This is a genomic window from Sporosarcina sp. G11-34, from assembly GCF_026931025.1.
Genome location: NZ_JAHNZW010000001.1, coordinates 230685 through 288355, shown reverse-complemented (window position 1 = coordinate 288355; position 57671 = coordinate 230685). Strand labels below are relative to the sequence as shown.

The 57671-nt window shown below is 40.9% G+C and carries 52 protein-coding genes, 1 pseudogene and 1 other annotated feature (2 of these 54 cut by a window edge); of the genes and pseudogenes, 52 read left to right on the top strand and 1 reads right to left on the bottom strand.

Annotated features, from left to right (window positions below; genetic code table 11):
• The 42 genes and pseudogenes from KSU66_RS01310 to pyrE all read left to right on the top strand — a co-directional run.
• Positions 1-967, top strand: partial view of an acetyl-CoA carboxylase biotin carboxylase subunit gene (locus KSU66_RS01310; RefSeq protein WP_269049598.1) — the 3' portion only. The gene continues 395 nt to the left of window position 1, outside the view; only the last 967 of its 1362 coding nucleotides appear in the window; the start codon falls outside the window, past its left edge; the stop codon is at positions 965-967.
• Positions 964-1179 carry an acetyl-CoA carboxylase biotin carboxyl carrier protein subunit gene (locus tag KSU66_RS01305; protein WP_269049597.1) on the top strand — a complete coding sequence of 72 codons (216 nt, stop codon included), beginning with the start codon at positions 964-966 and terminating at the stop codon, positions 1177-1179. Before KSU66_RS01310 ends, KSU66_RS01305 begins: the two co-directional genes overlap by 4 nt.
• Before the next feature lie 37 nt (positions 1180-1216).
• Positions 1217-2758, top strand: coding sequence for an acyl-CoA carboxylase subunit beta (locus KSU66_RS01300; RefSeq protein ID WP_269049596.1), 1542 nt, complete (start codon positions 1217-1219; stop codon positions 2756-2758).
• 112 nt (positions 2759-2870) lie between these two features.
• Positions 2871-3773: a ketopantoate reductase family protein gene (locus KSU66_RS01295; RefSeq protein WP_269049595.1), complete on the top strand. Its 903-nt coding sequence runs from the start codon at positions 2871-2873 to the stop codon at positions 3771-3773.
• Positions 3770-4162 carry a DUF3397 family protein gene (locus tag KSU66_RS01290; RefSeq protein ID WP_269049594.1) on the top strand — a complete coding sequence of 131 codons (393 nt, stop codon included), beginning with the start codon at positions 3770-3772 and terminating at the stop codon, positions 4160-4162. The genes KSU66_RS01295 and KSU66_RS01290 overlap by 4 nt, the downstream gene beginning before the upstream one ends.
• A gap of 92 nt (positions 4163-4254) precedes the next feature.
• The gene (gene bshC, locus KSU66_RS01285; protein ID WP_269049593.1) at positions 4255-5871 is read left to right on the top strand and encodes a bacillithiol biosynthesis cysteine-adding enzyme BshC; all 1617 of its coding nucleotides are present in this window, start codon (positions 4255-4257) and stop codon (positions 5869-5871) included.
• Positions 5872-6176: 305 nt separating this feature from the next.
• Positions 6177-6608 (top strand): division/cell wall cluster transcriptional repressor MraZ, encoded by a 432-nt coding sequence (gene mraZ, locus KSU66_RS01280; RefSeq protein WP_269049762.1) that lies wholly within the window; start codon positions 6177-6179, stop codon positions 6606-6608.
• Between the two features lie 40 nt (positions 6609-6648).
• Positions 6649-7596, top strand: coding sequence for a 16S rRNA (cytosine(1402)-N(4))-methyltransferase RsmH (gene rsmH, locus KSU66_RS01275; protein ID WP_269049592.1), 948 nt, complete (start codon positions 6649-6651; stop codon positions 7594-7596).
• Positions 7596-7967: a cell division protein FtsL gene (gene ftsL, locus KSU66_RS01270; protein WP_269049591.1), complete on the top strand. Its 372-nt coding sequence runs from the start codon at positions 7596-7598 to the stop codon at positions 7965-7967. Before rsmH ends, ftsL begins: the two co-directional genes overlap by 1 nt.
• The gene (locus KSU66_RS01265) at positions 7964-10177 is read left to right on the top strand and encodes a penicillin-binding protein (protein WP_269049590.1); all 2214 of its coding nucleotides are present in this window, start codon (positions 7964-7966) and stop codon (positions 10175-10177) included. Before ftsL ends, KSU66_RS01265 begins: the two co-directional genes overlap by 4 nt.
• Before the next feature lie 116 nt (positions 10178-10293).
• Positions 10294-12147 (top strand): penicillin-binding transpeptidase domain-containing protein, encoded by a 1854-nt coding sequence (locus KSU66_RS01260; RefSeq protein WP_269049761.1) that lies wholly within the window; start codon positions 10294-10296, stop codon positions 12145-12147.
• A 71-nt stretch (positions 12148-12218) separates the two neighbouring features.
• Positions 12219-13190 carry a phospho-N-acetylmuramoyl-pentapeptide-transferase gene (gene mraY / locus KSU66_RS01255; RefSeq protein WP_269049589.1) on the top strand — a complete coding sequence of 324 codons (972 nt, stop codon included), beginning with the start codon at positions 12219-12221 and terminating at the stop codon, positions 13188-13190.
• Positions 13191-14546 carry a UDP-N-acetylmuramoyl-L-alanine--D-glutamate ligase gene (gene murD, locus KSU66_RS01250; RefSeq protein WP_269049588.1) on the top strand — a complete coding sequence of 452 codons (1356 nt, stop codon included), beginning with the start codon at positions 13191-13193 and terminating at the stop codon, positions 14544-14546.
• 39 nt (positions 14547-14585) lie between these two features.
• Positions 14586-15653, top strand: coding sequence for a putative lipid II flippase FtsW (ftsW, locus tag KSU66_RS01245; RefSeq protein WP_329958752.1), 1068 nt, complete (start codon positions 14586-14588; stop codon positions 15651-15653).
• A gap of 19 nt (positions 15654-15672) precedes the next feature.
• A complete protein-coding gene (locus KSU66_RS01240) occupies positions 15673-16461 on the top strand; it encodes a cell division protein FtsQ/DivIB (protein ID WP_269049586.1) in 789 nt (262 codons plus the stop codon).
• Positions 16442-17158 (top strand): DUF881 domain-containing protein, encoded by a 717-nt coding sequence (locus KSU66_RS01235; RefSeq protein WP_269049585.1) that lies wholly within the window; start codon positions 16442-16444, stop codon positions 17156-17158. Before KSU66_RS01240 ends, KSU66_RS01235 begins: the two co-directional genes overlap by 20 nt.
• Before the next feature lie 25 nt (positions 17159-17183).
• Positions 17184-17897 carry a DUF881 domain-containing protein gene (locus tag KSU66_RS01230; RefSeq protein ID WP_269049584.1) on the top strand — a complete coding sequence of 238 codons (714 nt, stop codon included), beginning with the start codon at positions 17184-17186 and terminating at the stop codon, positions 17895-17897.
• A gap of 2 nt (positions 17898-17899) precedes the next feature.
• On the top strand, positions 17900-18271 hold the full coding sequence (locus KSU66_RS01225) for a small basic family protein (RefSeq protein WP_269049760.1): 372 nt from the start codon (positions 17900-17902) through the stop codon (positions 18269-18271).
• A gap of 93 nt (positions 18272-18364) precedes the next feature.
• Positions 18365-19651, top strand: coding sequence for a cell division protein FtsA (ftsA, locus tag KSU66_RS01220; RefSeq protein WP_269049583.1), 1287 nt, complete (start codon positions 18365-18367; stop codon positions 19649-19651).
• Positions 19652-19703: 52 nt separating this feature from the next.
• Positions 19704-20894, top strand: coding sequence for a cell division protein FtsZ (gene ftsZ / locus KSU66_RS01215; protein WP_269049582.1), 1191 nt, complete (start codon positions 19704-19706; stop codon positions 20892-20894).
• Positions 20895-21802: 908 nt separating this feature from the next.
• The gene (locus KSU66_RS01210; RefSeq protein ID WP_269049581.1) at positions 21803-22657 is read left to right on the top strand and encodes a sigma-E processing peptidase SpoIIGA; all 855 of its coding nucleotides are present in this window, start codon (positions 21803-21805) and stop codon (positions 22655-22657) included.
• Positions 22647-23357 (top strand): RNA polymerase sporulation sigma factor SigE, encoded by a 711-nt coding sequence (sigE, locus tag KSU66_RS01205; RefSeq protein ID WP_443028918.1) that lies wholly within the window; start codon positions 22647-22649, stop codon positions 23355-23357. The genes KSU66_RS01210 and sigE overlap by 11 nt, the downstream gene beginning before the upstream one ends.
• Positions 23358-23450: 93 nt before the next feature.
• Positions 23451-24245, top strand: a complete 795-nt coding sequence (sigG, locus tag KSU66_RS01200) for an RNA polymerase sporulation sigma factor SigG (RefSeq protein WP_269049580.1) — start codon at positions 23451-23453, stop codon at positions 24243-24245.
• Between the two features lie 90 nt (positions 24246-24335).
• On the top strand, positions 24336-24581 hold the full coding sequence (locus KSU66_RS01195) for a PRC-barrel domain-containing protein (protein ID WP_269049579.1): 246 nt from the start codon (positions 24336-24338) through the stop codon (positions 24579-24581).
• 69 nt (positions 24582-24650) lie between these two features.
• Entirely contained in the window at positions 24651-25346 is a 696-nt protein-coding gene (locus KSU66_RS01190) for a YggS family pyridoxal phosphate-dependent enzyme (RefSeq protein WP_269049578.1), read from the top strand.
• Positions 25347-25525: 179 nt separating this feature from the next.
• A pseudogene (locus KSU66_RS21385) lies at positions 25526-25813 on the top strand (cell division protein SepF); the annotation flags it as partial.
• Between the two features lie 26 nt (positions 25814-25839).
• A complete protein-coding gene (locus KSU66_RS01180; RefSeq protein ID WP_269049576.1) occupies positions 25840-26127 on the top strand; it encodes a YggT family protein in 288 nt (95 codons plus the stop codon).
• 120 nt (positions 26128-26247) lie between these two features.
• Positions 26248-27024: a YlmH family RNA-binding protein gene (locus KSU66_RS01175; RefSeq protein WP_269049575.1), complete on the top strand. Its 777-nt coding sequence runs from the start codon at positions 26248-26250 to the stop codon at positions 27022-27024.
• A gap of 97 nt (positions 27025-27121) precedes the next feature.
• On the top strand, positions 27122-27625 hold the full coding sequence (locus KSU66_RS01170) for a DivIVA domain-containing protein (protein WP_269049574.1): 504 nt from the start codon (positions 27122-27124) through the stop codon (positions 27623-27625).
• Between the two features lie 196 nt (positions 27626-27821).
• Positions 27822-28042 (top strand) — a binding site (T-box leader).
• 95 nt (positions 28043-28137) lie between these two features.
• Entirely contained in the window at positions 28138-30900 is a 2763-nt protein-coding gene (gene ileS, locus KSU66_RS01165; protein WP_269049573.1) for an isoleucine--tRNA ligase, read from the top strand.
• A 114-nt stretch (positions 30901-31014) separates the two neighbouring features.
• On the top strand, positions 31015-31491 hold the full coding sequence (lspA, locus tag KSU66_RS01160; protein WP_269049572.1) for a signal peptidase II: 477 nt from the start codon (positions 31015-31017) through the stop codon (positions 31489-31491).
• The gene (locus tag KSU66_RS01155; RefSeq protein ID WP_269049571.1) at positions 31492-32418 is read left to right on the top strand and encodes an RluA family pseudouridine synthase; all 927 of its coding nucleotides are present in this window, start codon (positions 31492-31494) and stop codon (positions 32416-32418) included.
• Between the two features lie 236 nt (positions 32419-32654).
• Positions 32655-33197 (top strand): bifunctional pyr operon transcriptional regulator/uracil phosphoribosyltransferase PyrR, encoded by a 543-nt coding sequence (pyrR, locus tag KSU66_RS01150; RefSeq protein ID WP_269049570.1) that lies wholly within the window; start codon positions 32655-32657, stop codon positions 33195-33197.
• Between the two features lie 25 nt (positions 33198-33222).
• Entirely contained in the window at positions 33223-34509 is a 1287-nt protein-coding gene (locus KSU66_RS01145; RefSeq protein WP_269049569.1) for a solute carrier family 23 protein, read from the top strand.
• 372 nt (positions 34510-34881) lie between these two features.
• On the top strand, positions 34882-35760 hold the full coding sequence (locus KSU66_RS01140) for an aspartate carbamoyltransferase catalytic subunit (protein WP_269049568.1): 879 nt from the start codon (positions 34882-34884) through the stop codon (positions 35758-35760).
• 1 nt (position 35761) lies between these two features.
• Positions 35762-37042: a dihydroorotase gene (locus KSU66_RS01135; RefSeq protein WP_269049567.1), complete on the top strand. Its 1281-nt coding sequence runs from the start codon at positions 35762-35764 to the stop codon at positions 37040-37042.
• Entirely contained in the window at positions 37039-38139 is a 1101-nt protein-coding gene (locus tag KSU66_RS01130) for a carbamoyl phosphate synthase small subunit (RefSeq protein ID WP_269049566.1), read from the top strand. The genes KSU66_RS01135 and KSU66_RS01130 overlap by 4 nt, the downstream gene beginning before the upstream one ends.
• On the top strand, positions 38132-41329 hold the full coding sequence (carB, locus tag KSU66_RS01125) for a carbamoyl-phosphate synthase large subunit (RefSeq protein ID WP_269049565.1): 3198 nt from the start codon (positions 38132-38134) through the stop codon (positions 41327-41329). Before KSU66_RS01130 ends, carB begins: the two co-directional genes overlap by 8 nt.
• Positions 41326-42102, top strand: coding sequence for a dihydroorotate dehydrogenase electron transfer subunit (locus KSU66_RS01120; protein ID WP_269049564.1), 777 nt, complete (start codon positions 41326-41328; stop codon positions 42100-42102). The genes carB and KSU66_RS01120 overlap by 4 nt, the downstream gene beginning before the upstream one ends.
• Positions 42099-43013 (top strand): dihydroorotate dehydrogenase, encoded by a 915-nt coding sequence (locus KSU66_RS01115; protein WP_269049563.1) that lies wholly within the window; start codon positions 42099-42101, stop codon positions 43011-43013. Before KSU66_RS01120 ends, KSU66_RS01115 begins: the two co-directional genes overlap by 4 nt.
• Positions 43010-43714, top strand: a complete 705-nt coding sequence (pyrF, locus tag KSU66_RS01110; protein ID WP_269049562.1) for an orotidine-5'-phosphate decarboxylase — start codon at positions 43010-43012, stop codon at positions 43712-43714. The genes KSU66_RS01115 and pyrF overlap by 4 nt, the downstream gene beginning before the upstream one ends.
• Before the next feature lie 7 nt (positions 43715-43721).
• Positions 43722-44354 (top strand): orotate phosphoribosyltransferase, encoded by a 633-nt coding sequence (gene pyrE / locus KSU66_RS01105; RefSeq protein WP_269049561.1) that lies wholly within the window; start codon positions 43722-43724, stop codon positions 44352-44354.
• A 158-nt stretch (positions 44355-44512) separates the two neighbouring features.
• Here the strand turns inward: pyrE and KSU66_RS01100 are convergent, their stop codons facing one another.
• The gene (locus KSU66_RS01100) at positions 44513-46204 is read right to left on the bottom strand and encodes an Rqc2 family fibronectin-binding protein (protein ID WP_269049560.1); all 1692 of its coding nucleotides are present in this window, start codon (positions 46202-46204) and stop codon (positions 44513-44515) included.
• A gap of 169 nt (positions 46205-46373) precedes the next feature.
• Between KSU66_RS01100 and gmk the strand changes: the two genes are divergently transcribed.
• The 10 genes from gmk to rsgA form a co-directional block, all read left to right on the top strand.
• The gene (gene gmk / locus KSU66_RS01095; RefSeq protein WP_269049559.1) at positions 46374-46994 is read left to right on the top strand and encodes a guanylate kinase; all 621 of its coding nucleotides are present in this window, start codon (positions 46374-46376) and stop codon (positions 46992-46994) included.
• The gene (gene rpoZ / locus KSU66_RS01090; RefSeq protein ID WP_269049558.1) at positions 46995-47219 is read left to right on the top strand and encodes a DNA-directed RNA polymerase subunit omega; all 225 of its coding nucleotides are present in this window, start codon (positions 46995-46997) and stop codon (positions 47217-47219) included.
• Between the two features lie 138 nt (positions 47220-47357).
• Entirely contained in the window at positions 47358-48575 is a 1218-nt protein-coding gene (gene coaBC, locus KSU66_RS01085; RefSeq protein ID WP_269049557.1) for a bifunctional phosphopantothenoylcysteine decarboxylase/phosphopantothenate--cysteine ligase CoaBC, read from the top strand.
• Complete coding sequence (priA, locus tag KSU66_RS01080) at positions 48565-50973, top strand: primosomal protein N' (protein ID WP_269049758.1); 2409 nt, start codon at positions 48565-48567, stop codon at positions 50971-50973. The genes coaBC and priA overlap by 11 nt, the downstream gene beginning before the upstream one ends.
• A gap of 26 nt (positions 50974-50999) precedes the next feature.
• The gene (def, locus tag KSU66_RS01075) at positions 51000-51521 is read left to right on the top strand and encodes a peptide deformylase (RefSeq protein WP_269049556.1); all 522 of its coding nucleotides are present in this window, start codon (positions 51000-51002) and stop codon (positions 51519-51521) included.
• Positions 51518-52459, top strand: a complete 942-nt coding sequence (gene fmt / locus KSU66_RS01070) for a methionyl-tRNA formyltransferase (RefSeq protein WP_269049555.1) — start codon at positions 51518-51520, stop codon at positions 52457-52459. The genes def and fmt overlap by 4 nt, the downstream gene beginning before the upstream one ends.
• Positions 52456-53808 (top strand): 16S rRNA (cytosine(967)-C(5))-methyltransferase RsmB, encoded by a 1353-nt coding sequence (rsmB, locus tag KSU66_RS01065; RefSeq protein ID WP_269049554.1) that lies wholly within the window; start codon positions 52456-52458, stop codon positions 53806-53808. The genes fmt and rsmB overlap by 4 nt, the downstream gene beginning before the upstream one ends.
• Positions 53809-54099: 291 nt before the next feature.
• Positions 54100-54858 (top strand): Stp1/IreP family PP2C-type Ser/Thr phosphatase, encoded by a 759-nt coding sequence (locus KSU66_RS01060; protein ID WP_269049553.1) that lies wholly within the window; start codon positions 54100-54102, stop codon positions 54856-54858.
• Entirely contained in the window at positions 54855-56858 is a 2004-nt protein-coding gene (gene pknB, locus KSU66_RS01055; protein WP_269049552.1) for a Stk1 family PASTA domain-containing Ser/Thr kinase, read from the top strand. The genes KSU66_RS01060 and pknB overlap by 4 nt, the downstream gene beginning before the upstream one ends.
• Positions 56859-56870: 12 nt before the next feature.
• A protein-coding gene (gene rsgA, locus KSU66_RS01050; protein ID WP_269049757.1) for a ribosome small subunit-dependent GTPase A crosses the window boundary here: on the top strand, positions 56871-57671 show its 5' portion. Its footprint extends 93 nt past the window's final position; 801 of the gene's 894 nt are visible here — the first part of the coding sequence; its start codon is at positions 56871-56873; its stop codon lies off the right edge, out of view.

Genomic DNA, 57671 nt, shown 5'->3' with positions numbered 1-57671 from the left:
AACCGACGATGGTATTGGGACCTTGGAAGAGGCAATCCTTGTCGCAACTGACATTGGCTATCCGATTATGTTGAAGGCGAGTGCAGGCGGAGGCGGAGTGGGCATGGTGCGCTGCGAAAGTGAGCAAGCGCTCAGTCAGCAGTTTGAAACGGTGAAAAATCGAGCAAAAATGTACTTTGGCAATGACAATGTATTTATAGAAAAATTCATTACAAATGCGCGGCATATTGAAGTTCAGGTTTTTGGTGATGATCATGGTAATATCGTTCATTTATTTGAACGAAATTGCTCTGTGCAGCGCCGCAACCAAAAGGTAATTGAAGAGTCGCCATCGCCAATGCTTCCTGAATCAACGCGCGAACGTTTATATAAGGCAGCGGTTGATGCTGCGAAGGCAGTCAATTACAAAAATGCTGGAACCGTCGAATTTATAGTTGACGAAAACGATGATATTTATTTCCTTGAAATGAACACAAGGCTTCAAGTCGAACATCCGGTAACGGAAGAAGTGACTGGTTATGACCTTGTGGAATGGCAAATTGAAGTAGCTAAAGGGAACGAGCTTCCAGAGACCAATCAAGAAAATATAAAAGTCGATGGACATGCGCTCGAATTCCGAGTATACGCAGAAGATCCGAACACGTTTATGCCTTCACCAGGAACAATCACGAAACTCGATTTTGGGGAAGCGACTGGTGTTCGTATTGATAGTGGATACGCTGAAAATGGAAAGGTTACACCCTTCTATGATCCCTTAATTTCAAAAGTAATTGTTCATGCAGATACCAGGGGTGAAGCAATTGAAAAAGCAAAAGAATTTTTCACGACAATAGAAATTGAAGGTTTGAAGACGAATATACCTTTATTTACTGAGGTTTTGAACGAAGAAAAGTTTCGTTCGGGGGCTTATACAACAGCCATTCTTGAAGAATTGGCAGAAATAACAAAAGGAGGAAAAATAAAATGACACAAATCAAATCAACGATGGCGGGTACGGTATTTACAGTAAATGTTAAAGAAGGCGAAGAGGTGGCGGCTGGACAAGTCGTCCTTGTTCTTGAATCAATGAAAATGGAGATTCCAATTGAGTCAGAAACTGCAGGGAGAGTAGCCACTATTAATGTCCAGGTTGGCGATTTCGTTAACGAACACGACCTTCTAGTTACACTTGCAGAATAAATGATTTGTCACGTTTTAATCAATAAGGGGGATTGGAATGGTAGAAAAAGTTGAGTACAACGAAAAATTAGATGAAAAGCTTAAAGAGATATTTGCCGGGGGACAGGAAAAGTATCATGAACGATTAAAAGAGCAAAATAAAATGTTCGTCAGAGACCGACTGGAACTACTGTTTGATGACGGAAAGTATACAGAAGACGGACGCTTTGCAAACTACGAGGCGGGGGATCTTCCCGCGGATGGCGTCGTTACGGCAATGGGAAAAGTAAACGGTCAAACTGTTTGTGTCATGGCGAATGATTCGACTGTTAAAGCGGGTTCGTGGGGTGCTCGTACAGTTGAAAAGATTATTAGAATTCAAGAAGTAGCGGAGAAAAATCGAGTGCCAATCATTTATTTGGTAGATTCTGCGGGTGCGCGTATTACCGATCAGCTTGATATGTTCCCGAACCGCCGCGGTGCAGGAAAGATATTCCATAACCAAGTAAGGTTATCTGGCTTTATTCCACAAATTTGTATTTTGTTTGGACCTTCTGCTGCAGGAGGCGCATATATTCCGGCGTTTTGTGACTTACTAATTATGGTGGATGGCAATGCTTCGATGTATTTAGGGTCACCCCGAATGGCTGAAAAAGTAATCGGAGAAAAAGTGACGCTTGAACAAATGGGTGGCGCGCGTATGCACTGTTCAGTAAGTGGCTGTGGAGACGTACTTGCCGCAAATGAGGAAGAGGCAATCGTGGAAGCGCGTCGATACCTTGAATTTTTCCCGGCTAATTTTACAGAGAAACCAATCTTGAAAGAGTCGGTCAAAGCGAAGGCTGGACGTACGCTTGAAGCAATTATTCCTGAAAATCAAAATGCACCGTTCGATATGTATGAAGCAATCGATGTCTTAGTTGACGAGGGAAGTTACTTTGATGTTAAAAAGTTATTTGCTCCTGAAATTATTACGGGTCTTGCACGAATCGAAGGTCAGCCTGTTGGGATTATTGCAAACCAACCAAAAGTAAAAGGCGGCGTGTTGTTTGTTGATTCGGCAGATAAGGCGACGAAATTCATCAATTTATGTGATGCATTTTCTATCCCGTTACTTTTCCTGGCTGATGTTCCGGGCTTCATGATTGGAACAAGCGTTGAACGCGCAGGTATTATTCGCCATGGTGCAAAGCTAATTATGGCGATGAGTTCAGCTACGGTACCTAAAATTTCGGTCATTGTACGTAAGGCATATGGTGCGGGCCTTTATGCAATGGCAGGACCGGCATTTGAACCAGATGTTTGCATTGCGCTACCAACTGCACAAATTGCTGTAATGGGACCAGAGGCGGCTGTTAACGCTGTCTATTCAAATAAAATTGAATCAATCGAAGATCCGAAAGAACGGCTTGCTTTTGTCCAGGAAAAACACAGAGAGTACACAGAGGAAATCGATATTTATAAAATGGCGTCAGAACTTATCATAGACGAAATTATTGCACCCTCTGACTTAAGAGACGTGCTCGCGGACCGTTTTAGACTGTACAGTACGAAAGAAGTACCGCAGCCACCGCGCAAACATCCAGTTTATCCTGTATAATAAAAATCAAATAGTAATAAATAAGCCCGCAAGCAACTGTGCGGGCTTATTTTACTTCATTCAGCCAGGGTTCGAATCTTGGTATAATTGATTTGAAAGGAGAGTTGTTCAAATGGGTGTCGTAATTGCTGGAGCCGGTTCAGTCGGATTACTACTTGGCTCTTTTTTAGCTGAATCTGGAATTGAAGTGACAATGTTTGTTCGGAGGGAGGAGCAAGCAACTCTATTAGCGAGTGATGGAATTCGTCGAATAAATGAAAACGGGACAGAAAGTGTTTTTCGCGTCAATGCGACCACAGATATTACAGAAATACCCGCAAATCGATTGTGGATCATCGCTGTTAAGTATTCCAATGTAAAAGGGCTACTTCTTGAGCTAGAGGAGACCGGAGTGAAAGAATCGTTAATGTTCATTCAGAATGGAATTGGACATGTAGCGCTTGCGAATGCGACTCAAAGTCCCAATCTCGCTTTCGCAACTGTTGAACACGGTGCACTTAGAACGGATGACCGAACTGTTGTCCATAATGGGATTGGGATGCTTACGATTGGCGCAGGTAGAGGAAGCGCGCATGAATTTAATATTATTGAAGAAGCCGGGTCGAGAAGTTTTCCAGTCACGCGTCATGGGGATGCGGAGTTTGTTCTTATGAGGAAAGTTCTTATTAATTGTATGATTAATCCATTAACAGCGATTTTGGAAGTAAAAAATGGGGAGTTACTATCGAACGATTCGTGCTATGTTTTGTTCGAAAGGCTGTATAAAGAATTGATGAACGCTTTCCCAGAAATGCATACTGAATTATCCTTGGAAGACGTTTCTGCAGTTTGTCAAAGAACGGCGGAAAACCAATCATCAATGCTGTCTGATCGTTCTGCTGGGCGTCCTATGGAAATTGAAACAATCGTTACGGCGGTCATTAGAAAAGCGCGGGAGATCCAAAAGGAAATGCCATTACTATCAACTTTTGAAAAAATGCTTTATGCCATTGAAGAGAAAGCGAAAAAACAATGACGATCACAATATTATCGGTGCTGTTTGGCATCTTCATTTTGTTTCCGTTTATTTGGTCGTTCCTTATACTAGTCATTTATAAGCGTAGGGGAATCGCACCTTCTTCTGTACTTGGTCCCGCTGCAGATATGACGACACCATTTTTGTTTTTGTCTGTATACATCACAGCTAAAACAACATTTGGGGATGGTGTTGGGTTTTATCTTGCCTTGATTGCGATCATTATTATGATTATTTATTCGATTTATGAAAAGATGAACGTCAAAGAATTAAGGATAATACGACTGTTGCGAAAAGTATGGCGGCTATATTTTCTAATCCTTGCGGTGGCTTATATTATTTTATTAATTACAGGTGTTGTTATTAATATTATTGAGTATGCTATCTAATTCATTCCTAGGTAGTAAGCGTTTCTTTTCTAACGTAGAACTTGAAATGATATACTTTGAAAAGTGACGAAGTTAAAAAAGGGGTTTATCTGATGAAGTTGAACACATTGGCATTGCCAGAACAAAATATGGTTATGCACTCATATAATAATGATTTAGATTTTATACATAGGTATTTTGATTATGAAAACAAAGAGAGCTCTTTTACGAAAAGGGCGGAGGAGCTTTCAAAGCGGCCCTTTAACCGACAAGGTGTAGCAGAAACAGTTCGTCAATTTATGAAGCCCTTCGGTATATCTGAAAATGCGGAGCGGCATATCGAAGAGCTTGGCGAAAATGCAGTGACAGTAATTGGGGGTCAACAAGCTGGGATTTTAACAGGTCCCCTTTATTCTGTTCATAAAGCGATTACGGTTATTCTCCTTGCGAAAAAACAGCGTGAAGCTTTAGGTATTCCAGTCGTTCCAGTATTTTGGGTCGCTGGTGAGGATCATGATTTGAATGAAATCAATCACGTCTACACCGAAATGGACGGTCGTGTTACGAAAGAGCAGATTCAAGATAAATTTATTTTGAAATTAATGGCATCTGATGCAACGTTTAATCAAGATGAAATGCGCAGGTTCGTTTCTTCGGTTTTTAGCAAGTTTGGTGAAACTGCATATACCAAAACGCTATTGAACGAAGTATTGGATACAGTTAAGAAGGAGAACACCTTTACTGGTTTTTTCGTCAGCTTGATGAATGGCATGTTTGCTGATGAAGGTTTATTGTTCATAGATTCGGCATTTAAACCGCTACGAGAACTTGAAAGTGATTATTTTTGTATGCTTATTAATGAATCGGAAACGATTGCCAGGTCTATATTTGAGATGGAGCAACAATTTGATCGTGATGGTTATGGTAAGCCGCTTGAAGTACAAGAAGACGCATCACACTTATTTTACGTTCACGAAACAGGACGTGCTCTTTTAACACGTCGAAATGGCTATTTTGTAAATGATAGTGCAGGACTTCGTTTTTCTGAGGAAGAAATGCTAGAGATTGCAAAAAAGACACCGGCACTTCTGAGCAATAATGTTTCGACTCGGCCCTTGATGCAAGACTTAGTATTACCAGTCCTCGCATTTGTAGGTGGACCGGGAGAAATAACTTATTGGGCTGTTTTAAAAGAAGCGTTTCATACACTAGGTATAAAGATGCCGGTTATTGTACCGAGATTGTCCTTAACACTCGTATCAAGAAAAGCACAAACAGCGTTAGCAGAAAAGTCATTCGAAATAGAAGATGTTATGAACGGAGAAGTTGCAGTAGCCCGCCATGAATTTATAGAAGGTTTACGCGATGGCCGTTTTGAAGAGGCTGTCAATGAGGTTGAGAAAAAACTAACTGCGGAATATGAAAAAATGAGTCAGCTCTTCGGAGAAGAAGAAACAATGATGCTTGAATTATTGCAAAGGAATCTGCAGTTTCATACATCACAATTTAAATATATAAAAGAAAAGTCAGAAGATGCTCAGCTTGTTAAACATGAGGTGGCTGTTCGAATGTACGATAGTATAGAAACTGAACTACTACCGAATGGTGGTTTACAAGAAAGGGTTTATACGCCTTATGTTCATTTGAATAGTTATGGTCCGACACTTATTCAAGATCTACTTCGTTTACCATTTGAAATGGATGGCACTCATAAAGTAGTTTACTTATAATTAATTAACTGGAACTTTAAAAATGTCACTTCCCCTAATTAGGAGGAGTGACATTTTTTTGTATTTATGACTAAATCGTGAATTTTTCTACTCCATAATAAATAGAATGCCCTCGTTTTTTCACTTTGGCTGAAAACAACTCCTACATGGTTACAGGGACTATGAGACTGAAGAAGAAATCTATTTATCTCAATGAAACAAGTACTATTTATGCATTTTTAGCGTAAATGTAAAGAATTTCAGATTAGTGGTGGAGGAATGTGGGGGGATGTGGTACATTTATTTTATATAGTGGGGTGAAGAGTATGTTCATGGGAGAATATCAGCATACTATCGATGTAAAAGGTCGTCTGATTGTTCCTTCGAAATTTAGGGAACATCTGGGTGCTAATTTTGTATTGACTCGTGGCCTAGATAACTGTCTCTTCGGCTACCCTATGGATGAATGGAAAATTCTTGAGGAGAAGCTTAGAGCTTTGCCTGTTACGAAGAAAGATGCGCGTGCCTTTACCCGATTCTTCTTTTCGGGAGCAACAGAAGTTGAGTTGGACAAGCAGGGTCGCATTAATATTCCAGCATCCTTACGACAATATGCAAAAGTTGAAAAGGATTGTGTGGTAATTGGTGTCTCAGGTCGCATCGAGATTTGGTCGAAACCACTATGGGAAGACTATTACGAGCAATCCGAGGAATCGTTCAACGATATTGCAGAGAACATTATTGATTTTGATTTTTAAACTTAGACTTATTACATTAAAAGGAAGTAGGCGGACTCGAATGTTCAATCATACTACGGTATTGCTCGAAGAAGCCGTCGATGGCTTAAATATAAAAGAAGACGGCATATATGTAGACTGCACACTTGGTGGAGCAGGGCACAGCATGGAAATTGTAAAGAAACTAACAGGAAAAGGTCGCCTAATTTGTTTTGATCAAGACGCCACTGCTATTGAGGTTGCAAAAGAGCGCTTAAAAGACTATTTACCGCAAGTTACGTTCATCCATGCAAATTTTAGATATTTGAAAGAAGAACTAAAGAAAATTGGGATAACCTCTGTAGATGGCATTTTGTATGATCTAGGCGTATCATCTCCGCAATTAGATACACCAGAGCGTGGATTTAGTTATAATCACGACGCCCCCCTAGACATGCGAATGGATATAGATGCAAAATTATCAGCGTATAACGTTGTAAACGAATGGTCTTATGCAGATCTCGTTCGAATCTTTTTCCGTTACGGGGAAGAAAAGTTTTCGAAAGGAATTGCACGAAAGATTGAAGCGGCTCGTGAAGAGTCACCAATTGAGACGACTGCAGAACTAGCAGAACTTGTAAAAGGAGCTATCCCAGCAGCAACAAGGCGAACGGGTGGACATCCCGCGAGAAGAGTATTTCAGGCTATTCGTATCGCTGTGAACGATGAGTTAGGTGCAGCGGAAGATTCGCTCACCGACGCAATAACATTGCTGAAAATAGGTGGACGAATAAGTGTTATTACTTTCCATTCATTAGAGGATCGCATATGCAAAGCGATTTTCCGTGAAGCATCTTCTTTGCCTGATTTGCCACGAAACTTACCAGTTATTCCGGAAGGATTGGAACCGATTTTAAAGCTTATTACAAGAAAACCAATCATTCCAAATGAAAAAGAAATAGAAGAAAATAAACGAGCAAGATCAGCTAAATTAAGAATTGCTGAAAAAGTAAAGGAGGAAGATAGCTAATGGCGGCAGAACAGAGGCAAATGGTTTCTACACACATAAGGGAACAAGTAATTCCAGAACAACCAAAAAAGCAAGCGAAGATACGAAAATCTAAAAAATGGGTAACGACAGGTGAAAAGTTTTTGTACGTCTTACTAACTTCAATCCTTGTACTCTTCGCATCGACGATCCTACATACGGGAAGCGAGCTAAACGATCTGAATCGTGAAGTATCAGCTCTCAGCAGCAAGCTTGATGAAACTGCAAAAAAGAACATAGAATTGACTGTCCAAATGAAATCAGAATCAACCCACGAGAAAGTGTGGGAGAAAGCTAAAAAACTTGGGTTAAATCTAAACGAAAACAACGTTAAGGTTGTGCCTGGACGATGAAGAAAAAATTTCGATTCCAATGGGGAGCCTTTCTGATGTTTGTAGTTTACGGAGGGCTCTTTTTTCTTTTGTTTGGAAGAATCGTTTTCATCCAAATAACTGGCGAAACGAAAGGGCAAGAGCTTGCCGCAATGGCTGAAGCCAAATACGCAAGGGAATCGATCTTGACCGCTGAGCGGGGAAAAATATTGGATCGTAATGGTGAACTAATTGTATCTGATACATTAAGTTACCGTTTAGTTGCGGTATTGGATGAGGAATTAAGTAAGAACTCGAAGATTCCACGGCATGTGAATGAGCCGGAAAAAGCTGCGAAAATTCTCTCGAACTACATTTCAATTGAAGAAGAAGAATTGGTCAATCGGTTAACAAGAACTGAAGAAGATATTAAGGATGGAAAGAAAAAGCAAGTTGAATTTGGTAAGGCAGGAATCGGTATAGATAACGAAACTGCTATTGCATTAAGGGAAGAAAAAATTCCCGGTATCCATTTAATTGAATATAAAAAGAGATTTTATCCTAACGGTGTTTTTGCCTCTTATTTAATAGGATTTGCTTTAGAGGAGGAGGGCAAGGATAAGGTCGTCTCGACTGTTGGAAAAATGGGGCTGGAAGCAACATATGATAAAGAATTATCTGGGAAAGATGGAAGTGTAAAGTCATCATCTGATAAATGGGGATTTTCTTTGCCTAAGTCAAGAGAATCCGTTGTACCGGCAGAAGATGGTTACGATATCCAACTGACAATAGATAAGACAATCCAAAACTTTGTAGAAGATGCAATGGCCGAAGTTGATAAGGAGTATTCTCCTGAAAAAATGTTGGCAATTGTTGCTGACCCGAAAACGGGTGCCATTTTAGCGATGAGTCAACGTCCTGCATTCAATCCATCTACACGTGAAGGATTGACTTCAAACTGGCTGAATGATGCAGTTGAAAATACGATTGAACCTGGATCAACTTTGAAAATGTTTACGTTGGCCGCTGCGATTGAAGAGAATAAATGGGAGCCGAATGCAACTTTTAATTCGGGACAATATACACTATTCGACAAAACTATTCGAGATCACAATAAAACAGGTTGGGGAACGATTTCCTATCTAGAGGGTTTCCAACGTTCTTCTAACGTATCAATGGCTTATTTACTCGAGAGTTTAGGTGACCAGGAATTTCTGAAGTACATTCGAAAATTTGGTTTTGGAGAACGAACTGGAATAGATTTACCGAATGAAGCTCAGGGTATAATTTTAGACCAATTTCCAGCTGAAAGATTGACAACCTCATATGGACAGGGATCAACCGTAACGCCCATACAGATGGTGCAAGCTGCGACAGCGATTGCCAATGATGGGATTATGATGAGACCCTATGTAATTGACAAGATTACTAACCCGAATAACGATGAAATAATAAAAGATGATGGACCAAAAGAACAAGGGCAACCAATATCAAAAGAAACCGCAGAACAGGTGAGGGAAGTACTTGCTTCAACTGTGACATCTGAAGTAGGGACGGGACAAAGATTTGCACTCAACGGTTATACCCTCGGTGGTAAAACTGGGACGGCCCAAATACCGAATGGATTAGGCGGCTATTTAAAGGGAAATGGAAAACACTTATATTCATTTATTGGCATGGCGCCGGCTGAAAAGCCAGAACTGATTACGTATATACTTGTTCAACAACCCACTTTGAAACCTGGTGAAGTAGGATCGGATCCAGTCGCAAAATTGTTCACATCTATTACGGAAAACAGTTTGAAGTATATGAATATTGTTCCTGAAGATACTAGTGTGGTTGAAACAACAGTCCTTGATGATTTTATAGGTGGAAAAACAACTAATGTAATGGATCAGCTAAAAAAAGATGGATTTGTTCCCACTCTCATTGGTGATGGAAAGACAATAGAACTTCAATATCCAGAAAGTGGTACTAAACTAACGAAGGGTTCCGTTGTATTATTAAAAACGAAGGGCGAAACTACTTTACCAGACTTTAAGGGATGGTCGAAAAAAATGGTGCTATCGTTTAAACTGTTATCGGAGCTAGATATTAGAATTACTGGAAACGGGTATGTAACTGAACAGAGCCTTTCACCGGGAACGGTCACAGGTTCTGACAATCCTATTGTGATTCACTTACAATCACCGTCTGAAATCCACAAACCAAAAGAAAAAAATCTAGAAGAAGATGAAATAATAGGCGGCTGAAGAATAGCGCTGAATACTACCTCATAGGTTAATAGAAAATGTGAGGTGTATCAGCGCTGAGAAAACTAGTTGAATTGCAAGCTAAAAAGAGGTTGCAAGCAGTATTCGTTCTCTTTATGATATTGTTAGCCATGGTTCTTCTGAAATTATTTCATGTGCAAATTATTAAACATGAATTTTTTAAAAGTCGCGCCGAGGAAAATTGGGATATTGAAATCCCTTTTGGTGGTGTCCGGGGTAGTATTGTAGATCGAAACGATGAACTTATCGTAGGTAACAAGTTGGCACCAACTCTTTATTTTATGCCTGCCCAAAATAAAGACATAAGCGGTGTTGCATCAACACTTTCGAAAATATTAGATGCCGACGCAGCTTCGCTTGAGGAGAAATTATCTAAGAAAACCTATATGATAAAGATAGCTCCCGAGGGAAAGAATATTACCGAAGAGCAAGCAGAAGAAATTTCCAAACTGCAAATTGACGGTTTGTATACCGGTGTTGACTTTGTTAGGGATTATCCTAACAATGAATTGTTATCAAGATTGCTGGGGTTTACCGGTTACGATGGTAAGGGATTAGCGGGAATCGAATATGCATATGATGAGTATTTACTAGGAACTGGGGATCGAATTCGTCTGTTTACTGACGCCAAAGGAGTCCCGCTCCCTCATGTTGACGATGGATTTAGAACTGGGGAAAAAGGGGCGTTGGTTAAACTTACGACTGACATTCGTATTCAACAAATTGTAGAGCGAGAGTTACTGCAGGCAATGGAAAAGTACGAAGCAACACAAGCCTTGGCCATTGTAATGAATCCAAAAACAGGCGAATTATTATCACTTGCTTCTGTTCCGACTTTTCATCCAGCAGATTATCAAGATGTGGATCCCAGCATTTATAATCGGAACTTGCCCGTTTGGATGACGTTCGAACCAGGTTCGACATTCAAGATTATTACTTTAGCGGCGGGATTAGAAGAGCAAGTCATTGATCTTGAAAAAGATGAATTTTATGACCCGGGCTATACAATGGTTGCGAATGCCCGCCTTCGATGTTGGAAGAGAGAAGGGCATGGTTCCCAAACATTCTTAGAAGTTGTTGAGAACTCATGCAACCCTGGTTTCGTCGAGATAGGTCAACGATTAGGTGGTAAGAAGCTAAGTAAGTATTTACGGGATTTTGGTTTCGGTCAGTCAACTGAATCTGGAATTGCGGGCGAATCCAAGGGAATCCTTTTTTCAGAAGCAGCTTTTGGCCCCGTTGAACAAGCGACAACAGCATTTGGGCAAGGGATTTCGGTAACCCCGATCCAACAGGTTCAAGCAGTTGCAGCTGCAATAAATGGCGGTAATCTGTTTAAACCTTATATCGTTAAGGAAATCGTCGACGCTAATGGGAAGATACTTCGGGCATTCGAACCTGAGCTTCAGCGTCGAGTTATTAGCGAAGAGACGTCTAAAGAAGTGCGAATGTCACTTGAATCAGTCGTTGCAAATGGTTCAGGTCGAAATGCGTTTACGGACGGATTGCGTGTTGGAGGAAAAACTGGGACTGCGCAAAAGGTTGTCGATGGTACTTATAAAGACGGGGAATACATTGTTTCATTCGTTGGTTTTGCGCCAGCGGATGACCCAGAACTACTCGTGTATGTTGCGATTGATAGTCCCCGTAATTCTGTTCAATTCGGAGGAGTCATTGCCGCTCCTATTGCCGGACGAATCATCGAGGAAGTCGCACCACTCATAGGGATCACGAGTAGAGAAAATCAACTTGAAAAAGAATACAGATGGGGAGATGCATTAACCCATCGTGTACCAGATTTGAGAGGGATGACGAGGGAGAAAATCGGCACCCAATTATATACGTACCGCATAGAATGGCACGGCTCCGGTAAAAAAGTGAAATATCAGGTGCCTGCAATTGATACGCTCATTACTGTGGATGATGTTATACATGTTTATACTGAATAATTACTAACAGCAAAGTCTGATGCAGGGCCTGTTTTTGACCGCTGTAACAGAGGATAGAAGGAGAAAATTTTATGACACCCGCTACTATATTGACGGCTATTGCCGTTGCGTTTACAATTTCGTTAATTTCAGGATTAATTATTATACCGGCGCTCAAAAGAATGAAGTTCGGTCAAAGTATAAGAGAAGAAGGCCCAGAGGCCCATCAGGAAAAAGCTGGTACGCCTACGATGGGTGGGCTTATTTTCATCACGTCAATTATCCTCACAACATTATCACTTTCGTACATATATGATGTCATGACTACGCAAACAATTGTATTACTAATAATCCTTGTGGGCTTTGGCGCAATTGGATTCGTGGATGATTTCATTATCGTCGTTCTAAAAAGAAACCTTGGACTAACATCGCTTCAGAAATTAATCGCGCAGATTGTTGTAGCAGTCGTTGCATTTTTCCTACTTAAAATGGGACCTTTCGAAACAATGGTCAGTTTGCCTTTTACAAACATTGAATTTGAACTAGGCGTATTCTATGTTGCATTTCTAGTGTTTTGGCTGGTAGGATTCTCAAACGCAGTCAATATTACAGATGGACTTGATGGGCTCGTTGCAGGGACTTCTTCAATTGCCTTTGCTGCTTTCGGTGTAATGGCTCTTAGTTTCGGGCAGCAAGACATCGCATTGTTTTCGTTTGTCGTAACAGGTGCTATGCTCGGCTTCCTATTGTTCAATGTTAAGCCTGCCAAAGTGTTTATGGGAGACACTGGTTCTCTAGCATTGGGTGGGGCATTAGCAATGATATCAGTGCTAATAAAACAGGAAGTTCTTTTACTAGTGATTGGATTCATTTTTGTTGTAGAAACGTTATCAGTTATCATTCAAGTTATCAGTTTTAAAACGACGGGTAAACGGGTGTTTAAAATGAGCCCGATTCATCATCATTTTGAATTGTCTGGTTGGTCTGAATGGAAAATTGTTATTGTTTTCTGGGGCATTGCATTACTAGCGGCAGTTATACCTGTATTGATGGAGGTATTGTAAATGAAAAACACTGAGCAATTTAAACATAAAAAAATACTGGTCCTTGGCCTTGCTAAAAGCGGCTACGCTGCGGCGAAACTACTTCACTCACTGGGCGCGGTTGTCACAGTAAACGATTCATCGCCTGAGGAAGGTAACGAAGAAGCTGCTGCGCTTCGTTCTGAAAATATTCACGTCATATGCGGAGGACATCCGCCTGATCTATTGGAAGAGGATTTTAGCTTAGTTATAAAGAATCCTGGAATACCTTATAGCAATCCAATAATTGTTGAAGCTATTGAAAAGGGAATCCCGGTGTGGACGGAAATTGAACTTGCCTACAGAATAAGTGAAGCACCAATTATCGGTATCACAGGATCAAATGGAAAAACAACCACAACAACGATTCTGTTCCACATGCTAAGTATAGGTCATAAAAAGCCACTTATTGCAGGTAATATTGGAACGGTGTCATGTGAAGTTGCAGAAAAGGCTAAAGCGGACGAGATTATCGTGCTAGAAGCTTCTTCGTTCCAACTAATGGGCATTGAGAAGTTCCGACCGAACATTGCGATTATAACGAATATATACGACGCCCACCTTGATTATCATGGAACGTCAGCTGCATACGCAGCAGCAAAAGCGGCAATAACTAGCCAGCAAAGAGAAGATGATTTCCTTATTTACAATGCAGACCAAGATGAAATTAAAAAGATTGCAATGGAATCGAAAGCAATTCTAATTCCTTTCTCTGTCCTTGGCATGAAAGAGATAGGAATATCAGTTGATGAGACTTATATATACTGGAATGGGGTTCCATTTATAAAGCGTTCCTTTATTAAATTGCCGGGACTGCATAATCTAGAGAATATATTGTCCGCAACGGCAGCCGCGATACTATCGGGCTGTGATAAAGAAGCAATTGAAAATGTGCTAAGTTCCTTTACTGGTGTAAGACATCGCATGCAATACGTAAAAGAGTTGCGAGGGCGAAAATATTACAACGATTCAAAAGCGACAAATACATTGGCGACTAAAAGTGCCCTGGCTGCGTTTGACGCACCGACGATACTTATAGCAGGTGGTTTGGACAGAGGACATTCATTTGAAGAGCTGAGGCCGTTTATGGGTAATGTGAAAGCCGTGGTGACGATAGGAGAAACAAAAGAAAGACTTTCGGAGTTTGCTACTTCATGCGGCGTGGAAGAAATCGTTTATGCCACTACGATGGAAAATGCTGTTCAGTTAGCACATTCTCTGTCGGAAGAAAAGGATATTATTCTACTGTCCCCGGCAAGTGCAAGTTGGGATCAGTATGCTAGTTTTGAAATACGTGGTGATGAATTTATTAAGGCTGTCTTGTCCCTCAAATCGTAAGAAATCGATTGTGGAAGGATGCGTTCACTGGAAAAGAACTTGAAAATAGGATTTGTTGTATCGGCATTAGCCCTATCGTGTATCGGTCTGGCTTTTGTCCATTCTGCAGGCTCTTATTGGGGAATCGTTCGCTATGCGGATTCATCCCCTTTTATTGTGAAGCAAGGAATTTATATGATGGTATCCGTCGTAATAGCATTTATTATTATGAAAAGCCCACTGACTTCGAAGCAAAAAACATGGACGGTCATCTATTGGCTCGCGGTGCTTGCTTTAATTGCGGTTAAAATTCCTGGGATAGGGGCATTTCGTAACGGTTCACAAAGTTGGATTATCTTTGGACCGCTTAGTATACAGCCGGCTGAATTCGCCAAGATTGCCGTTATTGCAAAGTTAGCAAGCAATTTACGGAGAAAACAGAGTAGTAACAGCATATTCAACCTAAAAGATATAGGAATTATCCTACTTCCAGCGGGTTTGATTATGTTACAACCGGATCTTGGATCAACCGTAATTCTAATCGTCTCGGCATTTATTCTGTTATTTGTAGCCGGTTATTCACTGCGTTTCTTTGCAGTTATCGGGATAGCCGGTGTCGTCTCTTTTATCGCCTTGATAGCAGCAGCATCTTATCGTATGGACCGCATAAAATCGTACATCGACCCATGGAATGATCCACTTGGTACGGGTTTCCAGGCGATACAGTCATTGTTCGCCATTGCACCCGGAGGATTATTTGGTCATGGCTATGGAAATAGTCGGCAAAAGTTTTTATATTTGCCCGAACCTCAAAACGATTTTATTTTCTCAATAATAGCGGAAGAATCAGGATTTATTGGGGCTACGATTATCCTTCTTTTATTTGTAGTATTACTGCTTTCGGCATTTGGAATAGCAATTCGCACAAATGATCGTTTCGCATTCCTGATTGTTACTGGAATGGCCACGATGATTCTGTTTCAGACATTTTTGAATGTAGGGGTCGTGTCTGGATTATTGCCTGTCACTGGTGTAACTTTACCCTTTATTAGTTACGGTGGTTCGTCTCTAATGACTACTTGGATTGCGGCGGGAATTGTAATGCACTTTATGAATGAAAAAACGTAGGAGATTGGGGGGAGTGATAATGAAGAAAGTAATTGATATTGAGGAACGAATTCCGTCGTTGCGTGAAAAAAGACGAAGAACGACAAATCGTAAATTTATTTTAGTATTATCGGTCTTCGTCATCGCGCTCCTCGCGATCCTATATTTTCAATCATCCTTCAGCAAAATAAAAGTAGTGACTGTAAACGGAGCAAATCTTCATGGACAAGAGTTCTACAAAGAGGAAATTGAATTATTTAAGGACAAGCCAATTTGGGGGTTTTCTACTCAAGCTGCTGAAACAAAGTTGAAAGATATTGATACCGTAAAGGATGTATCGATTGCACGTAAGTGGTTTCGAGGCGTCGCAATCAATATTACAGAATGGGAAACAATCGCGTATATTGAAGACAAGGGGAATTATAATATAGTCCTTGAAAACGGCCATGTCTTTTCAGGAGACGAAGTTATGCCGGAAGAAAAAGCTCCGGTATTAATCGATTTCGATAGCGAAGATAGCCTGAATAAAATTGTATCCCAACTTCAGGACCTAGATAAAAATGTTTACCACCTCGTATCAGAAATTGTATTGGTAGGCGATTCAGAAAACGCAGCTGATTTAACGGTTTATATGGATGATGGTTATGAGGTACGTGCAATTATGTCCACCTTTTCAGATCAAATGGCTTATTATCTTGAGATTACGGCACAATTACACGATTATGAAAAAGGTGTAATAGATATGGAAGTCGGGACTTTTTACACTCCATTTAGTAAAGTATATGGTTCAGAGGAGGAGGTAGAGGAAGTTGTTGAAGAAAGTGAGTGAAGAATACAAGAAAAAAGGAAGGCATATTCTTTTTTCGGTTGTATTCCTTGTCCTCGGTTTCATGCTGGCATTTTCTTACAAGACGCTGGGTGGAAATAAGGATATAGAAAGAGTTACATCGGATTCATTTATCCAAGAAGAAAGATACCGAGAAGACTTAATTGAACAAAAGGAAAGAAATAAGGAACTTTCTGAAGAAATCGGCGTCAAGCAGGAAGGTATACGGTCATATGAAACTTCATTTTCTACTAATGAGAAGGCTCATGTTGACTTAGTTGAAGAAGCAAAGGATCTTCGCTTGCTGCTTGGTGAAATACCAGCAATCGGTCAAGGCATAATCGTGACGCTTAGTGATGCTGAATATGATCCGATTGAACACAATCCAAATGATTATATTGTTCATGAGAGCCATATCTTTAAGGTTATTAATGAATTAAGGATCTCTGGAGCACAAGGGATTTCGATCAATGGGCAACGTATTACAGCGAGCTCGTTTATTAAATGTACAGGTCCTGTAATTACCGTGGATGGCATGACATTTCCCGAGCCTTTTGTTATCGAGGCGATTGGCGAATCGGACGTGCTTGATGCCGCTTTAAATTTAAGAGGCGGTGTGATTGACGGTCTTGTCCTTGATAATATTGTTGTTACAACAGAAAAATCAAAAAATCTTAAGTTAGCTGCCTTAGGCGATTAAGTTAGTGGATAGGGGGAGTTCCCAAATGAAGAATCGGTATAAGTTCTCAATCGTATTGCTCATAATCGGATTTATGACGGCTGTTCAATATAACACGATGCAAAAGCCGAAAGAGCGTGATACAAGAGACATTTGGGCCATAAGAAACGAACTTACAGCTGAGAAAAAACTCCATTCTGATTTATTATCTGAAGTGCGCGAACTTGATAAAACAATTGATAAATACGAGTCTTCAAAAGAAGTAAATACAGGTAAGGTGCTCTCAGAAACAGTGGACAAGCTTTATGAAAAAGCAGGAATGACCGATATAGTAGGGCCTGGACTTGTGATTGAAGTACGACCATCCCCAGAAAGTGTTGCGTATGGAATACCTATATCGGGAATATCTCCAAATCTACTGACCCGTTTCGTCAACGAACTCAATCGTTTTAAAGGACATTCCTTAGAGATTGATGGGAAGCGGTATACTAAGCTAAGTTCAATTAGGGACATCAACGGAATTACAACAGTGAACGGGATAAATATTTCAACCCCGCCATTTAAAATAAAAATTGTTGCACAAAGTTTTGCCGATAGTGAAAAATTATTTAACACGATACACGCATCGGAAATTAACGATGACTTTTATCTCGACGATTTAATATTGGATGTTGGAAAACCCGAACGAAATGTTAAAATCCGTGGTTGGAAAGAGCGATTTAATAACCTGTATTTGAAAGAATCGCCGAAAGGAGAATGACAATGTGGCTGCCTTTACTTGGACTGATACTCGGCGTTGCACTAGGTCTCTTAACCGACATACAAATACCAGATGCCTATGGGAATTACCTATCTATAGCGGTTCTCGCAGCATTTGACACGCTTTTAGGAGGAATAAGGGCACATCTGCAGCAAGTATATGACGATAAAATCTTTGTTACAGGCTTCTTCTTTAACATTGCGCTAGCTGCAGGTCTTGCATTTTTGGGTGTGCAACTTGGAGTCGATTTATATCTCGCAGCCGTCTTTGCTTTCGGTGTTCGACTGTTCCAAAACATTGCGGTTATTCGAAGAATATCTCTAGTCAAATGGGATGAATGGCGAAAAAAATCTGATACAAAAAGTGTTGAATGAAAGGAAATGTGCGTAGATGTTAAAACTTTTTAGACAATACTGTTATAATGCAATAGAATGGAGTATAACAAGTGAATTTGGAGGTGCCAGTCATTGAGCCAGTCAGAATTATACGTTTCATTGGATATAGGATCAACATCAGTTAAAGTATTGATTGGTGAAGTTGACGTGGATAATACACTACATGTTATTGGGGTAGGGAACGTCCAGTCGGCGGGAATTCGAAAGGGTACAATCATTGATATCGATGCAACAGTCGAGTCAATTAAAAAAGCCGTGGATCAGGCTGAACGAATGACGGGAATGCAAATTCATGAAGTTATTTTGGGCATACCTGCAAACGGGGTCTTGTTACAAGATGTAAAAGGTGTTGTTGCAGTCAGTTCCGAAAACCGAGAAATCACGGATGAGGATCTTGATAGAGTTATGTCGTCAGCACAAGTTATGTCCGTTCCACCAGAACGTGAAATTGTTAACATTATACCTAAGCAATTTATTGTAGATGATTATGGGGAAATAAAAGATCCGCGTGGTATGATTGGTGTTCGTTTAGAAATGGACGGGACACTGATCACGACATCAAAAACGCTTGTACACAATATCTTAAGATGTGTTGAACGCGCCGGTTTGTCGATACGTGAAATCTATTTACAGCCACTTGCAACGGGAACATTCGCTTTGTCTGAGGACGAAAAGAATCACGGGACTGCATTCATCGATATAGGTGGAGGTTCCACGACAATTTCGATTTTTGGAGACGATCTATTTATGGCAACAAGTGTCTTGCCAGTTGGCGGAGACCATGTTACTAAAGATTTATCAATTATATTAAAAACACCTACTGAACAAGCAAGAAAAATTAAACACCAGTATGGACATGCATTTTATGATGATGCTTCTGACGATGAGTTGTTCGAAGTACCGGTTATAGGTGCCGAATCAAAAGATCAATACAGCCAAAGATACATATCAGAAATAATTGGGGGCAGGTTGGAGGAACTTTTCGAGCTAGTCCTAGAAGAATTATATCGGATGGGTGTGCGTGATTTGCCCGGCGGAGTCGTATTAACCGGCGGAATTACAAAAATGGATGGCGTACTTCAATTAGCTAGACATGTTTTAAAATCGAGAGTTCGTGTACATACACCAGAATATATCGGTGTAAGAGAGCCAATGTACTCAACTGCGGTTGGACTTATCCAATATGCAAATCAGCAAGAAGCCTTCTTTGGTGCAAGAACTGATGGACCAACGGCTACACACGCTGACACAGCTTCTCTTGCCCCTGCAAGCAATACTAGGCAAGTAGATAAAAGACAAGAAAACAAGCCTAGTCTTTTCAATAAGGCAAAAAAGGTACTAAATAACTTTTTCGAATAAACGGTAGTCTACTAGAGACAATTTGAGTTAGTAATATTAAGGAGGAGAGAATATGCTAGAATTTGATACAAACGTTGACCAACTTGCACTCATTAAAGTAATTGGAGTTGGAGGCGGAGGAAATAACGCGGTAAATCGCATGATTGAACACGGTGTGGACGGTGTAGAGTTCATTGCAGTAAATACGGATGCTCAAGCACTTAATCTTTCGACTGCTGAAGTGAAATTACAAATAGGAACAAAATTAACACGAGGTCTTGGTGCTGGGGCTAATCCGGAAGTCGGAAAAAAAGCAGCAGATGAAAGCAAGGAACAAATTGAAGAGGCATTACGTGGGGCAGATATGGTATTTGTCACTGCGGGAATGGGTGGTGGAACGGGTACTGGTGCTGCACCAGTTATTGCGCAAGTTGCAAAGGATCTTGGTGCACTTACGGTAGGTGTTGTAACAAGACCGTTCACATTTGAAGGACGTAAACGCCAGTCACAAGCAATTGGTGGAATTACAGCAATGAAGGAATCTGTTGATACTCTCATTGTTATACCAAACGATAAACTACTTGAAATTGTAGACAAAAATACGCCAATGCTTGAAGCGTTCCGTGAAGCGGATAATGTACTACGTCAAGGTGTACAAGGTATATCAGATCTAATCGCAGTTCCTGGATTGATCAACCTAGACTTTGCTGACGTGAAGACAATCATGTCGAATAAAGGTTCAGCATTGATGGGAATCGGTGTTTCTACAGGAGAAAATCGTGCATCCGAAGCAGCAAAGAAAGCGATCTCGAGCCCGTTGCTTGAAACGTCAATTGACGGTGCAAAAGGCGTTCTTATGAATATTACAGGTGGATCAAATCTGAGTCTATTTGAAGTTCAAGAGGCAGCGGATATTGTTGCATCTGCTTCAGACGAAGATGTCAATATGATTTTTGGTTCTGTCATTAATGATAATTTGAAAGATGAAATTATCGTTACAGTAATTGCTACTGGCTTTACTGAAGAACAATTAATTGCTGCACGCCCATCAAGAGGCTCGGGCTTCGGAGCATCTAATGCAGGTCGTGCGACACAAACGCGTGAGCAAACGATAGAACGTCCACGTGAACAGCGTAGAGACGAACGAGAACAGTTCCAACAACCGGAACCCGAATCGGAACCAACTCGTCAACAACAAAGTCCACAGTCAGACGACGGACTCGACATACCAACATTTTTACGCAACAGACAACGTCGTAAATAAAAAATGATCGTATAGCAGAAAAGCCTTTCTCTAAGTGTGATTACTTAGGGGAAGGCTTTTTTTATTTGGTAACGCAGAGAATCTAAATATAGAGAAGAACCATTAAGCACTATCCTCGATCAGAATCGTCGATTTTACTTAAATATCAGCGATTAGATAGGAGTTATCGGCGTACTAGTGGACGATATCAGCGCTCACGGCAGGTTTATCATCGAATCATGCCCTTGGACCTAGGAAAATCGTGGTATATAAATCAAATCCCCCTCCTTTCAAGTGGTCAAAAGCTAGGAAAGTATATTCGTTACGAGACTTTCATATTGAGTTGAGTCAATTTCACAATTACTTAATTGGATTATTAAGACGAACGCCATGTCTATTTTGATGTTATCTCTACATTTATATTAGATAAGATTTACGCATTCGTTGATTGGAGTGGAAGGCGGCGTCTCCTGTGGAATGAAACGTAAGGCCACTGAAAAACCTCCTTTATGCAATGAAAACTAGTTGATTGAAGTGCAGAGCGGCGACTCCAGCGGAATTAGCGAGACAGCCAAGACCCAGCAGGAGCACAGCAACGATGCGGCTTGGCGCTCGCCCGCGGAAAGCGTCCGCTCGGAACGGAAATCAACGGAATTAATGAAAACTGGACTTATTCAGTGGCCTCACGCCCCACGAAAAGCGTCAGGGAAAGATTGAACTGTAACTATCCGCACTGTCCGCCTGGAACGCAAATCAGGATTATTCGGTTTTTAAGTCTAGATCCTCTAATTTGAAATTGATTTAGTTAGGATACTTTTTCCAAGTACAAAATGTTAAAACCTATGTCGAATATTTTTTGAAAATGAATCCCCAAAGCGACAAATATTGCATCCCGTGCGTGCTATCGTTAAATCTAGGGAGGGCGGTCTATGTATGGGGAGCTTATTATCGGACTCAATATGTTGTTCAATTACGTCATACTTTCATTTGCTAATAAAGTAGTAAATGGAAACTCAACTTATGGCCGTCTTATATTTGCAGCTTTCGTAGGAGCAGTTCCAGTCACTTTCTTTCCGACATCAATCATAGCCATTGTAATCTCTTTTATAGGAATGACAGTTTTGGCATTTGGAAGAGGATTTGATCAGTGGAAGAATTCCGCAGTGATGGTACTTATCGGTGCAGTAGTTGCAGGTGGATTACTGACCGCATTTCAATATAGGATCCCAATGCCTAGCAGCAAAATCTACATCCTCATTTATGTAGCTGTAGCCTATATAGCCCTCTACTATATGAAAAAGAAGTGGTTAAATGTACGGACGGCACATCGGATGTCAGAGTTAGCCGCAGAATCAACGTTAAGTATTTGGGGGGAAGAAATCCAGATTTCCGTTTTCGTGGATTCCGGGAATAGTTGTACAGAGCCTTTGTCTGGGGCACCCGTTCATTTCGTTTCATTTGGCGTTCTGGAAAACTATATCCCGTCAGATTTAAAAGAATCACTTTTATTATGGGATCCGTTGGGTTCAGCATCGCTAACGAATTTTCCGCAAGCTCATTTAAAAGGAATACGTCTTGTGAGACTGCACACCGTACAAGGTCAATCGTGGGCAGTCGGCATTAAGTTTGAAGAATGGAAAATTGAAGGAGGGAATGCGCTCGAACAAGGCTATATTGTGATTACTAAGGAAGATCGTCGATATCCAGCTGGAGCTGGGGCAATATTACATGTTTCTGCAATGGAAACAATAAATGAGGAGAGGGGAACTGTTCATGCTGCATGAAGCAAGAAAGTGGATGTCAATCATTGTTTCATTTTTTAAGCGGAAAAATGGTACGTATTATATTGGGGGGCATGGGTCACTTCCAAAGCCACTCACCAGGGAGGAAGAAGCGGTTACGATTGCAGCATTCATGGAGGGAGATATGGTTGCAAGAGACACGCTAATCGAGAAAAACTTACGATTAGTCGTTTACATTGCGCGTCGTTTTGATAATACAAACACACATATTGAAGACCTGATAAGCATAGGTGCAATTGGTCTAATAAAAGCAATTGAAACATTCAAGCCAGAAAAAAACATTAAACTTGCAACGTACGCATCGCGCTGTATCGAAAACGAAATTTTAATGCATCTTCGAAAAACAAATCGAACGAAATCTGAAATCTCTTTTGATGAACCTTTAAACTCTGATGCTGATGGCAATGAGCTATTATTGTCGGATATTTTAGGAACGGAAGCAACTATAATTATTGATAACGTTGAGCGTAAAATTGAACGTCAGCATATGATTGAAGCAATTCGAACGCTTGATGACAGAGAGCGTTATATTATGGCTTGCCGGTTTGGATTAACTGGAAAAGTAGAAATGACCCAAAAAGAAGTTGCTGAAATGTTAGGTATTTCGCAATCATATATATCACGACTAGAAAAGAAAATCATTACGGAATTGCGTGAAAGATTAAATCATCCAATTGCATAATGGTTGAAATTGGGACAGTTGTATTCTGCATATTTCACAGCTCTGCGGACAGACTATTTTTACAGTCATCTACAGAATGTGGAGGAAGAGCCAATGGTACGTACAAGAGTTGAAATATGTGGAATCGATACATCTGAATTGCCATTATTGACAAATGAAGTAATGAGAGCAACTTTTGTTAGGTTCCAAAGCGGAGATGATTCCGCTAGGGAAGAGCTTGTAATCGGTAATTTACGTTTAGTTCTGAGTCTAGTTCAACGATTCATTTATCGGGGAGAACAGGCGGATGATTTATTTCAAGTAGGGTGCATTGGTCTATTGAAATCAATTGACAACTTCGACTTGAAGCATAATGTCCGATTTTCAACATATGCTGTTCCAATGATTATTGGCGAAATCAAAAGGCATCTCCGCGATCATCATGCGATTCGTGTATCAAGATCATTACGTGATATCGCGTACCAAGCGATGCGTGCAAGAGAACAGTTTATCAATGAAAATCAACGAGATCCACGGTTATCGGATTTGTCAGAAGCGACTGGAATTCCTACGGATGATATTCTGTATGCGCTTGATGCAATTCAAGATCCAATGTCGCTTCATGAACCTATGAACGGTGGAGATGGTGACCCGGTATTTCTAATGGATCAGCTGCAGGATAAAAGTATTACAGAGGATGGTTGGCTGACATATGTCTCTGTAAAGGAAACCGTGTCAAATATGGACGAGAGGCAAAAAAATATTTTGTCGAAGCGCTTTTACCTAGGGCAAACACAAACTGAGATTGCCAAAGAACTTGGCATTTCGCAAGCCCAAATATCAAGGCTAGAAAAAAGTGCAATTCGAGTTATTCGAGATGGAATGGAGCAAGAACTTGAAGGACTATAAGTAAATTAAGGTGAAAAAACGCTGTGCAACTATTGCATTGCGTTTTTTTCATTGTCTGAGCATATGTTTATATACGGGAGGTGTGAACTAATGAGGTTTTCCGAAATTCAAAAAAAGGAAGTAATCGACAGTACAAAAGGGACATTTCTTGGATATGTTCAGGACGCAACGATTGATGTTGCAAATGGCAAGGTTGAACTACTTCATGTTAATGCCGGAGAAAGAGGTTTCTTTTTTGACTCTAAACAAAATGATTTGACGAAAATTCGCCTGCAAGACATTTCAATTATTGGCAAAGATATCGTGCTTGTCGGGAAGAAAAAGACGAAAGAATGATTTTTCATTGATAAGTGTGACTTCCCTTGGTACAATGAAAGGAAAGATATATGAAAAGTAGTGATTAGAATGGACAATCTTGAACAACGTATACAAAAAATTGAAGAAAACATTCAAAATGCATGTAATACGGCAGGTAGAGATCGATCAGAAATTACTGTCGTTGCGGTAACAAAGTCTGTTTCATCTACAAGGACGGAAGATGTATTCAATGCTGGAATTATTGATCTTGGTGAGAACCGTCCCGATGGTTTAATACAAAAACAACAAGAGTTGAATGATAAAAATATTGTATGGCATTACATCGGAAACGTTCAAAGTAGAAGTGTACGAGATATGGTTGGAGGCATTGGCTTTTTGCATTCACTCAGCAGAATGAGTATAGCAAAAGAAATACAGAAACGAGCGTCTGAGCCAGTCAATTGTTTTGTGCAAGTGAACGTGTCAGGAGAAGATTCTAAGTCTGGGGTTCCACCTGAAGAATTGGAATCATTCATCGCCGAGTTATCTGCTTACGATAAAGTTCGCGTAGTAGGATTAATGACAATGGCACCACATATCGATGACGAGCTATTAATTCGATCGATATTCCGTCAGATGAGGGAATTGCGCGATTCAATTGTAGAAAAAGAATTTACCCACGCGCCGTGTAACGAATTATCAATGGGGATGTCGAATGATTACACTATCGCAATCGAAGAAGGTGCAACATTTGTACGAATCGGTACTGCACTAGTCGGAGCAGAAGGTGAGGGAAATCGATGAGTATTAAAAATAAATTTCAAAACTGGTTCTATCTTGATGAAGAAGAAGAGGAAGAACCCCGAAAACAATCAAAACAACAACCAGAGAAGCAGCAGGAGCAACAAAGGCCCGCTTACGAACAGGCCCGAAGAACTGCTCCACCTAGAAAAAACACCAAGGTTGACGAGCAACAATCTGCTCGTGTGGTGAGTTTACAAAGCGCTAAAAAGTCTTCGAAGGTTATTCTCGTTGAACCGCGTGTGTATGCTGAAGCACAAGATATCTCCGAGCATTTAAAAAACAAAAGAGCCGTTGTCGTCAATTTGCAGCGGATTGATCGAGATCAAGGAATACGGATAGTAGATTTTCTGAGTGGCACGGTTTACGCAATTGGTGGAGACATTCAGCGAATTGGAACTGATATCTTCCTATGTGTTCCCGAAAACGTAGAAGTTGCTGGGGCTATCTCAGATTACTTTGAACAATAGAATTTGAATGAGGTGTACGAACACGCATGGTAGAACTTATAGGTGGATTATACGCACTAATTGCTCGGGGAATATCGATTTATCAAATATTATTAATCATTTTCATACTAATGTCTTGGGTACCGTCGATGCGGGAGAATGCATTTGGCCGTTTTTTAGAAAAAATAGTAGAACCTTATTTGGCAGTATTTAGAAAGTTCATACCGCCACTTGGAATGATTGATATTTCTCCAATCGTTGCCATATATGCTTTAAATTTAATAAGCAAAGGTGTTCAACAATTATTTATTATCATACAATCCTCACTTATGTGAGGATTTTTGTATATTACGTCTAAGAACATATAAGTTAAAGGAAAATCTTATTAGCGTAACTGCCGCTCATCTGTGGTGATCGCCAAGGTTCTTTTTAGCCTATTTAAGGAGAAGTTGGAAATGGAATCTATAATGCAACATTTTAGAAGAGATGAACAGCCCTTCATTGAAATGGCATTAGGTTGGTTACGTGAAGTGGAGAATAGTTATGCCCCCAAATTGACTGATTTTCTTGATCCGAGAGAACGGTTTATTCTGGAATCCTTAATAGGTGATTTAGATGTATTAGTTGAATCTTATGGGGCTTTTCCTAATAGTGAGCGAATGAGGGTACTCCTTTATCCGAATTACTATGTTCCTGAACGTGAAGATTTTGAAGTAACTGTATTTAAGATTCATTACGCTACGAAATTTATCACGCTTGAACATAAAGATGTTCTTGGTTCACTGATGTCAATTGGTATCGATCGCTCAAAGTTTGGTGATATCCACCTCGATGGAGACGAAGTACAGTTTGCGGTTGCAACCGAATTAAAGGATTATATGACAGCGAACTTTACATCTATTGGAAAAGCAAAAGTATCTGTTAATATAGTAGAAGATCTGGAAGAACTTATTGTTACACATGATATTTGGTTAGAATCATTGGAAATAGTTAGTTCAATGCGTCTTGACACAGTCGTTGCTGGTTTGATATCGGTTTCTAGACAGAAAGCAGCCAGTCTCATTCACGGAGATAAAGTTAGGGTGAATTGGACAACTCAAAACAATCCGGCTATGGAGCTATATGAATCTGATCTACTGTCAATTCGAGGATCGGGCCGCTTTAAAGTAATCGCAATTGAGGGCAGAACTCGGAAAGATAATATTCGACTACTCACTGGAAAACTTGAATAACTGAGTCATTTCCATTGTGGAAGAAACAGAAAATGGCTGTCATTTGCCGCATTTATCTGTATAATAGAATTTACTAAGAAATAGGAGGATACGACATATGGCATTATCACCGCTTGATATACATAATAAGGAATTTGGCCGCTCATTTCGTGGTTATGATGAGGATGAGGTAAATGAATTTTTAGAGCAAGTACTCAAAGACTTTGAAAACTTACTTGAAGAGAAGAAGTCATTGGAAAGTAACTTGAAGCAATCAACACAACAAGTGAGTCATTTTAATACAATCGAAGAAACACTTCAAAAATCAATTCTCACAGCGCAAGAAGCGGCAGAAGATGTTCGCCGAAATTCTATGAAGGAATCGAAATTGATTATTAAAGAAGCGGAGAAAAATGCGGACCGTATCGTCAATGAAGCACTTTCACGCGCACAGAGAATCTCAGTAGAAATAGAAGACTTGAAAAAACAATCAAAAGTATTCCGTAATCGCTTTAAGATGCTGATTGAAGCTCAACTTGATTTGGTAACATCGAATGACTGGGATGACCTACTTGAATACGAAGTAGACGCAGAAAAAATTCATGAAGCAGTTGAAAGATAATATATAGGCTAATCTATTAAGAACGACATCCCAAGGCAATTGAATGCAGGTTAGGTGATTAAATTTTCACTTCAATTGCCGGTTCATCGCTTTTTTAATAAGTATGAATCCTCTACTAAACATAAAGTTTGACTCATTTTAAAATCAAGATTATAATTGTGAGCATCTATCAACAATGAAAATTTAAGTATTATTAATAAAGGCGTTGAAGGAGAGAGTACTTTTCAAATTTGTGTAAAGCGAACTGGGGACGGTGAGAGCCCAGTTAACAAATTGAAAACGAAAATCACTCTGGAGCTGGATTGCAGAAAATCGCAAACATTCCCGGACACACCTCCGTTATGGTGACTGAGTGGCAGTTGATTATTATTGGCTGCAAGTAGGGTGGTATCGCGAGCGAAATTCCTCGTCCCTTTTTTGGGACGGGGAATTTTTATTGTCTAAACATCCAAAATTTGTAAGATGTGAATGTGCACCTTAAGGTGCTGCATATTTTAAAGGAGGATTTATTGATGGATTATAAAGATACATTACTAATGCCGAAAACAAAGTTCCCAATGCGAGGAAATTTACCGAATAAAGAACCAGAAATGCAAGCGAAGTGGGAAGAGATGGACATTTACGCAAAAGTACAAGAAAGAACAAAAGGGCGTCCGAACTTCATCTTACATGACGGTCCTCCCTATGCGAACGGCGATCTCCATATGGGGCACGCGCTTAACAAAGTATTGAAAGATATGATTGTTCGTCATAAATCGATGACTGGTTATCATGCGCCATACGTTCCGGGATGGGATACACATGGTCTTCCAATTGAACAAGCACTGGTTAACACTGGAGTGAAGCGTCAAGATTATTCCATAGCTGAATTCCGGAAGATGTGTGAAGAATATGCGTATAATCAAATTAATAACCAACGTTCACAATTTAAACGGATTGGTGTGCGCGGAGACTGGGAAAATCCATATATTACTTTGACTTCTGATTACGAAGCGCGTCAAATTCAAGTATTCGGGGAAATGGCGAGAAAAGGCTATATCTATAAAGGACTACGTCCGGTATATTGGTCACCTTCAAGTGAGTCCGCACTTGCAGAAGCGGAAATTGAATACCAAGATAAGCGCTCCCCGTCAATATATGTTAGTTTCCCTGTGAAAGATGGACTAGGTGTTTTAGAAGCAGACGTGAACTTCTTAATTTGGACGACAACGCCTTGGACAATTCCTGCAAATCTAGGAATTACAGTTCACCCTGACTTCAATTACGTAGTTGTAAAAGTTGGAGAAGATAAATTCCTGATTGCACAAGACCTATTGGCATTCGTTGCTGAAGAACTTAGCTGGGAAAACTATTCAATCGAAAAGGAATTAAAAGGCGCAGAACTTGACCGTGTTGTCGCAAAACATCCCTTGTATGAGCGTGACTCACTTGTTATGCTTGGCGGACACGTAACAATTGATGCAGGAACTGGTTGTGTCCACACAGCACCAGGGCACGGGGAAGACGACTTCTATATTTCTAAAGAATACGGAATCGATGCACTTAGCCCAGTTGACGATAAAGGTTTTATGACAGACGAGGCACCTGGATTTGAAGGACTCTTCTACGACGATGCAAATAAAGCAGTATCAGAAGCGCTTGATAAAGTCGGCGCACTACAAAAGCTATCATTTGTCACTCACTCGTATCCGCATGACTGGAGAACAAAGAAGCCAGTTATTTACCGTGCAACAGCACAGTGGTTTGCTTCTATTCACACATTCCGTGATGAATTACTTGGCGCTATCAAAGAAACAAATTTCACGCCTGCATGGGGTGAAACGCGTCTTTACAATATGGTTCGTGATCGCGGAGACTGGTGTATTTCGCGTCAGCGCGTGTGGGGCGTTCCGATTCCGGTATTTTATTCTGAAAAAGATGAGCCAATTATTACGGAAGAGACAATTGCACATGTATCTGCTTTATTCCGTGAACATGGATCGAATATTTGGTTCGAGCGTGAAGCAAAAGATCTATTGCCAGAAGGCTTTACACATGTAGATAGCCCGAATGGACTATTCACGAAAGAAACGGATATTATGGATGTTTGGTTTGACTCAGGTTCATCCCATCAAGGAGTACTTGTTGAACGTGACGACCTTGTCTATCCAGCAGATTTGTATCTTGAAGGTTCGGATCAGTATCGTGGATGGTTTAACTCTTCATTAACAACAAGTGTTGCAATTAATGGCCATGCACCATATAAAGGAATACTTAGTCATGGATTTGCGCTTGATGGCAATGGACGTAAAATGAGTAAATCAGTTGGAAACGTAATTGTTCCTGCTAAAGTAATGAGCCAATTTGGCGCAGAAATTCTACGTCTATGGGTATCTTCAGTAGATTATACTGCGGATGTTCGTGTCTCGGACTCGAACTTTAAGCAGGTTTCAGAAGTCTACCGTAAAGTTAGAAATACATTCCGCTTCATTCACGGTAATACATCGGACTTTGACCCGAAAACAGACAGTGTTGCGTTTGCTGACCTACGCCCTGTTGATCAATATGTCTACGTAAAACTTCAGGATTTGATTAAGGAAGTACGTAAAGCGTATGAAGATTATGAGTTTGCAGGCGTTTATCATGCGGTAAATAATTTCTGTACTGGTGTGTTAAGTTCGTTTTACCTGGATATTGCGAAAGACGTTGTGTATATCGAAAGCGAAAATCATTCACATCGTCGCTCGATGCAGACGGTTATGTATGATTCATTACTGTCATTGGTTAAGCTGTTGACACCAATCTTACCGCATACGACGGACGAGATGTGGTCGCATCTTGAACATGTCGAAGAGGAAAGTGCGCAGCTAACTGATATGCCAGAAGCACAAGACTTTGGCGTTGAAACAGAAGATCTACGCAAGCGTTTCGATACACTTATGCTTATCCGTAACGATGTATTGAAAGCACTCGAAGTTGCTCGAAGTGACAAAGGTATTGGTAAGTCACTGGAAGCGAAAATTACTGTATACGTTCCAGAAGAGTTTAACGATGTATTTAAGTTGGATGACATTGATTATGCTCAATTCTTTATCGTATCGAAATTTGAAGCTGGTCAATTATCAACGATGCCAGAATCAGCACTCAAGCTTGACGCAGTTGGCGTTCTAGTTGAAAAAGCAGCCGGGGAGAAATGTGACCGTTGCTGGACAATATCTGAGTCAGTTGGTAAGGATGAATCTCATCCTGAAATCTGTGTCCGCTGCGCCGAAGTTGTTAAAAAACATTATTCGTAATTAAAATAACGTTTTAAAGCAGACAGTAGTGGCGATCTTTTTATGAGATTGCTGCTACTGTCTCTTTTATTGTGGTAAAATAATAGTTGAATCTGTTGGACGGGAGTTGTGGATTTGTTTATTTATTATGCAATAGCTATAGTCGTCATTCTTCTCGATCAAGCAACAAAGTGGTTTGTTGTAAAAAACATGCAACTAGGTGAAGAGATTATAATTATAGAGCCCTATATATCGTTTCTCTCACATCGAAACAGAGGAGCAGCGTGGGGTATGTTGGAAGGTCAAATGTGGTTATTTTATATCGTTACAGTAGTCGTGGCTACTGGAATTATTTATTACTTTCATAAAGAAGCACAAGGACATAGACTGTTCGGTATTAGTTTAATGCTCCTTCTCGGTGGAGCGATTGGAAATTTCATAGATCGGTTAGTGAGCGGCGAAGTAGTCGATTTTATTTCTGTACTCATCCCCGTTATCAATTATGATTTTCCGATATTTAATATTGCAGATGCCGCATTATCGATAGGTGTAGTAACACTCATTATTCATATTATTATGGATGAAAAAAAGAATAAGGAAAAGGTGTCATAAATGGAGATATTACGTATTAAAGTGTTAGAAGAAGATGAAGGAAGCCGGATTGACAAGGTTTTGACTACCAGTCGACCTGATTTGTCGCGAACTCAAATTCAATTATGGATTAAAGAAGGCGATATCCTTGTAAACGAAAGAAAAGTGAAGCCAAATTATCGTGTGAAAATTGGTGATCTATTAACGTTGGAAGAACCGGAATTAGAAGAATTGGATATCAAGGCTGAGGATCTTGATTTGGATATTGTTTATGAAGACTCAGACGTTCTCGTTGTTAACAAGCGTCGTGGAATGGTTGTACATCCAGCAAAAGCACACGCGAGTGGCACACTCGTTAACGGCCTCATGCATCACTGTACAGACCTATCTGGCATAAATGGTATACTTCGCCCGGGAATCGTTCACCGCACGGATAAAGATACTTCTGGTCTTTTAATGGTTGCCAAAAATGACAAGGCGCATATTTCGCTTGTTAATCAACTCGTTGAAAAAACAGTCAAAAGAGTATATACAGCGCTTGTCCATGGCCATATTGCACATGATAAAGGGACGATAGATGCACCTATTGGTCGCGATCAACGGGATAGACAAAGTATGACTGTAACGGATAAAGGGAAGAACGCAATTACTCATTTCAGAGTAATTGAACGCTTTGGAGACTTTACGCTAGTAGAATGTACGCTCGAAACAGGGCGCACGCACCAAATTCGTGTACATCTGAAATATATCGGAAATCCACTCGTTGGCGATCCGAAATATGGTTTGAAGGAAACAATTGAGTTTGGCGGACAAGTTCTTCACGCGGGTACGCTTGGTTTCAAACATCCGGAAACATTGGAATATATGGAGTTCACAAAAGAACCACCTGCTGATTTTAAGGCTTTAGTAGATAAAGTCAGAAATAACATTGACAAACTAGAAGAGTAAATTGTATACTACACAAAAGGAATTAAATAGCGATACCTTTAAAATCAGTCCAGAGAGGCTGGGAAGGTTGCACGGAAAGTACAGCGGCATTACTATGCGCATTTTGCTGTACAATTTTCTGCAAAAATACCCTCCCACCTTAAATGGTCGGAGGGTATTTTTTTGCCGGAAAGGCTGAATGCGATAGAAAAAAAGTGAAAGTGAAGTACTTTATCTAAACTTAGGAGGAAATTCAATTGACGGAAAAAGCAAATATACTCGATGAACAAGCAATTGAACGAGCATTGACGAGAATTGCGCATGAAATTATTGAACGGAATAAAGGAATCGATGAATGTATCCTCGTTGGTATAAAAACACGAGGTGCCTATCTAGCAGTTCGGATTGCTAAAAAAATCGAACAATTTGAAGGTAAGAAAGTTCGTGCGGGAGAGTTGGATATTACATTGTACCGTGATGACCTATTAGCAAAGCACGAGGACAATGAACCGCTTGTCCACCAAGTTGATATTGCATACGATGTGAAAGATCAAAAAGTTATACTGGTTGATGATGTTTTATATACAGGTCGCACGGTTCGAGCGGCGATGGATGCCGTCATGGATCTAGGTAGGCCCGCACAAATACAGCTAGCAGTACTGGTAGACCGTGGTCACAGGGAATTACCAATTCGACCAGACTTTGTAGGGAAAAATATCCCAACATCTAATGATGAGCGTGTTGTTGTGAGTGTGCTAGAAAGCGACGACGAGGACAGTGTAACGATACATTCAAAATAAAGAAAAAGTCTTGGAGGAAAAATAAATGAATGAAAAAGTGTTAGATGTAAATGAAAAACCGACACCAGGAAAATGGCTGACACTGAGCTTGCAACATATGTTTGCCATGTTCGGTGCAACGATTTTAGTACCACAGCTTGTTGGATTAAGCCCTGCGATTGCCCTTTTAACAAGTGGTATTGCAACTATTGTATTCATAATCGTTACACGCTTCCAAGTTCCTGCATATCTAGGCTCATCATTCGCTTTTATTATTCCGATACAAGTAGCAACAGCCAGTGGCGGAGTTGGAAGTGCGATGATAGGAAGTATGTTCGTCGCACTTGTTTACGGGATTGTTTCACTCCTCATTTGGAAGACGGGTTATAAATGGATTATGAACATACTGCCTCCGATTGTTGTTGCGCCAGTAATCATAGTCATCGGACTAGCACTATCACCAACTGCTGTTCAAATGGCTAGTACAATTCAAGTAGACGGTGAGCCGGTATACAACTTACTCCATTTTTCAGCGGCTCTCGTGACATTAGCGGCGGCTGTCATCTGTATTATGTTTTTCAAAGGGATCATTAGTCTCATGCCGATCCTTATTGGAATTATTGTTGGATACATATACTCGGCATTCGTCGGGATCTTGGATTTCACCGCAGTTTTGGAAGCGAAGTGGTTTGTGTTTCCGGAAATGCTAATTCCAGGAATTGATTATGATTTTGTAATTACACCAACACTCTTGTTCATTATGGTGCCAATTTCCATCGTTACAATATCAGAACATATCGGTCACCAGCTTGTACTTGGCCGAATCGTCGACAGAGATTACATAAAAAATCCAGGTTTGAACCGTTCATTACTAGGTGACGGGCTTGGTACCCTCTTAAGTGGATTAATCGGTGGACCACCGAAAACAACGTACGGAGAAAATATCGGCGTACTCGCGCTAACGCGTGTCTATAGTGTTTATGTCATTCTTGGCGCTGCAGTCTTCGCTATACTCTTTTCCTTCCTAGGTAAAGTGATGGCGCTGATCGCAACGATTCCAACTTCGGTGCTAGGTGGAATATCAATACTGTTGTTCGGAATCATCGCTTCATCAGGTTTACGGATGTTGGTAGATCATAAAATTGACTTTGGTAACCAACGAAATCTTGTCATCGCATCGATTATCTTAGTAATCGGAATTGGCGGCGCAACGATTAAGTTTAGCGACACATTTGAAATAGAAGGAATGGCACTTGCCGCAATTATGGGTGTCTTACTTAACTTAGTACTACCAGGCAAATCAAAAGAGAAACTCACGGATGACACAGAATAAGGATTGATATACCAGTTATACGGTGCACTTCATCAAATCGTTGATTTTCGTTCCGAGCGGACAGTGCGGAAAGTTACAGTTCGATCTTTCCCTGACGCTTTCCGCGGGCGGTCCGTAAGCCAGCCGAACAGCGAAGGGTTCGGTTTGTATAATTTTTGCGTACTTTGCAGAAATTATACATCCACTAAGAATGCTCCCAAACGCTATCGCTTTTCGGTCGCAAAAGCCGTTCTACGTAACGGCTCTTCCTGCGGGGTCTCACCTGGACGCGCGATTCCCGCTGGAGTCGCCGCTCTCCACTCCAATCAACTAAGTGTCGTTGTACAAGGGTGGTTACTTCCGACTTACATAGCCATAAAAAGGGGGATTCGCATGAATGACTTAGTGTCAATGAAAGATCTAACAGAAGTAGACATTATTGAACTCTTAGACCGTGCTCAAAACTTTCAAGTATACGGAGCACGTGAATTGCCCAGAAAATATACAGTGAGCAATTTGTTTTTCGAACCAAGCACTCGAACAAAAGTAAGTTTTGAAGTCGCCGAGCGAAAACTTGGAATAGATGTTGTGCCGTTTGAAGCGGGATTTTCCAGCTCAGTTAAAGGAGAAACACTTTATGACACGGTAAAGACATTAGAAGCAATCGGTATTGATGCGCTTGTCATTCGCCATCCCGATGTCGGGTATTATAAAGAACTTATTGGAAAGACAAAAGTTTCCATCATTAACGGTGGAGATGGTTCCGGTCAACATCCAACGCAGTCACTTCTAGATTTGTACACAATACGGGAAGAATTTGGTGGGTTCGAAGGATTGAACATCGTAATAGCTGGTGATATCGCCCATAGTCGAGTGGCAAGATCCAATGCAGATGCCCTCACTAAATTAGGAGCAAATGTCACATTTCTTTGTCCGAAGGAATGGGCTGGGGAATTCGAAGCTGTCCACGAATGGGATGAAGAAATATTAGCCAGTGACGTAATTATGCTGCTTCGTGTTCAGCACGAACGACATAACGATAAAATGTCATTTACGAAAGAGAGTTACCATAAACAATATGGGTTAACAAAAGAACGAAAGAAAATGATGAAGGAAAATGCAATTATTATGCATCCAGCACCATTCAATCGGGGTGTTGAAATAGATGAAGAACTAGTTGAATGCTCAAAATCACGAATTTTTAAACAGATGGAAAATGGTGTATATGTTCGAATGGCAGTTCTAGAATTGATTCTAAATGGGAGGAATTAATATGCAAAAACTAATTACAGACATTCAACTTTTAAACAACGATGGGGAAATGATATCGAGGGATGTTCGCTTGGCAGATGGGAAAATTGCTGAAATTGGCGAGCAACTCGAAGTTGGGACATCAGAGGTTATTGAGGGCAAGGGGTTGTTTCTTTCACCAGGGTTCATAGACGTGCACGTTCACTTACGAGAACCGGGTGGCGAACATAAAGAGACAATAAAAAGCGGGACGCATGCAGCTGCAAAAGGCGGATATACAACAATTTGTCCAATGCCAAATACAAGACCTGTTCCGGATACAAAAGAAAATTTAACGCTAGTTAATAATCTTATTGAAGAAAATGCACTCATTCGTGTGCTCCCATATGCATCACTTACAATTCGAGAAGCAGGAAAAGAACGAACAAACCTGTCTGAATTAAAAGAACATGGTGCTTTCGCATTTACGGATGACGGTGTTGGTGTACAAGAGGCGGGTATGATGTACGAAGCGATGCAAGACGCTGCGAAAATTGACATGGCGGTCGTTGCCCACTGTGAAGATAACACGCTGATCTACGGCGGGGCTTTGCATGAAGGGAAGAAGAACAAGGAACTAGGACTTCCAGGGATTCCGTCAATTGCTGAATCTGTTCATATTGCGCGTGATGTTTTACTCGCGGAAGCAGCGGGCGCCCATTATCACGTTTGCCATGTAAGTACAAAAGAATCGGTCCGTGTCATTCGCGATGCGAAAAAAGCAGGTATTCATGTGACAGGGGAAGTTAGTCCACATCACCTTTTACTATCAGAAAACAATATTCCAGGAGACGACGCAGATTGGAAAATGAATCCGCCACTTCGCGGAGAAGATGATTTGGAAGCGCTTCGTGAAGGATTGCTAGATGGGACATTAGACTTTATTGCAACGGATCATGCTCCGCATACTGCGGATGAAAAAGCGGTTGGAACAAAAACAGCACCGTTTGGTATTACAGGGCTAGAAACTGCATTTCCACTGTTATATACGAATTTCGTACAAACAGGAAAATGGTCATTAAAACAACTGATTGATTGGATGACGAAAAAACCTGCTGACGTATTTAAATTACCTTATGGTACGCTAGAGGTTGGCGCGACAGCAGATCTCGTCCTACTAGATTTGAACAAAGAACAAGCAATTGATAGAGAGACGTTCGTTTCAAAAGGTAAGAATACGCCATTTGACGGCTGGGTGTGTTCAGGCTGGCCTGTTAAAACAATTTACGGTGGAAAAGTTGTCTGGGAGGATGAGCAGTTATGAAGAAAAGAATGCTTATATTAGAAGATGGCACAACATTTACTGGCACCGCGTTTGGTTCCGACGAAGCTTCGATTGGACAAACTGTATTTACCACAGGAATGACGGGTTACCAAGAAACAATATCTAATCCTTCGAATTGTGGGCAAATGATTGTTATGACTTATCCATTAGTTGGTAACTACGGTATTAACCGTGATGATTTCGAATCCATTGAACCGGCTATGGCTGGTATCGTTGTCCGAGAGTTATCAGATAGACCATCTAACTTTAGAAGCGATATGACCCTATGCGAATTGCTTAAAATGAAGGGTATTCCCGGTATTGAAGGGATAGATACAAGAAAACTAACGCGTCTACTCCGCGAAAAAGGTCCATTAAAAGGGATACTTACAGCTACAGGAGAAGAAATTAATGTTGAGGAGCAAATTGCTCGAGCGAGTACTTATGAATTACCGACAGACCTTGTCGCGCAAGTGTCAACAAAGCGCCCGTATCCAAGCCCAGGTCGCGGAGAACGAGTCGTCTTAATCGATTACGGTATGAAGCACGGGATTTTAAGAGAATTGAACAAACGTGATTGTGATGTGATTGTTGTTCCGTATAATACTTCAGCAGATGAAATTCGTTCATTATTTCCAGATGGCATTGTATTAACAAATGGACCTGGAAATCCGGCGGACGTTGACGGAGCAGTCGAGACGATTAAATCACTTTTAGGCTATGCGCCGATATTTGGAATAGGACTGGGTCACCAACTCTTAGCACTTGCTTCGGGTGCACGTATCGTGAAACTGAAAAATGGCCATCGTGGAAGTAATCACCCAGTGAAAGATATTGCATCTGGAAAAACCGAGTTAACTGCACAAAATCACGGCTACGCTGTAGATGAAGCTTCATTAGAAGGTACGGATCTTCAAGTGACGCATAAAGCATTAAACGACGGTTCGATTGAAGGATTGGTAAGTGCGAGCATTAATGCATTTTCGGTTCAATTTTATCCAGAAGCGTCACCGGGTCCAGAAGATTCAAATCACTTATTTGATCGATTTACAGCATTGATGGAAGCAAACAACCGGAAGGAGCAAGCCAATGTCTAAACGAGAAGATATAAAAACAATTTTAGTTATAGGATCAGGACCAATTATTATTGGCCAGGGCGCGGAATTTGATTATGCAGGTACGCAAGCATGTCTTTCCTTAAAAGAAGAGGGTTACCGTGTAATATTGGTGAACTCGAATCCGGCAACCATTATGACTGACACGGAAATCGCAGATAAGGTATACATTGAACCAATTACATTGGAATTCGTTAGTCGCATCATTCGAAAAGAACATCCTGATGCACTACTCGCAACGCTTGGCGGCCAAACCGGGCTGAATATGGCAATTGAACTACATGATTCAGGCATATTAGAGGAATTAAACATCGAAATACTGGGAACGAAATTAGATGCTATTCACCAGGCTGAAGACAGGGATCTGTTTCGAACGCTTATGAATGATTTAGGAGAACCCGTTCCTGAAAGTGATATTATCCATAACATTGAAGAAGCTTACGCATTTGTTAAAAGAATAGGCTATCCAGTCATAGTTCGGCCTGCATTTACGCTCGGTGGAACCGGCGGAGGAATTTGTGAAAACGATAAGGAACTTGAGGAAATCGTCGAAAATGGATTGAAATCGAGCCCTGTAACGCAATGTCTGTTAGAAAAATCAATCGCTGGATTCAAAGAGATCGAATACGAAGTGATGCGAGACTCAAAAGATAACGCAATTGTTGTTTGTAATATAGAAAACGTGGATGCTGTGGGTATACATACGGGTGATTCTATCGTAACGGCGCCAAGCCAAACACTTACAGACCGTGAATATCAAATGCTGCGGAACGTCTCACTAAAAATTATTCGTGAGCTAGGAATTGAGGGTGGCTGTAACGTACAGATGGCACTTGATCCACATAGTTTCGATTATTATATTATAGAAGTAAATCCACGAGTAAGTCGTTCTTCTGCACTTGCATCTAAAGCGACGGGCTATCCAATTGCAAAATTGGCGGCGAAAATTGCGGTTGGACTTACGCTTGACGAGATGATGAATCCTGTAACAGGAACAACTTATGCATGTTTTGAGCCAACACTTGATTACGTAGTTACGAAAATTCCGCGCTGGCCGTTCGATAAATTTGAATCTGCTAAACGTAACCTAGGAACTCAAATGAAGGCGACGGGCGAAGTTATGGCAATTGGCCGTACATTTGAAGAGTCCATTTTGAAAGCAGTTCGTTCGCTTGAAATCGGTCAGTTTGATTTGTCATTAAAAGACGGATCTACCATGGACCATGCATGGATTGAAAAACGAATTCGCCGCGCTGGGGATGAGCGATTGTTTTTCATAGGGGAAGCACTTCGTCGTGGTGTCACGGTCGAAACGCTGAACGAATGGAGCATGATTGATGTGTTTTTCCTCCGTAAATTCGAGAAAATTGTAAACTTAGAGAAAACACTTGAAGAAAATCCGTTCGAAGAGGTTACATTGTATGAGGCAAAACGCATGGGATTCTCCGACGTTGCGATTGCAAAACATTGGAAAGCTACTGAACAAGAAGTCTATAACTTCCGTAAAGAACATGATATTACACCTGTCTATAAAAAGGTGGATACATGTGCAGGGGAATACGAATCAGACACGCCGTACTTCTACGGAACATATGAAGAAGAAAACGAATCGATTCAAACAGATAAGAAAAGCGTCATCGTTTTAGGTTCGGGTCCAATTCGAATCGGGCAGGGCGTTGAGTTTGATTACGCAACTGTACACTCGATTTGGGCAATTCAAGAGGCGGGCTATGAAGCAATTATCATTAACAATAATCCAGCAACTGTTTCGACGGATTTCTCAATATCAGACAAACTTTACTTTGAGCCGCTAACGCTAGAAGACGTTATGAGCATAGTTGATCTTGAGCAGCCAGAAGGCGTTATCGTTCAATTTGGTGGGCAAACAGCTATCAATCTTGCAGATGGTCTTGAAGCACGCGGAGTGAAGATTATCGGAACTTCCCTAGAGGATACTGATCGTGCAGAGAATCGTAATAAATTTGAGAAAGCACTTCGTGAAATAGAGATTCCACAACCATTAGGCAAAACGGCTGTTTCAGTTGAAGAAGCGGTTGCGATTGCAAACGAAATTGGTTATCCAGTGTTAGTACGTCCTTCTTATGTACTCGGTGGGCGTGCGATGGAAATTGTCTACCATGAAGAAGAACTACTCTATTATATGGAACATGCTGTACAAGCAAGTCCGGACCATCCAGTTCTTGTAGATAGATATTTAACGGGTACAGAAATTGAAGTAGATGCAATCAGTGATGGCGTAAATGTGCTCATTCCTGGAATAATGGAACATATTGAACGTGCGGGTGTTCACTCAGGCGATTCAATTGCCGTTTATCCTCCGCAAAACCTTTCGGATGAACATGTTGCTACGATTACAGATTACACGACAAGACTGGCTCAGGGATTAAATATTATCGGACTCCTTAACATTCAATATGTTATTTCTAAAGGTGAAGTCTATGTAATCGAAGTGAATCCACGTTCAAGCCGAACAGTACCATTTTTAAGTAAAATTACGAATATCCCAATGGCAAATGTCGCAACGAAAGCAATTCTTGGACAGTCGCTTATAGAACAAGGTTATCCAAACGGGCTAGCGAAAGCGCCAAAAGGTGTTTATGTAAAAGTTCCGGTGTTTTCATTCGAAAAACTCGGTAGAGTGGATATCACGCTTGGACCTGAAATGAAATCAACAGGTGAAGTAATGGGGAAAGATACAACACTTGAAAAAGCACTTTACAAGGGTCTAATCGCGTCGGGCATGAAAATCGAGGAATTTGGTTCAATTTTAATGACCGTTTCTGATAAAGACAAAGAAGAAATTGTTGGAATGGCTAAACGCTTCAGGGAGATTGGCTATCATTTACTGGCCACTTCAGGAACTGCAAAAGTCTTACAAGACGCGGGGATACGGGTTGAAAAGGTTGATAAAATTGGCTCTGAAGGCCCGACTCTACTTGATGTTATCAAAAATGGAGAAGCCCAATTTGTGATTAATACACTGACGAAAGGCAAACAACCAGAACGTGATGGTTTCCGAATACGTCGCCAATCTGTTGAAAATGGCGTGCCATGCTTTACGTCACTGGATACGGCGGATGCTATGCTTCGTGTAATTGAATCGATGACCTTCCAAGCGGAAGCGATGACTGAGCAGGAGGTGCGTGTATGATCCTTCAAGATATAATGGTAGTACAATCACATAAAGAACTGGCCCATAATATATTTGAGTTAAAACTAACTGGGAAATTGGTCAAAGAAATCAATTCCCCAGGCCAGTTTGTTCATGTTCGTGTAAGTGATTCTTACGACATGTTGTTGCGCAGACCGATTTCAATCGCATCAATTAACGAAGAGTTGAATGAAATTACGTTGCTATACCGTGCGGAAGGTGAAGGAACAAAAGCGCTATCGAAAAAACGTGAGGGTGATGAGGTCGATGTTCTCGGCCCTCTAGGCAATGGATTTCCGGTAGAAGAAACGAGTGCGGGTGAAACTGCCTTCTTAATAGGAGGCGGTATCGGCGTACCACCTCTTTATGAACTGTCTAAGCAATTAACAGCTAAGGGTGTTACATGTGTTCATATATTGGGGTTCCAATCGGAGAACGTAGTCTTTTACGAAGAGGAATTCAAAGCACTTGGGGAGACCCATATTGTAACTGTTGATGGATCAGCAGGGACGCAAGGTTTCGTGACAAATGTGATGGAAAAGTTAGGGAACAACTTTGCGACTTATTACAGTTGTGGGCCTATGCCGATGCTCAATGCGGTTCAAGTAGCTTACGAAGGTAAAAAAGGATTCCTGTCATTTGAACAGCGGATGGGTTGCGGAGTTGGTGCTTGCTTCGCTTGTGTGTGTGAAACGACAGACAGAACAGACAAGGCTTATATCAAGGTGTGTTCTGATGGTCCAGTATTTCCAGCAGGGGTGGTAGCAATATGACTAGACTTTCAATAGATTTACCTGGATTACAATTAAGGAATCCAATTATGCCTGCATCCGGATGTTTCGGTTTTGGAAAAGAGTATGCAAAGTTTTACGATTTATCATTGTTGGGCGCTATTATGATCAAAGCAACAACGTTGGAAACGCGACTTGGAAATCCTACGCCGCGTGTTGCGGAAACAGCTTCAGGTATGCTAAACGCAATTGGACTTCAAAATCCAGGCCTAAAAGGTGTTATGGAAGGGGAGCTTCCTTGGTTGGAACAGTTTGATGTTCCGATTATCGCAAACGTTGCTGGAACAGAAACAGCGGATTATGTTGAAGTTGCAAAAGTATTATCAACGGCCCCGAATGTTAAAGCATTGGAATTGAACATCTCATGCCCCAACGTAAAAGAAGGTGGCATTACGTTTGGAACAGATCCGAAAGTTGCGATGGAATTAACAGCTGCTGTGAAAGCTGTTTCCAACGTGCCGGTTTACGTCAAACTTTCGCCAAATGTCACGGACATTAAAGAAATTGCAATGGCAGTTGAACAAGGTGGTGCGGATGGAATTACGATGATCAATACACTCCTTGGCATGCGTCTTGATGAGAAGACTGGGAAGCCAGTCATTGCGAATAAAACTGGAGGATTATCCGGTCCTGCTATTAAACCTGTCGCTATTAAAATGGTGCATGAAGTGTACCAAGTCGTCAACATTCCTATTATCGGCATGGGCGGTGTAACGAACACGCAAGATGTCATTGATTTCCTTTCTGCTGGCGCAAGTGCAGTCGCAGTAGGTACAGCAAACTTTGTAAACCCTTTTATATGCCTAACTATTATTGAGGAATTACCTTCAAGATTAGATGAACTTGGGATTAATCATATATCCGAATTAATAGGAAGGAGTCATCGGCTTTGAAGACATCACCGATTATTGCACTCGACTTTGATTCAGCGAAGCAAGCGTTTAAATTTTTAAAAGCTTTTGATGGTGGCATCAACGTTAAAGTTGGCATGCAACTTTACTATAAAGAAGGCCCTGCAATCGTTGCGCAGTTAAAAGAGAATGGCTATGACGTATTTCTAGATTTGAAACTTCATGATATCCCGAACACGGTGAAGTCTGCCATGGAGGTACTTGCTGAATTGGGCGCTGATCTCGTAAACGTCCACGGTGCGGGTGGCAAACTGATGATGGAAGCTGCATTAGAAGGATTAGACAAGGGTACGCCTGCTGGACTTCGCCGTCCTGGTATTGTTGGGGTGACTCAATTGACGTCGACGGAAGAGCTGCAAGTACGTGAAGAACAGCTCATCGGTGTATCGCTTGAAGAATCTGTACTTCAATATGCGCGGTTGTCAAAATCGGCAGGACTTGATGGTGTCGTTTGTTCTGTGCACGAAGCAACTGCTATTGAAAAGACTTGCGGCAAAGAATTCTTTAAAGTGACACCAGGTATTCGACTTGCTGAAGGTGGCGCACATGATCAGAAACGGATTGCAACACCTGGTGAGGCGCGTCTAGCAGGTTCGACACATATTGTTGTAGGTCGAGCGGTAACGGGTGCAACCGATCCGCGTGCAGCATACGAATTGATTACTTCACAGTGGGAAGGATGAATTAACATTGGGTAAAAAAGAAATTGCGAAAATTCTATTGGATGTTGGGGCAGTCGAACTAAATCCGGACGAGCCTTTCATTTGGGCGTCTGGAATCGAATCGCCAATTTATTGTGATAACCGCTTAACGATGTCAGATCCAGTTGGACGTAAACAAATTGCTGAAGGATTGGCAGAATTAATACGTACGGAGTATCCGGAAACGACGATTATCGCGGGAACAGCAACAGCTGGGATTCCTCATGCGGCATGGGTTGCGGATATATTAGGGCTTCCGATGGTGTATGTTCGCTCATCAGCAAAAGGGCACGGACGCATTCGTCAAATCGAAGGGAAAATCCAAAGTGGCGATAAAGCGATCATTGTTGAAGATTTAATCTCAACAGGCGGCAGTAGTTTGAATGCGGCAGCTGCACTCCGATCAGAGGAAATCGATGTCACTGGTATCGTATCTATTTTTACATACGAATTAAAGAAGGCTGATGTAGCGTTTGAAGCAGAAAGTTTAACCTATAGAAGTTTGACTGATTTTAACGCATTAATTGAAGCAACTAAGGAAGATGGATTGATTAACAAAGAAGCAATTGAGTATTTGCTCGATTGGCACGGAAAGTTGAAAGAAGGATTACTAACAAAGTAACAGAAAAGCTTATCTGACGTCAGAAATGACTATAGATAAGCTCTTTTCATTTCATGCTATTACTGGATATCTTTCTTCCTTATAATATAATGGAATCAATAAAAAAGTAGTGCTAACCATTGATTTGGTCAGCACTACTTTAAATTAATTTGTTTTATTTATTTTCTTAATTTGCGTACTAAATCTTCTTCTGGTGTGACAAATAATGTTTTCTGTTCAAAATAAGTGACAAATCCAGGTTTTGAGCCATTTGGTTTTTTTACGTGTTTAACAAATGTAAAGTCCACTGGCACGGAAGATGATTCCCGGGCCTTGCTGAAATAAGCTGATAACATGGCGGCTTCGTGAATTGTTTCCTCATCTGGTTGCTCATGATGAATGACAACGTGGGAACCAGGAATATCTTTTGTATGGAACCACAGATCATTTCTTGATGCTATTTTAAAGGTTAAATAATCATTTTGCTTATTATTTTTACCGACAGAAATGCTGATTCCGGCTGAGGAGATGAATGCTTCTGGTTTTGGTTTCTTAACTTTCCTGCGTTTTTTTACATTACGGGCTTTCATAAAACCAAGTTCCGCCAGTTCTTCACGTATTTCTGCGATGTCATCTGGGGATGCTTGTAATACTTGCTGTTTGATCATTTCAAAGTACTCGATATCTTCTGCGGCTTTTACCAACTGTTCTGCAATCATGACTAATGCTGTTTTTGCTTTTGCATAGCGAGTGAAAAAGCGTTGTGCATTTTCTATTGCTGTTTTCCGAGGATCCAGTGGAATTGTTATAGTTGTCCCTTGCTCATAATAGTTATCAACAACTGCTTCTCTGGCTCCACGCTCGATTGCATGGTTATTGGCTGTGAGCAACTCTCCGTGTAGTTGGAACGTGTCGAGTTTTCCGGCAGAATCTTTTTCTTTTTGCAGTTTCTTTATTTTGGAATTCAGTTTTGTGACTTCATTATCAAGCCAGCGCTCAAGATCGGCTGCTTGTGATTTTACTCGTTCTCTGTCGGCCCGTTCAAAATAGACTTTATCGAGCAGTTCGCTAACAGAAGTAAATTCAGCAATAGTTTTATCTGTATGTGTTAGCGATGCTGCTGAAAAGACAGTTCTTGTACCTTTTTCGGAAATGTTCGGGATGCTTTCTTCGCCTTCGAATGATGCAAGGAAAGATTGGAAAATAGAATAAGAATCCAAGCCAGCGTTTTGTTTTAGCCGGTGTAAAAGCTCTTCACCGTTAATCGGTGAAAATCCGGAAAACGTTTGAACAAAGTCGCGTCCCGTTTCAATTTCCGGAAGCAATTCTGAAAATTGTTGTTCAGTCATTGTAAAAGGGTTGAGCTTATCTTGTGGTGGCGCAGGAATATACGGTTGTCCCGGTAACACTGTTCGATAACTATTTACAGAAGGTGGTAGATGTTTCATGCTATCGATAATGATTTCACGTTCTGGGTCAACTAGAATTAAGTTACTATGCCTGCCCATGATTTCGATGTACATTTTTCTTTCAATGTCATCGCCGATCTCATTTTTTGCTCTAATATCAAGAGTAATAATCCGGTCCGTACCAAGCTGATCAATTGAAGTGATAAAGCCGCCCTCAAGATGTTTGCGTAATACCATACAAAACATTGGAGGTTCTGGTGGATTCGTAATTGCTTCATCAGTCAGTTGAATTCGTGAGTAAGAAGGGTGGATTGAAATTAGGAGCCGGTGATTTTTACCGCCAGAGCGAATAAGAAAAACGACTTCCTGTTTATTAGGTTGATGAATTTTAGATATGCGACCTTCTTTTAAGATTTGTAACTCTTTAACCATTGCTGTTGTGAATAAACCATCAAATGCCATATAAATCCCTCATTCATTATTCATTTCATTTGCTCCATTTTAGCACTCTATCGTCCATATATGGTATAATATGAACAAGTTGTTTTACTATAAAATAATTATAGTTGGTATGAAAACACTTCGCTTGAGCGAATGATAGACAAGCATAACAGAAAAAAAGAGGGATTAAATGCATAAAAAACGGGGACTTTTAATCGTTCTATCCGGGCCGTCCGGTGTAGGTAAAGGAACGGTGAGGAAAGAGCTTTTTACACAACCAAATACGAACTATGAATACTCCGTCTCAATGACAACGAGAAACCCGCGGGAAGGCGAAGTAGATGGCGCAGATTATTTCTTCAAATCTCGAGACGAGTTTGAGCAACTCATCAAAGAAGGCGGATTGCTGGAATACGCAGAATACGTCGGGAATTATTACGGAACCCCTTTAGATTATGTTAATGCCACACTTGATGCCGGCAGAGATGTATTTCTAGAAATCGAAGTCGTTGGTGCCGCACAAGTTCGTAAACAGGTTCCAGATGGCTTGTTTATATTCCTAGCTCCGCCAAGTTTGTCAGCACTTGAGGATCGACTTATTGGAAGAGGCACTGAATCAGCGGATATCATTAAGTCACGTGTAATGAAAGCACGTGAAGAACTCGAAATGATGAACCTGTATGATTATGTAGTTGAAAATGATGAAGTACAAAATGCATGTGATCGAATTAATGCAATTGTCACTGCTGAACATTGCCGCAGAGAACGCGTTGAAAAAATATATAAACAAATGTTGAAAGGGGATTATTAAATGTTATATCCATCAGTCGATTCTATGAAAGAAAAAATTGATTCAAAATACATTCTTGTTACACTAGCTTCAAAACGTGCACGCGAAATTCAGGAAGAGGGCAATAAACTTTTACCTGCTTACCAAGCGAAAAAAGACGTAGGGAAAGCACTTGAGGAAATTGTTGCAGGTGTTCTAACGAAAAGCTCACAAGATGAATCAATCATTTATGAAGACGAAGTTTAATAAGAGATAATATATCTACTGCTATATGGTATTATTAGAAACTTTAATTCAACATATATTCATAAATAGTAATGACAACATACTCCCTAAGAAAGGTGTTTTTCTTTGGGAGTTTGTCATTTTGAGAGGAAGAATGTCGTGTATTTGAATAAGAAAATTCTAGTTTGTGTAACCGGTGGAATTGCGGTATATAAGGCAGTAGCATTGGTCAGCAAGTTATCCCAAGCGGGAGCGGATGTGAAAGTTGTCATGACCGAATCGGCGATGGAATTTGTTACGCCACTTACGTTTCAAGCTATGTCACGTAACGATGTGTTTTTCGATACGTTTGACGAAAAAGATTCGCGTGTCATCGCACATATTGACTTAGCTGATTGGGCTGATCTCGTGATTGTTGCACCAGCAACTGCAAACGTAATTGGGAAAGTAGCAAATGGTATTTCGGATGATATGGTGACGACTGTTCTTCTTGCCACGACGGCCGAAGTTTGGTTTGCACCGGCTATGAATGTAAATATGTACGAAAATAAGGCAGTTATCCGAAACATTGCCAGCTTAGCTGAAGATGGATACCGCTTTATTGAACCGTCAGAAGGTTTTCTTGCCTGTGGATATGTAGGAAAAGGACGTCTTGAAGAGCCAGAAAAAATTGTTGAATTAGTCGAAAAGGCATTCGAACCCAAAGAACTTCCGCTAGCAGGAAAGAAAGTTGTCATCACAGCAGGGCCAACACGTGAACGGATTGATCCTGTAAGATACGTATCTAATTTTTCGAGTGGGAAAATGGGGTACGCAATGGCAGAAGCAGCAGCGCAACTTGGTGCTGAAACAGTCCTTGTGTCAGGACCAGTAGGGCTTGATAAACCCGTCGGCGTGAAGGTTATTAATATTGAAAGTGCAGCTGAAATGTTTGCTGCCGTAAGTGCGCAATATGAAGATGCAGCTATTGTTATCAAAGCAGCAGCGGTTGCGGACTACAGACCAGCAGAAATCCACACGCAGAAAATTAAAAAGTCTGATGGTGAATCCGTTATTAATCTTGCGCGCACAACAGATATTTTGCAAACGCTTGGGGAAAGAAAAGAAAACCAGCTACTTGTCGGCTTTGCAGCTGAAACTGAAAACGTAATTGAAAATGGCTTAAGTAAGTTAAAAACAAAAAACTTAGATTTTATTATCGTGAATGATGTAACAGATCCAGACGGTGGCTTTGGAAATGAAACAAATGTTGTTACGTTATTATCGAAAAACGGAACGAATAAACCTTATCCCGCAATGTCTAAGAAGGATCTTGCCACTCTTTTATTAACAGCAATAATTGAAGAAGAACGGATTGGCTCTACATATGATCGCTGAAGTAATTGTCGACGTGGCGGCCTATCCAATTGATAGGCCGTTTGATTATATTGTGCCGGAAACAATGGAATCGATAATAGAACCAGGTTTACGTGTGAAAGTCCCATTTGGACGAAGAAATGTGCTCGGATATATAACGAAGTTGAAAGACGAAAGTGACCTAGACTTTACTAAATTAAAACCAATAGATGAGCTGGTTGATCTTGAGCCAGTATTGTCGGCTGAATTACTAGCGTTATCAAGTTGGTTGTCCGTGGAAACATTGTCATACGAAATCGATGCCATGCAAGTTATGCTTCCTGCTGCTATGCGAGCTCGCTATGAGAAATACATACTTGTTGATGAACCAGACGAAATAGAGGATGAGGATTTTAGAAGTTTTCTAGCAAATCGGAAACGGGTACCGATGAAAGAGGCAGAGTCTTTTGGGTTGCTGGGCAATTTAAAAAAACTTGTTAAGGAAGAATTGGTGACGGTTGAAACAACAATTAGCCAACGAACGGCCGTTAAAAAAGTACGGATGATCCGAATGGAAGAAGAAGCCGAACTTCAACGGATTAAAGCTACATTGCATCAAAACGCCAAAAGACAAGTTGAACTTGTCGATTGGATGATTTTACACGCAGGAAAAACGTTAAGTGCAAAGAAGGTAATGGAAGAAGCAGCTATCCAACACCCCGTACTTAAGGCATTGATTGACCGCGGTGCCGCATATGAACAATATGAGGAGATATACCGCGAACCAGATGCGCCGCGATTACAAGATGGACCTGCTCCCGAACACCTAACGGACGAACAGCAAGTTGCATTAGACTCGATTACTACGTCTCTTGAAGTTGGAGAACCAGAAACATTTTTACTGCACGGTGTAACCGGGAGCGGTAAAACCGAGGTTTATTTACGTGCAATCCAACGCGTACTGGATAAAGGGCAAGAAGCAATTGTACTCGTACCTGAGATATCTTTAACGCCACAAATGACTTCGCGATTTATGGAGCGTTTCGGTCCTTTGGTCGCTGTCATGCACAGCGCGTTATCCGCAGGAGAGAAGTACGATGAATGGCGCAAGATTCAGCGTCGCGAGGTAAAAGTGGTTGTCGGCGCAAGATCTGCTATATTTGCTCCCTTTGACAATTTAGGCATTATTATTCTAGATGAAGAACATGAGTCAACGTATAAACAAGAAGATAACCCGCGTTATCATGCAAGGGACGTTGCCATTAAACGTGCGGAACACTACGGTTGTCCCGTTGTTCTGGGTAGTGCAACACCATCGCTTGAATCCTATGCAAGGGCCTCAAAAGGGGTTTACACACTTCTAACGTTAAAAAGAAGGGCAAGGAACCAAGAACTTCCACATGTCACGGTTGTAGACATGCGTGAGGAGCTTAAATCGGGCAATCGATCGATGTTTTCCACGTCATTGTCAGAGGGATTACGGACTCGTTTAGAAGCTGGTGAACAAAGCATTTTATTTTTGAATAGGCGTGGATTTTCTTCGTTTGTTCTATGTAGGGATTGTGGAACAACAGTTGAATGTCCAAATTGTGATATTTCACTAACGTATCACCGCGCACACGAACGGTTAAAATGTCATTATTGTGGTCATGAGGACAGGGTACCCAGTACTTGCCCACAATGTAAAAGTGAGCACATTCGTTTCTTTGGTACTGGTACGCAAAAGGTACAAGATGAAGTGGCGAAACTATTTCCGGAAGCCCGGGTCATCCGAATGGATGTTGATACAACGAGGCAAAAAGGTTCACATGAACGGTTACTCCGCGAGTTCAGTGAAGGTAAAGCAGATATTCTACTCGGTACACAGATGATAGCAAAAGGGCTAGATTTTCCTAATATAACGCTAGTCGGGGTGCTTGCAGCAGATACGACACTCCATCTCGCAGACTTTCGTGCAGCAGAAAAAACATTTCAATTAATGACCCAAGTCAGTGGTCGGGCAGGAAGACATGAATTGCCCGGAGAAGTGTTCATCCAAACCTATTCCCCAGAACATTATGCAATAGAATTGGCAAAAGAGCAGCATTACGAACCGTTCTATGAGCTTGAAATGACTGCAAGAAGACAATTTGGGTATCCACCATTTTACTTTGTGACACTTGTTCAATTTACACATGAAGACGTGCTTAAAGTAGCAGACTTTGCAAATAAGGCCACAGCATATTTAAGAGAAAACTTATCAACTGAAACAACAATTATCGGTCCTACTGCAGCAGCAGTTAGCCGTGTGAATAATAGATATCGGTACCAATGTTTGATAAAGTATAAAAAAGAACCAAAGCTAACAGAAACGTTACAACAACTTATTAGATTATATCGGACAAATTGGATTAAATCGGGACTAATAATGACTATCGATGTGGATCCCGTGTCCATTTAATAACTAGGCAGAAAAGAGGAACAGATTTGGCTATACTAGAAATTGTCGAGTATCCATCAGCGATACTTAAGCAAAAATGTAAAGAGGTTGTGAAGTTTGATCAAAAACTGGCAACACTCTTAGATAATATGTATGAAACTATGGTAGAAGTAGATGGTGTCGGTCTTGCAGCACCGCAAATCGGTGAAGCAATTCAGGTGGCCATCGTAGAAATAGATGAAGACCAAGAAGTAATAGAACTTATAAATCCAGTAGTTACTGCTATTGGCGGCAAAGAAGTGGAAATCGAAGGATGTCTTAGTTTCCCAGGACTTTACGGCGAAGTTGAGCGTCCATTTTATGTAAAGGTAGAAGCGCAAGAGCGAGACGGTTCACTTTATGAACTTGAAGCTGAGGGTTATGAAGCACGCGCAATACTTCATGAAATCGATCATTTAAACGGGGTTTTATTTGATTCGAAAATTATCCGTGTCGTGGAACTAGAAGAGCTTGAGGAATTGGAAGCAGCCGAGGAGGAAGAAATGTCCAAGGAGGGTGAAGAATTATGACGAAAATCATCTTTATGGGCACACCCGATTTCTCGGTACCAATTTTATCAATGCTTTGTGAAGAAGGCTATAACGTCGTGGCGGTTGTTACGCAACCAGACAGACCAGTCGGAAGAAAGCGAGTGTTGACTCCGCCACCAGTTAAGGTCGAAGCTATGCGATTAGACATACCGGTTATTCAACCCGAGAAATTGACGGGTTCCGAAGAACTTAAAGAAATCCTTGCATTGGAAGCGGATCTTATTATTACGGCTGCGTTTGGTCAATTGTTACCAAATGAATTACTAGAAGCACCGAAACTTGGCTGTATTAATGTACACGCATCATTGTTGCCAAAGTACCGCGGAGGCGCGCCGATTCATAAATCGATTATGGAAGGCGAAACTGAAACAGGCGTAACAATTATGTATATGGTTGAAAAACTAGATGCGGGAGACATCATTTCGCAAATAACTGTGCCAATCAAGGATACGGATGATACCGGAACACTATTTACAGAGCTTTCAGCAGCAGGAAAATCACTTTTGAAAGAAACACTTCCTTCAATAATAAATGAAACAAATGAACGAACAGTACAAGACGAATCACTCGTTACATTTGCACGAAATATTTCACGAGAAGAAGAACGAATTGATTGGACCAAGAGCGGAAAAGAAACCTACGATAAGATCCGGGGTCTTCACCCATGGCCCGTTGCCTATTCAGTATTCCAAGGTACAAATGTTAAAATCTGGTCAGGTGAAAAAGTGGAAACCACTTCTGACGCCGAGCCGGGAACGATTATTGAAATTGATGAAGATAAAATTATTGTAAAAACTGGAGATGCGACCGGACTAGCGATCACCAATATTCAACCTGCTGGAAGAAAGAAAATGCCAGCAGATGAATTTATTCGGGGAGTCGGAGCGGCGTGGAATAAGGGAGATCGTTTCGAATGACAAATCGTAATAAAAAAATATGGAATGGCAACGTCCGTGACGCAGCTCTTTCAATACTAATAGAAATAAATGACAACCAAGCATACAGCAACTTATTGCTACATCGTACGATTGAAAAGTATGGCATAGAGGCAAAGGACAGGGGTCTTTTAACTGAACTAACATACGGTACGCTTCAACATCGAATGACGCTCGACTACTACTTAGAACCTTTTGTTCGCGGAAAGTTAGATAAATGGGTACGCGAATTACTTAGAATGTCCTTGTATCAAATTGTTTACCTTACGAAAATACCTCCTCACGCGGTGGTTCATGAAGCAGTAGAAATTGCGAAGAGACGCGGGCATAAACGCATAGCGCCAACTGTCAATGGCATTTTGCGTTCGGTGCTACGGAAAGGTGTGCGTTCTCTAGACACACTTGAAGATGGTGTTGCGAAAATCGCCATCGAAACAAGCCATCCAGAATGGCTCATTGCCAGATGGATTGAGTTGTACGGAGAAGAAGACGCGACAGCAATGGCACATGAAAATAACAATCCTGCGCCAATCGCAATGCGTGTTAACACGGTGAAAATGACACGGGATGAAGCCATAGTTGCACTTGAATCCGAGGGTTTTGAAGTAAGTCCTGGGGATATTGTTGCAGAAAGCTTAATTAGTAATTCGGGAAATCCTGCAAATACAGAAGCGTACAAAAAAGGGCTCGTAACCATCCAAGATGAAAGTTCTATGCTTCCTGTTAACGCACTCGATTTAGTACCAGGTATGAGAGTACTTGATATGTGCGCAGCTCCGGGTGGAAAAACGACACATATTGCAGAAAAGATGAATAATGAAGGTGAAGTGTTTGCCCATGATGTTCACAATCATAAAATTAAACTGATTGAGACGAATGCGGAAAGACTTGGCCTAACATCAATTACTGCTAAAAGTGGAGACAGCCGAAAATTAGTTGACGTATACGGCGAGGCATCATTCGACCGCATACTTCTTGATGCACCGTGTACTGGTTTCGGAGTCATTCGAAGAAAGCCAGAAATAAAATACGTTAAAAATGAATCAGATCTTGAAGGGTTGCTAACCATTCAATCAGAGCTGCTTGAGACAGCCGAAAAACTAATCAAACCAAATGGCATCATTGTTTATAGCACGTGTACCGTAGAGTATAAAGAGAATCGTGGCATGGTCGAAAAGTTCTTGAAAACAAATGAGAACATGGAATTGATTCCGTTGCCGACTCTTAAGGATAATAAAAACCTTGCAATTGAAGGAGATACACTTCAAGTCCTTCCGCAGCATTTTGGCGGGGATGGCTTTTTCGTAGCAGCACTGCGCAAAAAGAATTAAATAGCTATATTGAACTAATGAATACGACATCTAGTTGATTGTAGTGAAGAGCGGCGACTCCAGCGAGCCGAACGGCGTAAAGTTCGGTTTGTATAATTTCTGTGTTCTGTACAGAAATTATACATGTACTTGATTTTCATCTAGCACCTGAAGCTAGAAAGCGTCAGGGAAAGATCGAACTGTAACTTTCCGCTCTGTCCGCTCGGAACGAAAATCAACGGTTTGTTCAAGTTCTCCGTATGCTTAGGATCTTTACTTCAACTTAACTAGTTATTAATTGGGGGGATATTGGTGCAATTTGAAATTCTTTCAGACATAGGGAAAAAAAGAGTAGTAAATGAAGACGGGGCAGCCGTCTTCACGCTCCCTGATGGAATCATACTTGCGATTATTGCAGACGGAATGGGTGGACATCGTGGAGGTGATTTCGCGAGTAGAACCGCTATTAAAGTAATCGGTGAAGAATTCATGAAACTTGAAAATCTTGAAGACAAACAGGAAATAGTCTGGTTGGAATGGTTAAAGGAAACAATTTACTATGTTAATCGGTCACTTTTCAATTATGCAAATGACAATGAAGATTTCAAGGGAATGGGTACGACACTGGATACAGTTCTAATTCATGGCGATACTTGTTTGATTTCACATATCGGAGACAGTCGAATTTATTCGATTAACGAAGATGAAATTAGGCAGGTGACAACGGATCATTCCTATGTGAATGTTCTAATTGACAGTGGAGAAATTACAGAAGAGGAAGCAGCTGTTCATCCACGCCGAAATTGGATTATGAAAGCACTTGGTTCTGAAAGAACAATTGATCCCGATTTCTTCTCATTGGATCTGAAGGAAGAAAAGTATCTCCTTATTTGTACAGATGGATTAAGTAATAAGGTAGACTCGGCGACCATGAAGAACATTATTTTATCTGCTGTTTCATTACGTGAAAAAACAGAAACATTAGTTAATCTGGCAAATGAAATGGGTGGGGAAGATAATATTTCGGTTATTTTACTAAAGCCTTCGGTTGAGGAGGTGTCGATGGAATGATTGGAAATCGACTAAGTGGTCGTTATGAAATATTAAGGTTTATTGGTGGCGGGGGAATGTCGCGTGTTTATCTTGCACACGATATCATTCTTGATAGAGAAGTCGCCATAAAGATACTTAATTATGATTTTTCTAATGAAGAAGATCTGAAGCGGCGATTTATGAGGGAAGCGCATTCTGCAACAAGCCTAACTCATCCGCATATTGTTGATATATACGATGTAGATGAAGATGGTACTTTACACTACCTAGTTATGGAATATGTAGAAGGCCAAACGTTGAAAGAGTTTATTGTCTCGGATGGACCATTGACCCCAGAACGGGCAGTGCCAATCATGCAGCAACTAGTTTCTGCAATTTCAAATGCACATTATAATGGGATTATTCACAGGGATATCAAACCGCAAAACATTTTGATGGACCTGGATGGAAATGTGAAGATAACAGATTTTGGTATTGCAATGGCACTTAGTGCAACAATGCATACGAGGACAAATTCTGTTCTTGGAACAGTTCATTATTTATCCCCTGAGCAAGCACGTGGTGGAATGGCTACGAAAAAGTCAGATATATATTCTTTAGGAATTGTTTTTTACGAACTGTTAACGGGAGAGTTACCTTTCTCGGGAGAATCAGCTGTTTCTATTGCTTTAAAACATTTGCAAGAAGATATACCGTCAGTTCGAAAATTGTATCCTTCAATCCCTCAAAGTGTAGAAAATGTCATATTCAAATCAACAGCAAAAGATGCTATAACACGCTATAAATCAGCGGATGAGATGCAAGAAGACCTGGCTACGATTTTGTCTGCAGAACGCGCAAATGAAAAGGTGTTTTCTCTTACTTACGATGATGATGCGACACGCGCAATCCCAGCGATTACAGATACCTCAAAATTTGGGAGTGTAGAAAAAACGAAAGCCCACCCTCCGATAGAGGTGGAAGAAACGCCTGAGCTTCCTGAAAAACGGAAACGAAAAAAGTGGCCAATTTTTGCAGCAATCCTTGGTGGTCTTGCAATTACAGTGATTCTGCTGTTATTCCTACCTGGGTTCCAGAAGATTGCAATACCCGATGTGAGTAATTTGGATGAGGCGGAAGCAGTCGACCTGCTTGAAGAAAAAGGATTTATCATTGAAAAACGAATTGAACAAAATAGTGATGAGTTTGAAACAGGGAAAGCCATTCGTACTGTTCCCGAAGCCGAGAAAAGACGACCGTCGAAAACTTTAATAACATTGTATTTAAGTATCGGAAAAGAGACGACGGAGCTCGCTGATTACACGAATAGGGATATCGATCAAGTGATGGACATTCTAAAAAACTATGAATTTAAATCAGTCGTCCAGAATCCTGTCTATTCAGACGAACCAGTCGGAACTATCATTGAACAGGAACCAAAAGCGGGTGAAAAAATCGTACTTGCTGATACGGATTTTCTTCTTACGGTAAGTAAGGGGAAAGAACTCCGTGTACTTGACAGTTTAATCGGATATGATGAAAATAAGCTTTCCGAGTATGCGAAGACGTCTGGATTTGACATCGTAATTGTTCGTAAAGAACATTCCTCAACCGTTGAAAAAGGATTGGTCATTTCGCAAAATCCGGCGGCAGAAACAGAAGTAGTCAAGGGCGGAAAAATTGAAGTTGTTCAATCCAAAGGTCCGGAGGAGAAACCGGTAAGATACATTCTGGAAACAGTCGCGATTGACTACGTCCCAGAGGAGCTAGAATCGGAATCCGAAGCGGAAGATAAAGATAAAGATAAAGATAAAGATAAAGATAAAGATGAAGTAGAAAAAGTACCACAAGTAATTCGTGTATATATAGAAGACCGCAAAAACTCGATGGCTGTTTTATTTGATGAGTTTGAAATTACCGAGAAAACGGAAAGACGAATAACAATTGAGCTTGAAGAAGGTAAACGTGGCGGGTACAGAATCATGCGAGGTTCCAAAGAGATTGCAGATAAGTCATTTGATTACGACGATGCCGACTAGGAAGTGGTGAGGATATTGGAGGGACAAATTAGAAAAGCAATTAGTGGTTTTTATTATGTGGAAAATGACGGCAAATTAGTGCAGTGTAGGGGACGTGGCGTATTTAGAAAACGCGGCGTACATCCCTTGGTTGGGGATTTTGTCACATATGTTCCAGACGGGGATAATGATGCAACTGTGACTGTTGTGCACGAAAGAAAAAACGAACTTGTCCGACCGCCAATTTCGAATGTAGATCAAGCATTACTCGTATTTTCAATTGTTGAGCCGGATTTCAGTGCACACTTATTGGATAGATTTCTAGTTGTTATTGAATCTTTTGGTGTTCGACCTGTTATTTGTTTGACAAAAATAGATATTGCAAGCGATAAAATGATAGAAGTAGCTAAAAAGGCTGCGGCATACTATGAGAAAATTGGTTATCAGGTACTGAGCACGTTTATAGATGACGAGACTCTACCAGAAAGACTTAAGCCGATATTAAAAGCGAAGACAACTGTATTGGCTGGTCAATCCGGCGTAGGAAAGTCAACGCTATTAAATACGGTACTTCCTTCACTTGGCTTGAAAACCGGTGTAATATCAGAGGCACTTGGACGTGGAAAACATACAACGCGACATGTTGAACTATTGGAAGTTGCCGAAGGTCTTGTTGCCGATACACCTGGGTTCAGTTCTCTTGAAATGGAACACATTGAAAAGGAGCGACTGTCTCGTTACTTCATCGAAATGGATGAAGCTTCTGATATGTGTAAATTTCGAGGTTGTCTACATTTAAATGAACCGAAATGTGAGATTAAAAAACAAGTAGAA

What these genes read in the sequence shown, in the direction of transcription:
- KSU66_RS01305 (WP_269049597.1), top strand. Translation starts at nt 964, where the DNA reads ATGACACAAATCAAATCAACGATGGCGGGTACGGTATTTACAGTAAAT.
- KSU66_RS01300 (WP_269049596.1), top strand. Translation starts at nt 1,217, where the DNA reads ATGGTAGAAAAAGTTGAGTACAACGAAAAATTAGATGAAAAGCTTAAA.
- KSU66_RS01295 (WP_269049595.1), top strand. Translation starts at nt 2,871, where the DNA reads ATGGGTGTCGTAATTGCTGGAGCCGGTTCAGTCGGATTACTACTTGGC.
- KSU66_RS01290 (WP_269049594.1), top strand. Translation starts at nt 3,770, where the DNA reads ATGACGATCACAATATTATCGGTGCTGTTTGGCATCTTCATTTTGTTT.
- bshC (WP_269049593.1), top strand. Translation starts at nt 4,255, where the DNA reads ATGAAGTTGAACACATTGGCATTGCCAGAACAAAATATGGTTATGCAC.
- mraZ (WP_269049762.1), top strand. Translation starts at nt 6,177, where the DNA reads ATGTTCATGGGAGAATATCAGCATACTATCGATGTAAAAGGTCGTCTG.
- rsmH (WP_269049592.1), top strand. Translation starts at nt 6,649, where the DNA reads ATGTTCAATCATACTACGGTATTGCTCGAAGAAGCCGTCGATGGCTTA.
- ftsL (WP_269049591.1), top strand. Translation starts at nt 7,596, where the DNA reads ATGGCGGCAGAACAGAGGCAAATGGTTTCTACACACATAAGGGAACAA.
- KSU66_RS01265 (WP_269049590.1), top strand. Translation starts at nt 7,964, where the DNA reads ATGAAGAAAAAATTTCGATTCCAATGGGGAGCCTTTCTGATGTTTGTA.
- KSU66_RS01260 (WP_269049761.1), top strand. Translation starts at nt 10,294, where the DNA reads ATGATATTGTTAGCCATGGTTCTTCTGAAATTATTTCATGTGCAAATT.
- mraY (WP_269049589.1), top strand. Translation starts at nt 12,219, where the DNA reads ATGACACCCGCTACTATATTGACGGCTATTGCCGTTGCGTTTACAATT.
- murD (WP_269049588.1), top strand. Translation starts at nt 13,191, where the DNA reads ATGAAAAACACTGAGCAATTTAAACATAAAAAAATACTGGTCCTTGGC.
- KSU66_RS01240 (WP_269049586.1), top strand. Translation starts at nt 15,673, where the DNA reads ATGAAGAAAGTAATTGATATTGAGGAACGAATTCCGTCGTTGCGTGAA.
- KSU66_RS01230 (WP_269049584.1), top strand. Translation starts at nt 17,184, where the DNA reads ATGAAGAATCGGTATAAGTTCTCAATCGTATTGCTCATAATCGGATTT.
- KSU66_RS01225 (WP_269049760.1), top strand. Translation starts at nt 17,900, where the DNA reads ATGTGGCTGCCTTTACTTGGACTGATACTCGGCGTTGCACTAGGTCTC.
- ftsZ (WP_269049582.1), top strand. Translation starts at nt 19,704, where the DNA reads ATGCTAGAATTTGATACAAACGTTGACCAACTTGCACTCATTAAAGTA.
- KSU66_RS01210 (WP_269049581.1), top strand. Translation starts at nt 21,803, where the DNA reads ATGTATGGGGAGCTTATTATCGGACTCAATATGTTGTTCAATTACGTC.
- sigE (WP_443028918.1), top strand. Translation starts at nt 22,647, where the DNA reads ATGCTGCATGAAGCAAGAAAGTGGATGTCAATCATTGTTTCATTTTTT.
- sigG (WP_269049580.1), top strand. Translation starts at nt 23,451, where the DNA reads ATGGTACGTACAAGAGTTGAAATATGTGGAATCGATACATCTGAATTG.
- KSU66_RS01195 (WP_269049579.1), top strand. Translation starts at nt 24,336, where the DNA reads ATGAGGTTTTCCGAAATTCAAAAAAAGGAAGTAATCGACAGTACAAAA.
- KSU66_RS01190 (WP_269049578.1), top strand. Translation starts at nt 24,651, where the DNA reads ATGGACAATCTTGAACAACGTATACAAAAAATTGAAGAAAACATTCAA.
- KSU66_RS01180 (WP_269049576.1), top strand. Translation starts at nt 25,840, where the DNA reads ATGGTAGAACTTATAGGTGGATTATACGCACTAATTGCTCGGGGAATA.
- KSU66_RS01175 (WP_269049575.1), top strand. Translation starts at nt 26,248, where the DNA reads ATGGAATCTATAATGCAACATTTTAGAAGAGATGAACAGCCCTTCATT.
- KSU66_RS01170 (WP_269049574.1), top strand. Translation starts at nt 27,122, where the DNA reads ATGGCATTATCACCGCTTGATATACATAATAAGGAATTTGGCCGCTCA.
- ileS (WP_269049573.1), top strand. Translation starts at nt 28,138, where the DNA reads ATGGATTATAAAGATACATTACTAATGCCGAAAACAAAGTTCCCAATG.
- KSU66_RS01155 (WP_269049571.1), top strand. Translation starts at nt 31,492, where the DNA reads ATGGAGATATTACGTATTAAAGTGTTAGAAGAAGATGAAGGAAGCCGG.
- KSU66_RS01145 (WP_269049569.1), top strand. Translation starts at nt 33,223, where the DNA reads ATGAATGAAAAAGTGTTAGATGTAAATGAAAAACCGACACCAGGAAAA.
- KSU66_RS01140 (WP_269049568.1), top strand. Translation starts at nt 34,882, where the DNA reads ATGAATGACTTAGTGTCAATGAAAGATCTAACAGAAGTAGACATTATT.
- KSU66_RS01135 (WP_269049567.1), top strand. Translation starts at nt 35,762, where the DNA reads ATGCAAAAACTAATTACAGACATTCAACTTTTAAACAACGATGGGGAA.
- KSU66_RS01130 (WP_269049566.1), top strand. Translation starts at nt 37,039, where the DNA reads ATGAAGAAAAGAATGCTTATATTAGAAGATGGCACAACATTTACTGGC.
- carB (WP_269049565.1), top strand. Translation starts at nt 38,132, where the DNA reads ATGTCTAAACGAGAAGATATAAAAACAATTTTAGTTATAGGATCAGGA.
- KSU66_RS01120 (WP_269049564.1), top strand. Translation starts at nt 41,326, where the DNA reads ATGATCCTTCAAGATATAATGGTAGTACAATCACATAAAGAACTGGCC.
- KSU66_RS01115 (WP_269049563.1), top strand. Translation starts at nt 42,099, where the DNA reads ATGACTAGACTTTCAATAGATTTACCTGGATTACAATTAAGGAATCCA.
- KSU66_RS01100 (WP_269049560.1), bottom strand. Translation starts at nt 46,204, where the DNA reads ATGGCATTTGATGGTTTATTCACAACAGCAATGGTTAAAGAGTTACAA.
- gmk (WP_269049559.1), top strand. Translation starts at nt 46,374, where the DNA reads ATGCATAAAAAACGGGGACTTTTAATCGTTCTATCCGGGCCGTCCGGT.
- rpoZ (WP_269049558.1), top strand. Translation starts at nt 46,995, where the DNA reads ATGTTATATCCATCAGTCGATTCTATGAAAGAAAAAATTGATTCAAAA.
- priA (WP_269049758.1), top strand. Translation starts at nt 48,565, where the DNA reads ATGATCGCTGAAGTAATTGTCGACGTGGCGGCCTATCCAATTGATAGG.
- fmt (WP_269049555.1), top strand. Translation starts at nt 51,518, where the DNA reads ATGACGAAAATCATCTTTATGGGCACACCCGATTTCTCGGTACCAATT.
- rsmB (WP_269049554.1), top strand. Translation starts at nt 52,456, where the DNA reads ATGACAAATCGTAATAAAAAAATATGGAATGGCAACGTCCGTGACGCA.
- pknB (WP_269049552.1), top strand. Translation starts at nt 54,855, where the DNA reads ATGATTGGAAATCGACTAAGTGGTCGTTATGAAATATTAAGGTTTATT.